This is a genomic window from Nocardia amikacinitolerans (assembly GCF_900215415.1).
GTDB classification, from domain to species: domain Bacteria; phylum Actinomycetota; class Actinomycetes; order Mycobacteriales; family Mycobacteriaceae; genus Nocardia; species Nocardia amikacinitolerans.
The window spans coordinates 1-57,671 of record NZ_OBEG01000003.1; the positions used below are offsets into that span (position 1 = coordinate 1).

Consider the following 57,671-nt stretch of genomic DNA (forward strand, 5'->3'; position numbering starts at 1 on the left):
GGACGAACCTCTGGTGTGCCAGTTGTCCTGCCAAGGGCACCGCTGGTTAGCTACGTTCGGAAGGGATAACCGCTGAAAGCATCTAAGCGGGAAGCCTGTTCCAAGATGAGGTTTCTCACCCCCTCGAGGGGGTAAGGCCCCCCACAGACCATGGGGTTGATAGGCCAGAACTGGAAGCACGGTAACGTGTGGAGGTGACTGGTACTAATCGGCCGAGGACTTACCAACGAAGAAGCTACGCGTCCACTGTGCGGTATCTGAAACAACACACAGACACCGAGTGATCGAACCACAACAGCCCACGGTTGTTGTGATTCGGTCGAGAATTCGAGGGTTCGCCCTCGGAATCTTCCCTTTGTCGGGAGCTCGAGGGTATGGCCCTCGAATCACCCGACGTGGGTACACGGTGTGTGGATAGTTTCATAGAGTTACGGCGGCTATAGCGGTGGGGAAACGCCCGGTCCCATTCCGAACCCGGAAGCTAAGGCCACCTGCGCCGATGGTACTGCACTCGACAGGGTGTGGGAGAGTAGGACACCGCCGGAACATCATTGCGAAAGGCCCCCAGCATCAGCTGGGGGCCTTTTTGCGTTCGGGCGAGATGCCTTTCAACACAGGCGATTCCGTCCCGATAGCATCACACCCCGGGAACGCCGCAATACAGACTTCCGCCGGTCTATCCGGCCGAGTCCACTGGGCATCAGACAACGGGCCCTCCGCCGCCGCGACGCAAGAGCTCCGGCGTCGCAATCGTCTTGGCGGTCGTGGTCGTTGGTCGGCGGCGTCAGGGGCGGCAGTGCTGTGCTGTGGGCGGCGAGTACGCCGTTGTGCACTCGTGCGCGGGACCGAAACTCACTGTGGGGAACTGTCATACCGCCAAGGGCGTGACGTACTGCTTCGTGCCGCTGCGGTGAGTGGGTCGGGCGGGTCCCGGTCGACGTGGCGCAGGGCCTAGACTCGACCGGTGCGCCTTGTGATTGCTCGTTGCCAGGTCGACTACGTCGGTCGTTTGACCGCTCACCTTCCGATGGCCCGCAGGCTGTTGTTGATCAAGGCCGACGGCTCGGTGCTCGTTCATTCCGATGGCGGTTCGTACAAGCCGCTGAATTGGATGAGCCCGCCGTGTTGGCTGGAAGAGCGGGATGCGGCCGCCGCGGAGCTGCCCGAGGGTGCGAAGGCGCTGTGGGTGGTGACGAACAAGGCGGGGGAGGAACTGCGCATCACGATCGAGGACGTCGAGCACGACTCCTCGCACGAGCTCGGAGTCGACCCCGGATTGGTGAAAGACGGTGTGGAGGCCCATCTTCAGGAGCTCTTGGCCGAGCACGTGCAGACACTCGGCGCCGGCTACACCCTCGTCCGGCGCGAGTACATGACCGCGATCGGCCCGGTGGATCTGCTCTGCCGCGATGCCGACGGCGCCACCGTCGCGGTGGAGATCAAGCGGCGCGGTGAGATCGACGGCGTGGAACAGCTGACCCGCTATCTCGAACTGCTGAACCGCGATCCGCTGCTGGCTCCCGTGTCCGGTGTGTTCGCCGCGCAGCAGATCAAGCCGCAGGCGCGCACGCTGGCCGAGGATCGCGGCATCCGTTGCCTCACACTCGATTACGACGCCCTGCGCGGCACGGAGAGCAACGAATTCCGGCTCTTCTGACTTCGGGATACCGATACATGATCACCGTCGCCACCTGGAACGTCCTGCACCGCGTGCACGCCGAGAATTGGTACGAGGACGTCGCGACCAAGTGGCCTGTCGAGGACGAGCGGATCGAGGCCATCGCCGCCCGGATCGCGAAGCGCTCGGAACAGATCATCGCGCTGCAGGAGGTCAGCGGCGATCAACTGGCCGCCCTTCGAGACGCACTTCCCGACCGCACGATTCACACGCTGCGCTATCCCCGGGTGCCGCGGCCGAAGCGGATTCCGACCTCGCTGCGGGACCGCGACGAGTACCTGGTGCTCGTGGTCGACGATCCCGGGCACACGGTGTTAGCTGCGGCGTTCGGGGACGATCCGGGTAAGGGCGCGTTGGTTGTCGCGACGTCCGGTCTGACTGTTGTCGCGACGCACGTCACCGGGGACGAGCGCCGCAGGCGCCAGCTGTCGACGCTGGCCGGCTGGGCGCTGTCCGATCCGTCGCGTCCGGCGGTGCTGCTCGGTGACTTCAACGCCGATCGCGACGTCGTGGCCGAAGGACTCGGTGCGGGTTTCACCGTGGCGGAGTTGCCCGCGGGCTCGCTGCCGACCCGGCCGCGGACCTCTGGAAGCAAGTCCCAGTTCATCGACCACGTGGTCACGCACGGCGCTGACGCGGTCGAGGCCGCGGTGGAGAGCGCCGACGGACTGTCGGACCACAATCCGGTCCGCGCCACGATCGCTGTGTGACGCGAGCGCTCATCGGGCGGTCGCGCCTTCCTCGGCCCGAGTGCGGGTCTTCGGACAGCGCTCGCCGAGCGTTGCCTGCTCGGGAGGTGTACGGATCAACTCGATGCCGCGACCGCCTATTACGCTTGTCCGCATGCCCCGCCGGAAACCGCGCGCCCGCGATCATGCCGGGTCCGACAGTGCGCCGCTCGGCGATGTGTTCGGGCGCACCGAACGCGGTCCAGACGACGACGTCTACATCGTGCGCACCATTCCCGGCACCCGCGCCACGAAGACCTATCGGTGCCCAGGATGCGACCACGAGATCCCCCCTGGTGTCGCCCATATCGTCGCGTGGGCGGCGGACGGCGGCGAGGACGACCGACGGCACTGGCACCGCGGCTGCTGGAACGGCCGCCGGACCCGCCGTATCACCCGCCGCTGGTCCTGAGCTGCAGCACCGCGAATCCAACTAAGAAGGCCGCCCCCTGACGGGAGCGGCCTTCGGGTGAACTGTGGTGATGTACTGCGTCGTCGCCTGAGCCGACGTCAGTTCGCGATGTCGGCGTTCTCGCGCTCGTCGGCGTCGAAGTCCTCGTCCTCGTTGGTGACCTCGGGGATCGCCTTGGTCGGACGGGAACCGGTGACCGACTTGGTGTTACCGCCGATCGACTTGCGCTGCTCCGGAACACCGTCGAGCAGTTCGCTCTCCCGGTTGACGGCCGCGAGCATCGCGGGCACCGAGTCGAGCTGGCCGCGGATGCCGAGCAGCTGGGCGAGCACCCGGCCGCGCAGCACGCGCATCTCCTCGGCCAGTTCCTTGGCGTGCGCGATCTTGCGCTCGGAGGTCTGGGTGGCGGAGGTGATGAGACGGTTGGCCTCGTCGGTCGCGTCCTTGATCCGCTGCGCGGCCTCGGCGCGGCTGGTGGCCTCGAGCTCCTCCATGGCGCGGGTGAGCTTGGTGCGGCGCTCGGCCATGGTGACTTCGAAGTCCTGCTGGGTCGCCTTGCGCTTGGCTTCGGCTTCCTTGCCGAGGCGCTCGACCTCGGCTTGAGCGGCTTCGATGATCTTGGCGGATTCGGTGCGTGCGTTCGCCAGGGTCTGCTCGAACTCGATGTCGAGCGCCTCGCGCTTCTCCTTGGTCTCCGCGAGCAGCGACTCGTATTTGCCGCGCATCTCGGTCGCCTGCTGCTCCGCGATCGACACCATTTCCGCGGCCTCGGCCTGGGCGAGAGCCCGGACCTCGGAGGCCTCGTCGGAGGCCAGCCGCAGCATGCGGGAGATGCGGTCGGACATGCCTTCGGCAGTGGTCGGCGGCACCGAGAGTCGGTCGACCTCCTTGCGGAGCTCGTCGATCTCGTCCCGCGCGTCCTCCAACTGGCTCGCGAGGTTACGGGCTTGCGCCGCAGCGGCATCGCGATCGGTGGCGGTGACCCTCAGCTCGGCATCGAAGCGGTCGAAGTAATTACGCACCTCGTCTTGCGCATAACCCTTGCGCACAACGGTGAAGGGCAGTGCAACGAAGCGATTGCGATCGGACTCGGGTGACGACATGGCACACAAACTACAGCCTATGGAGGGCCGATGGTGACTCGACCGCGAATGTGATTCCGACGAGTTTTCCGGCCCCGATCTTGATACTAGTGCGTAACATTCGGGTTCGGCTCGACCAACTCGACCAGCACACCGCCAGCATCCTTCGGGTGGATGAAATTGATGCGGGAATCGGCGGTTCCGTGCCGCGGCGCCTCGTACAGCAAACGCAGTCCGCGATCACGAAGATGAGCGGAGACGGCCTCGATGTCGGTGACGCGGTAGGCGAGCTGCTGAAGGCCCGGTCCGCTGCGGTCGATGAACTTCGCGATCGTCGAGTCCGCGTTCAGGGGAGCCAGCAACTGCAGAGCAGTCGCGCCGTCCGGTGCACCGGGCAGCGACAGCATGGCCTCGTGCACGCCTTGGCTCTCGTTGACCTCGCGGTGGGTCTCGATCATGCCGAGATTCTCGGCGTACCAGGCGATTGCGGTGTCCAGGTCGGGGACCGCGATGCCGACGTGGTCGATCGCGACCACGTAGTCGCCCGGAATGAGTTCGGATGTCTGATTTGCGTTGGTCACCACTCGACGGTAGCGCCAACCTGGGTGAAGTTACCGAGGGCACACAGGCTACCGTTGAGTACATTGACGCCGCGCCGTCGCTCGTGCGATGGCGAGCGGGTTCCACCAACGAATGCGAGGCTCGTCGTGACCACAACCGTCATCGTGTCCGGTGCGCGCACCCCGGTCGGCAGGCTGCTCGGCGGCCTGAAGGACTTCAGCGGTTCCGATCTCGGCGGTTTCGCGATCAAGGCCGCGCTGGAGAAGGGTGGCGTCGCGCCGGAGCAGGTCGACTACGTGATCATGGGCCAGGTGCTCACCGCGGGCGCGGGTCAGATTCCGGCAAGGCAGGCGGCGGTGGCCGCGGGCATCCCGATGGACGTGCCGGCCCTGACCCTGAACAAGGTGTGCCTGTCCGGCATCAACGCCATCGCGCTCGCCGACCAGCTGATCCGCGCGGGCGAGTACGAGATCGTCGTCGCCGGTGGCCAGGAGTCCATGAGCCAGGCGCCGCACCTGCTCGAAAAGAGCCGCGAGGGTTTCAAGTATGGCGATGTGACGATGCGCGACCACATGGCCTACGACGGCCTGCACGACATCTTCACCGACCAGGCCATGGGCGCGCTCACCGAGCAGCGCAACGACCGTGACCCGATCAGCCGCGCCGATCAGGACGCGTTCGCGGCTGCCTCGCACCAGCGCGCGGCGGCGGCGTGGAAGAACGGCGTGTTCGACGACGAGGTCGTCCCGGTCGAGGTGCCGCAGCGCAAGGGCGATCCGGTGCTGGTGAGCAAGGACGAGGGCGTTCGCGCCGACACCACCGTCGAGTCGCTCGGCAAGCTGCGCCCGGCCTTCCGCAAGGACGGCACGATCACCGCGGGCACCGCCTCGCAGATCTCCGACGGCGCGGCCGCGGTGGTCGTGATGAGCAAGGAGAAGGCGCAGCAGCTCGGTCTGAGCTGGATCGCCGAGATCGGCGCCGCAGGTGTGGTCGCCGGTCCGGACTCCACGCTGCAGGACCAGCCCGCCGACGCCATCGCCAAGGCCTGTGCGCGCGAGGGCATCTCGCCCGCCGAGCTGGACGTTGTCGAGATCAACGAGGCGTTCGCCGCGGTCGGCATCGCCTCGGCGCGCAAGCTGGGCATCGATACCGAGAAGGTGAACGTCAACGGTGGCGCGATCGCCATCGGCCACCCGCTCGGCATGTCCGGCGCCCGCATCGTGCTGCACCTGGCCCTGGAGCTGAAGCGCCGTGGCGGCGGTGTCGGTGCGGCCGCGCTGTGCGGTGGCGGCGGTCAGGGTGACGCGCTGATCATCAAGGTGTAAATCGGTACGGGCGTCGCGCTCGGTGCTTCGGCGCCGGGCGCGACGTCGTCTGATCGGTGTGTCCCGCGCGGGCGCGCCGAGACGGCTACCTATGTGACGTGTTCAACTACGACCCGTCGTAGTGCATACGGCACAATGGTGCGCATGGGTTTCTTCGATCTGCGCAGCGTCGCCGGTAGATTCCGTTTCTTCGCGGTGCTCGAGGCACTGTCCTGGCTGGGTCTGCTCGTCGGAATGGCGTTCAAGTACATTCCCGACCCGGGCAACGAGATCGGCGTGAAGATCTTCGGCCCGGTGCACGGCACCATCTTCATCCTGTTCGTGCTGACCGCGCTGCTCGCGGCGCGCGAACTCGGCTGGAACTGGAAGACCACCGTGCTCGCGCTGCTGTCCAGCATTCCGCCGTTCTTCACGGTGATCTTCGAGGTATGGGCCGTGCGCACCGGCAAGCTGAGCGGATCGAGCAACGCCGACGCGACCCCCGCCGCGGAAGCCGTTCGCGCCGCGTCGTGACAAACTGGAAACCGTGACTCGACCTGCCGCACGCCGTCCCTCGCCCGCCGTCGCCGCTGCCATGTCCGGAGCGGTGGATCTGTCCAGCCTGAAGCAGCCGCCCGCCGGTGCGACCGGTGGCGACTACGCGGTCGGCGAAGCGGACTTCGAGACCAAGGTGCTGCGCCGGTCGATGCAGGTTCCGGTGGTCGTCGCGCTGTACTCGCAGCGCAGCCCCGGCAGCGTCGAACTGGTCAGGACGCTGGAGCGGCTGGTCGCGGCCGACGGCGGCAGCTGGGAGCTGGCCACCGTCGAAGCCGAGGCCAACATGCGCATCGCGCAGGCGCTGCGGGTACAGGGCATCCCCACGGTGATCGCCATCGCCGCCGGGCAGCCGCTGGCCGATTTCGAGGGCGCGCAGCCCGAGCCGCAGGTGCGGCAGTGGCTCGACGCGGTGGTCGACGCGGTCGCGGGCAAGCTGGAGGGCGGCGCGGGTCAGCCGCAGCCCGCGGAGGATCCGCGCTTCACCGCCGCCGAGGACGCGCTCGAGCGCGGTGACCTGGCCGGCGCCGAGGCCGCCTACGAGGCGATCCTGGCGGCCGAACCGAACAACGAGGAAGCCAAGGGCGCGCTTCGGCAGCTGCGCTTCCTGGCACGGGCTCAGCAGGTGCCGGATTCGGCGCTCGCGGCCGCCGACCAGGACCCGGCGAACGTCGATGCCGCCATCGACGCCGCCGATCTGGAACTACTCAACCAGCGGCCGGAGGCGGCGTTCGATCGGCTGATCGCCGTCGTCAAGCGCACCGCCGGCGACGACCGCACCAAGGCGCGCACCCACCTGCTCGAACTGTTCGAGCTGTTCGACCAGGCCGAGCCGTTCGTGGTCGCGGCCCGCAGGAAGCTCGCCGCCGCCCTGTACTGATCGGGGCGGCCCGCAGCGGCGGATTCACCGGTCTGCCGGATCGGATTCAGCCGCACTCGAGCGACCGATAGCCTCAGACGCCCGGAGCGATTACACCCGGGCGTCTTTGCGTTCGGGCACGCGATGGAACAGGCAGACCCGATCCATCGGCCAGGCCGCGTCCCATCGGCCAGGCCGCGCCCAGAATGGTCGGCGCGGTAACCGACAGAAGGCGGCCTTCATCGTGCCAGACCAACTGGAAGTGGCCTTCATCCATTGAACTGGACGGTGGGTAGCCAGTTGTCGGTCGGATGGGCGTCCACCGTGATCAGGTGGGTGGCTCGGTCAGGTGGGTGGGCCCGCTAGCCACACCGCGGTGTTCGGTGCCAGCGCGATGCTTGCCGAGAAGGGGCGGCCGTGCCAGGGGATCTCCTCGGTTTTGACCGCGCCGAAGTTGCCGATGCCGGAGCCGCCGTATTCCGCCGCGTCGGTGTTGAGGATCTCGCTCCACTCGCCGGGGACGGGCAGCCCGACGCGATACTCGCCGTGCACCGAGCCGGAGAAGTTGTACACGCACGCGACGACCGATCCATCCGCGCCGTAGCGCAGGAACGCCAGCACGTTGTGCTCGCGGTCGTCGGCCTCCAGCCAGGAGTAACCGCCGGGTGTGGTGTCCTGGCTCCAGAACGCCGGGTGCGCGCGGTAGGCGGAGTTGAGGTCGCGGACGGCGGCGGCGATGCCGGAATGCAGGGGATTGTCCAGTTCGCCCCAGTCCAGGCCGCGGTCGTGCGACCACTCGCGGAACTGGCCGAAGTCCTGGCCCATGAACAACAGCTGCTTGCCGGGATGGCCCCACATGTAGGCGAGCAGCGCACGCACGCCCGCCGCCTTGGCGAAATCGTCGCCGGGCATCCGCGTCCACAGCGTGCCCTTGCCGTGCACGACCTCGTCGTGGCTGATCGGCAGCACGTAGTTCTCGCTCCACGCGTACATCAGCGAGAAGGTGATCTCGTTGTGGTGCCAGGAGCGGTGGATCGGGTCCCGGCGCAGGAAGCCGAGGGTGTCGTGCATCCAGCCCATGTTCCACTTCATGGTGAAGCCGAGTCCGCCGACGTCGGTGCCGCGGGTGACGCCGGGCCAGGTGGTGGACTCCTCGGCGACGGTGATGACGCCGGGGTGGTTGCGGTGCACGGTGTCGTTCAGGTCTTGCAGGAAGTCGACGGCCTCCAAGTTCTCCCTGCCGCCGTGTACGTTCGGCTCCCAATCGCCTTCGCGGCGTGAGTAATCCAGGTAGAGCATGGCGGCGACAGCGTCGACGCGCAGGCCGTCGATGTGGAATTCCTCGATCCAGTAACGCGCGTTGGCGACGAGGAAGTTGCGCACCTCGTGCCTGCCGAAGTCGAAAATGTAGGTGCCCCAGTCGAGTTGCTCGCCGCGGCGCGGGTCGGCGTGCTCGTAGAGCGGGGTGCCGTCGAAGCGGGCCAGCGCCCATTCGTCGCGCGGGAAGTGGGCGGGCACCCAGTCGAGCAGCACGCCGATGCCCGCGCCGTGCAGGTGGTCGACGAAGGCGCGGAAGTCGTCGGGGGAGCCGAAGCGCGCCGTCGGGGCGTAGTAGGAGGTGACCTGATAACCCCAGGAGCCGCCGAACGGGTGCTCGGCGATGGGCAGCAGTTCGATATGGGTGAAGCCCGAGGTCAGCACGTATTCGGCCAGCTGCTCGGCCAATTCGCGATAGCCGAGGCCCGGCCGCCAGGACCCGAGGTGCACCTCGTAGACGCTCATCGGCGCACGGTTGGGGTCGGTGGCGGCGCGGCGTTCGAGCCACTCCGCGTCGCCCCAGGTGTAGCGGCTCTCGGTGACGACCGAGGCCGTCGCGGGTGGGTGTTCGGTGGCGAAGGCGAGCGGGTCGGCGTGGTCCACCGTGCGTCCGTCGGCGCCGTGCACGCGGTACTTGTACTTCGTGCCAACGCCGACGTCCGGGACGAAGACCTCCCAGATGCCCGACGAACCGAGCGCGCGCATCGGCGCGGTGTTGCCGCTCCATCCGTCGAAATCGCCGATCACGGTGACGCCGCGGGCATTCGGCGCCCATACCGCGAACGACGTGCCCGCGACCGGGCCGTCCAACGTGGTGTAGTCGCGGGGATGGGCGCCGAGGACGTCCCAGAGCCGCTCGTGGCGGCCCTCGCCGATCAGGTGCAGGTCGAGCTCGCCGACGGTGGGCAGGAAGCGGTAACCGTCGGCGGCGACCACCGTGTGTCCGTCCGGATAGGTCGTGACCACGCGGTAGTCCATCAGGTCCGGGTAGGGCAGCACCGCGGCGAAGATCCCGTACCCCAACGGTTTCAGCGAATGGTCGACGTCGCCGACGCGCACCGCGACGGTGTCGGCATGCGGCCGCAACACCCGCACGACCGTCCCGTCTGGATGCGGATGGGCGCCGAGGACGGTGTGCGGGTCGTGATGGGTCCCCGCCGCGAGCAGCATGAGATCGCGGCGGTTGATGGTTGCCGCGCGGGTCATCGGAACGACCGCCGGTATGCCAGCTCCATCCGGGCGGGCGCGGGCACCGGCGGCAGCGCGATGATGTGCGCGACCGCCTTGGCGGGATCGAGGCGGACGTAATTCGTCTGGGCCCAGTGGTATTCCTCGCCGCTGACCTCGTCGACGACCACGGGGTGGTCGTGCCATTCGCGACCGATCGCGGGCAGATCGAGCGAGAGGAAGCCCCACTCGGCGCCGTATGGGTTGAGGTTCACCACCACGAGCACGGCATCGCCGCTGACCGGATCGAACTTGGAGTAGGCGAGCATGGCGTCGTTGTCGACGTGGTGGAAGTGCAAGCAGCGCAGCTGTTGTAGCGCCGGATGGGCGCGGCGGATCTCGTTGAGCCTGGTCAGCCACGGTTCCAGCGATTCGCCGCGGGCCAGCGCCTCGGCGAACGGGCGCGGGCGCAGTTCGTACTTCTCCGAATCCAGGTACTCCTCGCTGCCCGGGCGCACCGCTTGGTGCTCGAACAGCTCGAAACCGGAGTACACGCCCCAGGTCGGTGCCAGGGTGGCGGCGAGCACGGCGCGGATGGCGAACATGCCCGGTCCGCCGTGCTGGAGGCTCTCGTGCAGGATGTCGGGGGTGTTCACGAACAGATTCGGGCGGGCCTCGTCGGCCTTGGCGGCCAGTTCGTTGCCGAACTCGGTGAGCTCCCACTTCGCCACCCGCCACGTGAAATACGTGTAGGACTGGCTGAATCCGCGTCGCGCCAAGCCGTAGAGGCGGGCAGGCCGGGTGAACGCCTCGGACAGGAAGATCACGTCCGGATCGGTGCGCCGCACGGTGGTGATCAACCATTCCCAGAAATCGGCGGGCTTGGTGTGCGGGTTGTCGACGCGGAAGATCTTGACGCCCAGACCGATCCAGTGCCGTACCACGCGCAGCACTTCCGCGTAGAGACCGTCGGCGTCGTTGTCGAAGTTGACCGGATAGATGTCCTGGTACTTCTTCGGCGGGTTCTCGGCGAAGGCGATGGTGCCGTCGGGCAGCGTGGTGAACCACTCCGGGTGCGCGGCGACCCACGGGTGGTCCGGCGCGCATTGCAGCGCCAGGTCGAGGGCGACCTCGAGGCCGAGTTGCCCTGCGGCGGCGACGAATTCGGCGAAGTCGGCCTCGGTGCCGAGCGCGGGATGCACGGCGTCGTGTCCGCCGTCCTTCGAGCCGATCGCCCACGGGGAGCCGACGTCGCCGGGTTCGGCGGACAGGGAGTTGTTGCGGCCCTTGCGGTTCACCTCGCCGATCGGGTGGATCGGCGGCAGGTACACCACGTCGAAGCCCATGCCCGCGATGCGGGAGAGTTCCTTGGTCGCGGTGGCGAAGGTGCCGTGTACGGGCTTGCCTTCGGCGTCCCAGCCGCCGGTCGAGCGCGGGAAGAACTCGTACCACGAGCCGTACAGCGCGCGTTGCCGCTCGACCTGCACGGTGTGCTGCGGGCCCCTGGTCACCAGATCGCGCAGCGGAGTGTCGCGCAGGATCTCGGCGACCTCCTCGCTGAACGCGGGCGCGACGCGGGCGGGCAGCTGCTCGTCGCTGCGCAACGCCGCCGCCGCGGCGCGCAGCTTCTCGAACTTGGCCTTGGGCAGCGCTTGCGCCGCCCGATCGAAAAGCCGGGCGCCGAGCTCGAGGTCGTTGGCCAGGTCGACGGCGCTCTGTCCGACGGAGAGCTTGGCTTCCACGGCGTTGCGCCAGGTGGCGATGGGGTCGCTCCAGCCCTCAACGCGGAAGGTCCACGCGCCGGGCAGGTTCGGTACGAAAGTGGCGTTGAAGACGTCGGGCTCGTAGTCGGGGGTCATCCGTATTCGGGTGGCCCGCGACGCTCCGGGAGCGCGCACCGTGAGCGTGGCGGCGACCGCGTCGTGCCCCTCGCGCCACACCACGGCGCGCACCGGGAACACCTCGCCCACCACGGCCTTGGCCGGGCGGCCGCCGGGGATGGACGGGGCGGTGTCATCGATGGCGATGCGGCCGGTCACGTGGACCAACCTACCCGGTGCCGTGCCGATGATGCGTTTTCAGCGGGCATCGGCGGCCAGGCCGAGGCCGAGCGCCACCAGCGCGGCCCCCAGTGCGCGCTCCACCCGCTGCCGGATGCGCGCGCGGCGCAGCAAGCCGCCGGCGCGGTCGGCGGCGAGGACAACGCCGACGCACCATGCGGTGTCGATCACCAGTTGGATCGCGGCGAGGATCAGCACCGTCGGCAGCACCGGCCCGCTGCTCGGCAGGAACTGCGGCAGGATCGTCAGGCCGAACACGGCGGCCTTGGGGTTGGCGGCGATCGAGAGCAACGCGGCGCGGAAGGCCGCGGCCGGGGTGCGTCCCGCGGGCAGCAGCGTCGTCATGGTGGAGCCGAAGGCGTCGTCACGACCCGCGCCGCGCCACGCCTGCACGCCGAGCCAGATCAGCACCGCCGCGCCGAGCGCGTGCACGGCGGTGTTCAGCACGGCGTTCGCCACCAGCAGGACGGAAAGACCGGCGCCACCCGCCAGCGTCCAGCCGAACACGCCGATCTCGTTGCCTGCCACCGCGGCGAGTCCGGCGCGGCGGCCGTCGCGCACCGAGCGTTGCAGGAACAGGGCCGTCGCCGGGCCGGGCAGCGCGGCGAGCGCCAGGCAGGCGAGCAGGAATTCGGGGAGAACGTCGACCCAGTGCGGCATCCGCCGATGGTGGCACGGCAGGCGCGGACCGGCCAGTGGATTGGATTCTCAGTGCGGTCGCTCGGCGCGCAGGCCCTCGAGCAGGCCGCGCAGGGCGGTCGTCGTCTGGTCGAGGGCGTCGGGCTCGGACGCGGTGGCCAGCCAGAGCGCGGCCTCGTTCATCGCGCCGGAGAGCAAGTGGGTGAGCGGGGCTATCGGCTGCGGTGCGAGCACGCCCGTGTCGATGAGCAGTCGCAACGCCTCCTCGAGATGCCGGGCGGAGTTGGCTTCGTCCAGCGCCCGCCATTCGTGCCAGCCGAGCACCGCGGGGCCGTCGATCAGCATGATGCGTTGGATTTCCGGATCGGTGCAGGTGGCGAGGAACGCCTCGCATCCGGAGACCAGCTGGGTCCAGGCGTCCGAGTCGGGGTCGGCGGCCGCCGCGACCCGCTCGCCGACCTCCTGCTGCACCTGCTCCAGGACGGCGCGGAACAGCTCGGTCTTGCTGGCGAAGTTGTGGTACAGCGCGCCCTTGGTGACGCCCGTCGCCGCGACGATCTCCGAGAGACCAACGGCGCCATAGCCTTTCGCGGCGAACAGGCGCCTGCTCGCGCGCAACAGCGCCCGGCGGGTCTCTTCGCGCTGCTGGGCGCGCAGGGTGCTCGGCATCGGAAGCCTCTCCGTTGACATTCCATCGGTATGCGAACTACCTTACTTCACATACCATCGGTACGTGAAAGGCTCGGACATGAAACTCGGCAGCTTCTACCCCGTCATCGGCACCACCCGGCTCGCGGAATCGCGCGACTTCTACACCGAGTGGCTGGGCTTCGAGATCACCTTCGAGGCGGACTGGTACATCAGCCTGCGTCGCCGGGGTGGCGCCGACGAGCCCGAATACGAACTCGCGCTGCTCGACTACACCCACCCGACAGTGCCGGAGGCCTACCGCAAGCCGGTGCAGGGCCTGCTGCTGAACTTCGAGGTCGACGACGTCGACGCGGAATGGGAGCGCCTTGTCGTTCGGGGCGGACTGAACGCCGAGCTGGAAATTCGGTCCGAGGACTTCGGCCAGCGCCACTTCATCGTCGCCGACCCGAACGGCGTGCTGATCGACATGATCATGGAGATCCCGCCGAGCGCGGAGTACGCCGATCAGTTCAGCGCGGAGTACACCGCCGAGAAGTTCGCCGATCGGTGAGCGACTTGGGTGGAGGTGGTCGAGTGGCGTAGCGCCGGAGGCGATCGACGGGCCGAGCGTCGGAGGGCGACCGACGTGCTCGGTGTCCGAGGTGATCGGAGGGCGCAGCGCCAGGGGCCCCCAGTGGTTCACCGTCGGGGCGGCCGAGGGGCGCGGGGTTCGGTAGGGTTCCCGGAGTGAAGGCATTGCGTCGATTCACCGTCCGTGCCCATCTGCCCGAGCGTCTCGCGGCGCTGGGCGAACTCTCCACGAATCTGCGCTGGTCGTGGCATTGGCCGACGCAGGATCTCTTCGAGGAGCTCGATCCCGAACTGTGGCGTGAGGTCGGGCGCGATCCCGTGCGCATGCTCGGGGAGGTGCCTGCCGCCCGGCTCGACGAACTGGCCGCCGACGCGGACTACACGAGCCGGGTCGACGCGGCCGCCGCGGACCTGCGCGACTACCTCGACCGCCCCGGCTGGTTCCAGCGCCAGAACGACGAGGACGGCGTGCGCGGCATCGCGTACTTCTCGATGGAGTTCGGCGTCACCGAGGTGCTGCCCAACTATTCCGGTGGCCTCGGCATCCTGGCGGGCGATCACCTCAAGGCGGCCTCGGATCTCGGCCTGCCGCTGATCGGCGTCGGCCTGCTGTACCGCTCGGGGTATTTCCGGCAGTCGCTGTCCTCGGACGGCTGGCAGATCGAGCACTACCCGAGGCTCGACCCGCAGGGCCTGCCGTTGCGCCTGCTCACCAGCGACCGGGACGGTAGCTCGCACGACGGCGCCGGGCCTCGGGAATCCGGCTCGCCGGTCCTCATCCACGTGGCGATGCCCGACGGCAGGGTGCTGCGGGCGCGGGTGTGGATCGCGCAGGTCGGGCGGATTCCGTTGCTGCTGTTGGATTCCGACATCGCCGAGAACGATCCGGAACTGCGCGCGGTCACCGACCGGCTGTACGGCGGCGACCAGGACCACCGCATCAAGCAGGAGATCCTGGCGGGTATCGGCGGCGTGCGCGCGGTGCGCGCCTACACCCGCGCCGCGGGCCTGCCCGACCCCGACGTGTTCCACATGAACGAAGGCCACGCGGGCTTCCTCGGCGTCGAACGCATCCGCGAATACGTCGCGGGCGGACTGGATTTCGACACCGCGCTGGCCGCGGTGCGGGCCGGGACGGTGTTCACCACGCACACCCCGGTGCCGGCGGGCATCGACCGCTTCCCGATGCCGATGGTGCGCCGCTACTTCGGCGGCGGCCACGGCGAGACCGAATCGGCCATGCTGCCAGGGCTTTCCGTGGACCGCATCCTGGCGCTGGGACGCGAGTCCGATCCGTCGGTGTTCAACATGGCGCACATGGGTCTGCGGCTGGCCCAGCGCGCCAATGGCGTTTCCCAGCTGCACGGCGAGGTCAGCCGGGGCATGTTCGCGCCGCTGTGGCCTGGCTTCGATCCGGCGGAGGTGCCGATCGGCTCGGTCACCAACGGGGTGCACGCGCCGACCTGGGCCGCGCGCGAGTGGATCGACAAGGCGCGCGAGCACATCGGCGCGGAGCTGGTCCAGGAGGCGCGCGGCTGGGAACGGCTGCGCGATGTGGATCTCGGCGAACTGTGGTCCACCCGCAACACGCTGCGCGCCACGCTGGTCGACGAGGTTCGCCGCAGGCTGCGCGCGTCGTGGCTGGAGCGCGGCGCCGCCCCGGCCGAACTGGGCTGGATCGACCAGGTCTTCGATCCCACCGTGCTGACCGTCGGCTTCGCGCGCCGCGTCCCGACCTACAAGCGCCTCACCCTGATGCTGCGCGATCCGGAACGGCTGCGCGCCCTGCTGCTGCATCCTGAGCGTCCGATGCAGTTGGTCGTCGCAGGCAAGAGCCACCCCGCAGACGACGGGGGCAAGTCGCTGATCCAGCAGGTCGTCCGGTTCGCCGACGACCCCGAGGTGCGCCACCGCATCGTCTTCCTGCCCGACTACGACATGTCGATGGCCCGCTACCTCTACTGGGGCTGCGACGTGTGGCTGAACAATCCGCTGCGCCCGCTGGAGGCGTGCGGCACCTCGGGCATGAAGTCAGCGCTCAACGGCGGGCTCAATCTCTCCATCCGGGACGGCTGGTGGGACGAGATGTGCGACGGCGAGAACGGCTGGGCGATTCCCACCGCCGACGGCGTCTCCGACGAACACCGCCGCGACGATCTCGAGGCCGCCGCCCTCTACGACCTGTTCGAACGCGCCGTCGCGCCGCGGTTCTACGACCGCGACAACACGGACATGCCGGTGCGCTGGGTCGAGATGGTGCGGCACACCTTGCAGACCCTCGGCCCGAAGGTGCTGGCCTCCCGCATGGTCCGGGATTACGCCGTCGAGTACTACGCACCCGCCGCGAGCGCACTGCGGCGCGCGGCGGCCGACGAGTTCGCGGGCGCGCGGGCGATCGCGGACTATCGCGGACGCGTCGCGGCGGCTTGGCCGTCGGTGAAGGTGATCCAGGTGGACAGCGCCGGGCTGCCGGACACGCCGATCATCGGTGCGCCGCTGTCGCTCACCGCGCGCGTGGAGTTGGGCGGGTTGAGCCTGTCGGATGTGGTGGTGCAGGCCGTGATCGGTCGCGTTTCGCCGACCGACGAGCTCTCCGATGTCACCACCATGCCGATGACGCACGTCGGCTCCGATTCCGGGGTGGAGTTCTTCCGGGTGGAGACACCGCTGCCGGTCTCCGGCGCCGTCGGGTACACCGTCCGCGTGCTCCCGCACAACGACCTGCTCGCCTCGGACGCCGAACTCGGTCTGGTGGCCGCGCCGAGCGCCTGACCGGGGCCGCGACGGCGGGGTGAGCAGTGTCACGTGTGTCCTCGAGCGACGGAGCTCGGATCGGCACCGCTGTTCAGTGAATCGTCCGCTAATGTGCGCTGCCGGACGAAGTCCGTCAACAGACTCGCGCACGGCGCGGCGAAGCCGGAGGTACGCCTGACGTGCCCGGGCACCCCCTTGTTCGACCGCCAAAACTGGAGAACCCATGGCAACCGACCTGCTGACCCGCACCCGGGGTCGCCTGGACACGTACTTCGGCGTCAGCGAGCACGGCTCGACCATGCGCCGCGAGGTGATGGCGGGCACGGTGACGTTCCTGGCCATGTCCTACATCCTCGCGGTGAATCCCTCGATCCTCGGTGACGAAGGCGCGCTGGGCGACAAGGGAATTCCGATGCAGGCGGTGTTCACCGCCACCGCCGTCGCCGCGCTGTTCGGCACGCTGGTGATGGGACTGTGGGCGCGGTACCCGATCGCGCTGGCGCCGGGCATGGGACTCAACGCGTTTTTCGCGTTCTCGGTGGTGCTCGGCATGGGCATTCCGTGGCAGGTCGCGCTGTCGGGCACCTTCCTGTCCGGCGTCATCTTCTTCGTGTTGGCCGTCACCAAGGTTCGCGAGAAGATCCTCAATGCCATTCCGCTACAGCTGAAGCTGGCGGTGGGCGCGGGCATCGGCATGTTCGTCGCGTTTCTCGGGCTGAAGAACGCGGGCATCGTCACCGCCAGCGAGGCGACCTTCGTCAAGCTCGGCGATTTCACCGCGGGCACCACGCTGCTCGCGCTGTTCGGCCTGCTGGTGACCCTGGTGTTCCTGGTCAAGGGCTGGCACGGCGCGGTGCTCTACGGCATCGTGCTCACCGCGGCGCTCGGCATCGTCACCGGACTGGTGGACCTGCCGGACGGCATCGCCGCCCTGCCGCGCGGGCTGGACGAGACATTCGGCCAGGCCATCATCCACCTGCCCGACGCGTTCACCGCGCAGATGGCGGTCGTCGTGCTGACCATGTTGTTCGTCGATTTCTTCGACGCCTCCGGCACGCTCATCGGCGTGGCCAACCAGGCGAGGCTGCTGGACATGGACGGCAAGTTGCCGCGCGCCGCGAGCGCGTTCGCCGCCGACTCGGTCGGCACGGCGGCGGGCGCCGTCATCGGCACGTCGACCACCACCGCGTATGTGGAATCCACGGCCGGTGTCTCGGCGGGCGGCCGGACCGGGTTGACCGCGGTGACGACCGCGGGCTGGTTCCTGCTCGCGATGTTCTTCTATCCGGTCTTCGCGGTGGTCGCGGGATCCCCCGAGGTGACCGCGCCCGCGCTGATCGTGGTCGGCATTCTGATGGCGCGCGCGCTCGGCGAGATCGACTGGAACCGGCTCGAGTACTCGGTGCCCGCGTTCATCACGGTCATCATGATGCCGCTGACCTATTCGATCGCGAACGGGCTGGCCATGGGCATGATCTTCTATCCCGTGGTGATGACCGCACGCGGCCGGTTCAAGGAGATCCATCCCGCCATGTGGGCGCTGCTGGTGGTCTTCGCCGGATATTTCTTCTTCTTGGCCGAGTAGCCGGAATAGATCTCCGATAACTGAAGTTGGCACGAACTGTGTGACAATCGGACCGCGGTCCGATTAGTTACCGAAACTGACGACCGTGTCCACACCACGTTGCAGGGATGAGGAACCAGCATGACCACGAAGTCCACGGCACTGCCCGACATCAAGACCACCAGCTCGCTCGACGGCGTCTCGAGCGACATCGGCCTGCTGATTCTGCGGGTCGTCTTCGGTGGCTTGCTCGCCGCGCACGGCGCGCAGAAACTGTTCGGCTGGTTCTCCGGCTACGGGCTCGCGGCCACCCAGGCGAGTTTCGAGCAGATGGGGTACAACCCGGGCAAACTGTTCGGCACGCTGGCCGGTCTCACCGAGCTCGTCGGCGGGCTGATGTTGGTTGCCGGTGTGCTCACGCCGCTGGCGGCGGCCATCGTGCTCGGCACCATGTTCAACGCGATCAACGCCACCTGGGGTCCGGGTCTGTTCGGCCAGGGCGGCTGGGAGATGCCGCTGCTGTTCGGCGCCGTGGCCGCCACGCTGGCCTTCACCGGGTCCGGCAAGTTCTCGGTGGACGCCGGACGGCCTTGGGAGCGCAATGGTTTCGTGTGGGGCGCGGGCGCGGTGGTGCTCGCCGTGGTCACCGGCATCTTCACGCTGATCCTCAAGTGGGTGCTCTGAGCACGGCCTGAAGTAGGCGGCGCGGCGATCGAAATCGCCGCGCCGCTTTTGTTTGTCACACCTGGCGTCGCTGCGTCGTCGTCTGGGTGCGGCCCGATCAGAGATTGAAGGAGAAAGTCCGATGACCATCGAGATCAGCAATCCCGCCGAACTGCACGACCCGACCGGGTTCGGCTACAGCCACGTCGCGCGGGTGTCCGGCGAGCTGGTGCTCATCGCCGGGCAGTACGACTCGGACGCCGAAGGGCACACCACCACCGAGGATTTCGCGGGCCAAGTGGACCGGGCCTTCGCCAACCTCGGCATCGCCCTGCGCTCGGCGGGGCTGGACTACGCCGACGTCGCGCAGCTGCGCACGTTCATCGTCGACCACGATCTCGACAAGCTCGCGGTGCTCGGCAAGAAGATCGGCGAGATCTGGGGCGAGCGGCCGCCGACGCAGACGTTGCTCGGGGTCGCGGCGTTGGCGTTGCCGGGGATGCTCTTCGAGGTGGATGCCGTGGCGGTGCGGGGTTGAGTTTGCGGGGCCGGGCGGGTGCCGTGCGCATCCGCCCGGCTACGGGTGATTCGCCCTCGCTTCGGCGGTGCACGGAGCTGATGCGGAACGGGTTGGGTTGCCTGTCGGGGCCTACGCGCGAGCTGCTGACGACTTTCCGTCCGGCTGCGGTCATTACGATCGCTTGTTCATGAGCGCTGAAATCGAGCTGGTCGCCGTACCTGCGGGACAGGTGACGCTGTCGGATCGGCGCACCGAGCGCAGTTGGGTGGTGGATCTCGCGCCCTATCGGATCGGCGAGGTCGCGGTGACGCAGGAACAATACTTCGCTGTCACTGGGCTGCGGCCGAGTTCGGCCGAGGGGGATCGGCTTCCGGTGGAAGGCGTTTCGTGGTTCGACGCGATCGGCTTCTGCAACGCGCTGTCGGAACGTTCGGGGCTCGCGTCCGCCTATCGGATGGACGGTTCGGCCGTGGAATGGGATGTGTCGGCGGACGGTTTTCGCTTGCCGACCGAGGCGGAATGGGAATACGCCTGCCGCGCGGGCACTTCCGGTCCGCGCTACGGTGCGCTCGACGAGATCGCTTGGTATCGCGAGAATTCCGACGGTCGAGCGCACGAGGTCGGCCGGAAATCGCCCAATGCCTGGGGTTTGTACGACATGCTCGGCAACACCTGGGATTGGTGCTGGGACGTGTACGACGCCGAGGTGTACGGGGAGTACCGGGTGTTGCGCGGGGGTGGGTGGTCGGACCAGCACTGGAGCTGCCGTGCGTCGGTGCGGCGGCGGAGCCATCCGACGTTTCGGATCGATGACGTCGGGTTCCGCGTCGCTCGATCGGGGTAGCATCGGCACGCTTGCCGGTCGACGGACGAAGGAGGGGCGGCATGCTGCAGGAGGGGGACGTCTTCGCGGGCTACGTCATCGAGCGACAGCTCGGCCGCGGTGGCATGGGCGTAACTCCGCCTTCGCTCCGGCCATGCGCGGGCATAGGACGGACTGCGTCCGGCAGCGCCTGTCGTGTTCGGTGTATCTGGCCAGGCATCCGCGCCTGCCCCGGCGTACCGCGCTGAAGCTGCTGAATCGGGAGATGTTCGCCGACAACGAGATTCGCGCCCGCTTCGAACGCGAGGCCGACCTCGTCGCGCAGTTGGACCACCCGAACATCGTCACCGTCTACGACCGCGGGGTCGAGGACTCGCAGTTGTGGATCTCGATGCGGTACGTCGACGGTTCCGACGCCGCCGAAGCAGGCCCGAACTCGCTCGCGCCGGACCGCGCCGTCCGGATCGTCGCCGAGACCGCCAAGGCGCTGGACTACGCGCACGGCATGGGCATCCTGCACCGCGACGTCAAACCCGCCAACATCCTGCTCGCCCGCGCGGGCGTGGACCAGGAACGCGTCTTCCTCACTGATTTCGGCATCGCGCGGCTGCGCGACGACGCGGGTCACCTGACCCAGACCGGCACCTTCACCGCCACCCTGGCCTACGCCTCGCCGGAACAGCTGACCGGTGCGCCGCTGGATGGGCGCACCGACCAGTATTCGCTGGCCTGCACGCTGTATTGGCTACTGGCCGGTGTGGTTCCGTTCGAATCGGCCAATCCCGCGGTCGTCATCCAGGGGCATTTGCAGCAGCCGCCGCCTGCGTTGAGCAGTCTTCGCCACGGACTGCCGGTCGCGCTGGACGGTGTGCTGGCGCGGGCGTTGTCGAAGCGTGCCGAGCAAAGATTCGGCAGCTGTTCGGAATTCGCGGAGGCGGCCGCGCGTGCGCTGTCAGGGGTGGCGATCGGCGGCGCGTCGGTGACACCGCCCCAGCCGTACTTCGCGGCGGCCCGGGCGCCGATGCCACACGGGCAGGTCGCTTCGCCGCCGATGTCACACGGGCCGGTCGGTCCGGCACCAGCGCCGATGGGCCACAGGCACGTCTATCCGGCGCCGATGGCACCCGGGCCACACGGCTCGAGGCCCATCGGGGAGCGCCGACGCTCGCCCCTCGTTCTGCTCGCGGTAATGGCCATTGTCGCGGTGCTCGCCGTCGGCGGTGTCGCCACGGCGGTGGCGCTCAACAGCTCGAAGGACCCCGCCGACATCGACCTCATCCATCAAGAATTCCCCGGCATGGTGCCCGCCGAGCGATTCGGCTCGGGCTTCCGAAATGCGAAGTGCGAGAGACGGACCACCCGGAGTACCGAGAGTTCGACCATGCAGCGCCCGGACTTCGGTAGTTGGACCGAAGCCTCGTTCTGCTACAGCGGTGACGGTGTCGGTCCGAACAGCCTCAACCCGCCCTACTACGAGTTCTACCGCTACAAGTCCGCCGCCGACGCCCGCGCGGTCGTCGCCGCACTCCCCGGCAACAAGCGCTCCGAGGACGCCCACGGATCGAAGACGTACACCAACTACACCCTCGACCGCCAAGAAGCCGGTTTCACCTACACCCGCATCGTCACCGTCTTCACCGGCGACAACGACCGCGAAACCCTTCTCATGTACACCCACAGCATGGAGGGCTCCCTCCACCTCGACCTGGAAGGTGTGCGGAAATGGTGGCGCGAAGCGCCGCTCTCGTGAGCTGTTGGGCGCCTGGTCGCGTTCGGATAAGCTGACCGTGCCCGAATGGGAACCGAGGGGGATTCTTCTGCGTCCTATCCTGTGAGGGCTTGTCGGCGCTGGATGTCAGGAGGGGTATGCGAGCCATGGGGATGTCGGAGCGGTTCGCGGTGGGCCTGGCGGTCGGCGGGGTCGCGGTGGTGGCGGTGTTGACGGGGTGCTCGTCGACGGTCGGTGGGAATGCGACGGAGGAGGGGAGTAGTCCTGTCTCCCATAACGAGTCGGTTCCGCTGTTCAATCCGTGTACGGATCTGTCGGATGAGGTGTTGCGGGGGGACAGATTGGATCCCGCTTCGAAGCGGGTGACCGTGGACAGTGAGACCAACGACGAGGCGTGGTGGAAGATCTGCAACTGGGACTCCACCGAAGGGCCGTATGGCGTGAGCATCTTCTCGACGCGGCGGACAGTACCGGAGCGTCGTGCGAACGAACAGAGCCTGGTGGTACAGGACGTCACCGTCGGGTCGCGGGCCGGCCTGGTCTCCACGAAGAGAAGTGATCCCGACAAGCTGACGTGCTACGTAAGCGTCCCGGCGGTTCAAGGAATGTTCGAGGTCGGAGTGACTTGGCTCTACAGCGAGCGCGGCTCGATGCCCGAGTCACCGCCGTGCGGAGTAGCGATACGGCATATGAACTACTTCGAACGACATCTCCCGAAGTGACCGTATCCATAGAGGCGTGAGATGCAGGAAGTCTGAGTAATCAAAGAGGGGATTGGCCGATGTCGGGCGATACGAGCTCGATGGACGATGCGCTCGCGCAGTGGCGCACCTACAAGCAGAAGGCCGAGTCCGGTGAGTTCCGAATGGACCCGCAGATCGGTGATGCGCTGCGTGGTCGCGCGCAGACCATGCTCGATGGGCTCGAAAAAGATCTGCTCCGTAGAGCCTCTGACCTTGGCCAGATAGGCGGTTTCGGAACGTTGCCTTCCGCCCAGGCTTTGAAGACGAAATTCGAGAACAAGGCAGTCAACGACCCCGACTCCGCGGTCAATCAGTTGAAGAAGCACATCGACCTCGTCACGTTGATGCGCGATACCTATGCCTTGTCGATTCGCAAGCTCTCCGAAACAGATCAGGCCAATGCCAGTCAACTGAACAATACGGATGTGTAAGCAGGCGTAATGGGGACTCCTCCGCACGAGTGGCTGGCCAACGTCGCCAGCTATGGCGTTCCGGTGATCGCGGTTCCGCGTCACGTGTACAACTTCTTCCACGCGCGATCCGAAGCGCAGACCCAAGAGGAAGACTTCGATGATCGCAAATCGAAGTATCAGAACCAGTGGGACACCGACCGGCAGATCGTCAACAAGACGTGGTCGGATCTGCAGTCGCAGTACGACGGCCGCTACGCGGACCGAGTCATCGTGGGAGACAAGCAGGAATCGTTCCTTTCGCAGTCGCACGAGTGGATCTACAACCACCTGAAGGACGTCAAGCAACTCGAGATCAACGAGGCCGCCAACGGCTGGCGCGATATGGTCCGCGAAGCCGAGCGTCTCGTCAACGACTTCTCCACCGGCGTGCAACGCGACATCGACGACTTCATGGAGGGGAAGACCGCCAACGCGGTGGTCGAGTCCACCAAGTCCTATGCGGACGAGATGAAGAAGCTGATCGTCACCTTCAACATGGTCGCCCGCGGATTGGATCTCACCGAGGGGTATCTGACCCAGGCGCAGCAGACCGTCGACGAGCCGCACAGCCTGTCGTTCATCGATCAGGTCATCGGTCACATTCCCGGCAACGGGGTTTTCAAGAGCGCTCAGTACCGCGCCGACGAAGCCGAGAATCGGGTGCGCGACTTCATGGATCGGGTGTATCAGCCCGGTGTCGTCAACGAAGTGGATCCGTACACGCCGATCCTGCCCGAGCCGAAGAGCACGATCGACGACAAGAAGGACGGGCCGATTCCTGGTCCGGGTCCTGGACCCGGTCCTGGTCCCGGTCCGGGTCCGGGACCAGGTGATCTGGGCACTGACGACCCGACGGACACGGAAGTCCCCGAGGATCCGACGACGGACGATCCGCAGAGCACCACTCCGCAGAGCACGACGCCGACGACTCCGACGTCGACAACGCCGGCTTCCACCATCCCTGCCGCGACGGTTCCCGATACCAAGCTGCCGAATACGGGTCTGCCGACGCCTTCTGGGCCGGGCCCGGGGGCACCGGGTCCGGGCGTGCCGACGGTACCGTCGCCCGGTCGGTCGGTGCCGGGCGGGAATGTTCCGGGGCAGTCGGGGCCGTCGGGCGGGTTGGCCAACAGTCGTCCGGCGGGCACCGGCCGGGCGGGCATGCCGGGCATGGGCGCGCCGGCGCCGGCTCGCGGTAAGGGTGACGACGACGATGAGCACAAGACGCCCGACTATTTGATCTATGACCATGGAGACGAATTGCTCGGGTCTCAGCCGCCCGCGCTTCCGCCGGGTGGAGTGATCGGCGGATGAGCGAAAACCATTGGCGTCTGGATGGTTTCATGTTCCAGCTGGCGCTGGAGGCGTTCGGGCGTGACCGGCTGCCGTATCCGTTGCGCTACACGGTCGAGGGCATCGAGGCGCACGACGACTACCTGCGTGCACGCGCCGAAGCCGGGCAGCGACTCGGCCGGATCGCCGATCATCGCCTGCACGGCGCATTGCAGGTGCTGCTCGAGCCGCAAGTCCGCGTCGAGGTGCACGGCTTCTTCGGGCGCGATTTCGCCCAGGTCGTTCGCATTCACGCGGGCGTGGACGGTGATTGGGCGACCGTCGCGGTGCAGTTGCCGGGTCCGACCCAGCAGTACGGCCGCGACGTGCTGCTCTGGCACTGTCCGGCACGCGCCGTCGCGCGGCATATCGTGGCCCACCTACCGAGATGCGCGGAGGGACGGCATTCTCCGATCCGGGGACGGCGCTCTGATCTGGGCCGGACGGATTACGCCCATCATCCGACCCGCCTGTCCCACACCGAAGAACTGAATCGCATCCTGCGGCGTCCCCGGTCCGGTCTCGGAGAGATCACCGTCTATCGGGGCGCGGCGTACGACAGCAGGCCGACGAACGACGGGCGTGGATTCCATTGGCTGGACTACCTTCCCGCGGACGGCAGGTATCTGCTCTATCACCAGGGCGGTGAGGATTTCACCGTCACGCCCGGTGGCCCCGAGGAGATCGAGCGTCAGTTGACCACCCTGATCGAGTCGACCTACCGCCCGGTTGCCCGTCGCTGGTGACCGCCGTCCTTTCCGGCGGATTCACGGGCGCCGCAACACTCACACCCCGTGTCCGCCCGGCGTCACCTTCCGAGATACACCACGACACCCGCGACGATCATGGCCGCGAACAGCACCACGAACACCCAGCTGAAACGCATCCAGTTGAGCGCGGGCCAGCGCTTCGGCTCCGCGCCGATCGCGCCCTGGAAGTACTGGAGACCGGGTGACCGGTAGTAGACGGGCGTCTGCGCGCCGGGATACACCGGCACCTCGGCCACCGCCTGCCCCATGTCCTCCCACCACACCTTGTTGAGGGTCCACCGCACCCATGCCGCGGGCCGACGAGTACGGACCTCCACCGTATAGTTACCGGGCTGGGCTGGGATGTGCGTCTCACCCCAGCTGGTATCCGGTATTTCGTTGCCGTTCACCAGGATTCGCGGACCTGTCGAGCCGTAGGCGAAAGCCAGCGGCCACGCCCGATAGTACTGGGCATCGACAGGATGCCCGTCGGGCCAGGCTCCGGCCGATAGGCCTCGAGCGGGTCCGGCGGTGCGGTAGACAACATCCGCCACCTGTTCCGCGGACTACCCGGTAGACCGTCTGCCGCGACATCCGGCCGCGACTCGTCCCAATGCTGTTTACGCACAGCGATCCTCCTCTTATGCACCGACCAGCGGTTCGACTCCGGCTAGGCGAGTTGCGGTTCTTACTTCGCTTGGTCTTCCGCGATCCCGATAACGACCGCCGTGCGGGCTTCTGTGTGGAGGCCTAGCTCCGTTCGGAGTGCGGGTTGCTACTTCATTCGACGTTGCGGTGATCCGATCGGTTCCATCGAATTCCGGTCACACCGCCTAGTGCGGATTCCCCGTCTCGCGGACGTGATCGACGTCGTGCCTTCTGCCGCTGCGTCTTTCGGTGTGCGGGCCGAAGAACCCGGACGGGCATCGCCCGGTGATCGGACTGGTTGGGCTGCTGCCGAGCCTGGTGCTCGACTGCCTCCGGCGCGCGCAAGGTCGAACGAACCCGCCGTCGGCAACGCCCGCTGATCGGCGATCTCGCGGATGCTGGTCGACCCCAGGGGGTGAATCGCAGCGCGTGGAATCGGCCGCCGATGGGTCAATTCTGGTTCGGGTGGAGGACGAGCATGCTGGTTGCACCGTGGTGGAATTCGTAGCGGGTGGGGCGGAGGGTGGTGGGGATGCCCTTGTGGTGCAGTTCCTTTCGGAGGTCGGTGACGAGGTCGTCTTGGTGGCGGCCGGTGTGGTCGACGAGGGGGTAGAGGCGGGTCTCGCCGCGGGTGACGCGGGAGAGTTCGAGTAGGGCGGCGAGGTGGAAGTCGGCGTCGAGGCGGTCGGCGTAGGTGAACAGCAGGTGCGAGCTCAGGGTGAGGTCGAAGCTGTTGTCCGCGAAGGGGAGTGCCGGCAGCTGGGCGGCGACGTAGCGGTCGGGGTTGGCGGCGAGATCGGCGCCGAAGCGGCCGGCGGCGGACAGCCGAACGGCTTGGAGGTGGTCCGGGTCGCCGTAGAAGTCCCAGCGGTAGCGGTCGTGATGTGCTCCGGCGTACGCGCTTCCGCGTTCGGTCTCGGTGCGGGCGAGCTCGCGCAGTTCGGCGGGGGGCTTTGCGTAGATGGGGTCGGTGGCGGTGACGTGCGCGCCGAGGGCGGCGGCTTCGGCGGTGAAACTCGCTGCGCCGCCGGGACAGTCGAGTACGCGGCGGCCGCGCAGGTCGGTGTCGGCGAGGTCGAAGATAGCGCGATACTCGGCCAAAGATCTTGCGCTGATCAGGAATTCACCGAGTGCGTCGGTTTCGGTGGGTGGCTTCATCCAAAAACCGTCTCATACGGTGCGCGAGCGCGACACCCGAATTTCGCGCGGTGGAAGATTTTTGGCGATATCCCCGCGCCGCGTGCAGGGCTTGGCGCGGGGATCGCCGATACCTCGGTGCGGGAATTGGGGTTCACCGAAGTACCACCGCCCAATTTACTTCCACACGGAATCAACGACGGATGTTTGTGAGCGGTATCACAGTTCGGTTGCGCGCGGTCAGACGCTGCTCGCCGTGAGTCGTTTCAACGCCTTCACGACCACCTCCGGATCGGCGGTCTCCCAGTACGGCGGGAGCGTCGCACGCAGGTAACCGCCGTAGCGGGCGGTGGCCAAACGAGAGTCGAGGATCGCGACGACACCGCGATCGTCCACGCTGCGCAGCAGCCTGCCGGTGCCCTGGGCGAGCAACAGTGCCGCGTGATTGGCCGCGACGGTGAGAAAGCCGTTGCCGCCGCGAGATTCGACCGCGCGCTGCCGCGCCGCGAGCAGCGGGTCGTCGGGCCGGGGGAACGGAATGCGGTCCAGGATCACCAGGCTCAGCGACGGGCCTGGCACGTCGACGCCCTGCCACAGCGACAGGGTGCCGAACAGCGAGGTCTCCGGATCGTCGGCGAACTTGCGGACCAGTGCGCCCGTCGAGTCCTCGCCCTGGCACAGCACCGGTGTGTTCAAGCGGTCGCGCAGCGCGTCGGTGGCGGCGCGGGCGGCGCGCATGGAGGAGAAGAGGCCGAGGGTGCGTCCGCCCGCCGCGTCGATCAGGCGCTCGATCTCGTCGAGGTAGGCGGGCGGCAGACCGTCGCGGCCCGGCGGCGGCAGATGTTTGGCGACGTAGAGGATGCCCGACTTGGCGTGGTCGAAGGGGGATCCGACGTCGAGCGAACTCCAGCGCACGGTTTCGGTGTCGGACGGCGCCTGGGCGCCGTTGGCCGTCCCGGTGTCGGGGCGGTTCGCGGACTGCGCGGGCAATCCCCAGGTGACCGCGAGCCCGTCGAACGATCCGCCGATTTGCAGGGTGGCCGAGGTGAGCACGACGGTGGCGGTGCCGAACAGCCGCGAGCGCAGCAACCCGCCCACCGACAGCGGCGCCATGCGCAACGTCTTGCGCGGCACGCCGCCGCGCGCGTCCTCGGCCGCCAGCCAGATGACGTCGCGCCGGGATGCCGGATCGGGTTCGTCGAACGCGGTGAGCGCGCGGACGGCGCTGTCGTGCACCTCGTCGATCGCGGCCAGCGCCAGGGTGCGCGCGGCCGCCGTGTCGGGATCGCCCTGCGCGGTGCTGCTGCCGGGCGGCGCGAGTTCGGTGCGGGCGTTCCACGCGGCATCGCGCACCAGGGCCAGCACCTGGGCGACGCCGTCGGGCATCGTGTCCCAGCGGGCCGGCGGCAACGCGTCGAGGACCTCGTGCCAGGCCTCGGCCGCTCCTTCCAACCGGTCGAGCTCGCGTTCGTCGATGAGTTTGGCGCAGCGGCGGGCGGCGGCGCTGATCGCGGTCGGCGCCAGCTCGGCGGTGGCCACTCCGGTGACCCGGTCGACCAGCTCGTGCGCTTCGTCGATGACGACGACATCGTGTTCGGGCAGCACCTGGATGCCACTGATGGCATCGATGGCGAGCAGCGCATGGTTGGTCACCACCACGTCGGCCTGTGCCGACTCGGCGCGGGCGCGCTCGGCGTAGCAGTCCTGGCCGAACGGGCAGCGCGACTTGCCGAGGCACTCGCGCGAGGACACGCTGACCTGGCGCCAGGCGCGGTCGGTGACGCCAGGCGCGAGTTCGTCGCGATCGCCGGTCTCGGTGTTGGACGCCCAGTCGTTGAGGCGCTGCACCTCGCGGCCGAGGCGGGAGATGGCGAACGCGTCGAAGAGCTCGGCCTCGGCGGGCTCGTCGGGAATGGCGCTGTTGATCTTGTTGAGGCACAGATAGTTGTTGCGGCCCTTGAGAATCGCGAAGCGGGCCGGACGGCCGAGCGGCTTGGCCAGCGCCTCGGCCAGGCGCGGAAGGTCGCGGTCCACCAGCTGGCGCTGTAGCGCGATCGTCGCGGTCGAGACCACCACCGTGCGCCCGGTGCGCACCGCATGCCGCAGGCTCGGCACCAGGTAGGCCAGCGACTTGCCGGTCCCGGTCCCGGCCTGCACGGCCAGATGCTCCTTGGTGTCGATCGCGTGGTCGACGGCCGCCGCCATCGTCACCTGCCCGGAGCGCTCCTTGCCGCCGAGCGCGTGCACGGCGGTGGCCAAAAGGTCGGAGACGGGGGGCAGCTCGGGCACGCGTGCAGCCTACTGCTCGGCACCGACACGGTTCACCGGTCGGGCCGGACGAAGTCGTCCAGGTTGGCGCGCGCGTACTCCAGCACGCGTTGCTGGAAATCCGCGGGCTCGTTGGCGTCGTAGAGCGCGTCCGCACGGTTCTTCCGCGAGCTGTCCGGCGGCTGCCTGATCTGGTCGGGGTTCTCGAGCACGGCGTACTCGTCGTCCCAGAGCCGATCCAGGTCGGCGTCGTCGTGCGATTCCGCGAGCGCCTCGTAGCCGGCGACGACCACCGCGGCCGCCAGCCCCGGCATACCCGCGGCCCGCAGCGCGCCGGGCAGCCAGGGGAGTTCGTCGACCCGCCGCGCGAGATAGCGGCCGAAGCCGCCCGCGTCGATGTGCTCGTCCAGCGCGGCGAGCACCATCAGGTTGGCGAAGGCGGGCGGCAGCGCGGTGCGGCGGCGGACCGGGTCGGCACGCAGTTCCTCGGTCGCGGGGTTGGACCAGAAGACGATGTCCGCGGCGCGGGCGATGTCGTCGGCGTCGGCGAGCGCTCGGGCGACGGCGGCGCGGGCGCTCGCCGGAAATCGGTAATCCACGGGGGTGGACCCTAGAGGGCGCTGCGAGGTCCGGCCGCGCCGGGACGAGCGAAGTCCGCTAGCGGACGGGCAGTTCCCCCGCGACGTCGATGCCCGAGGTCCGCATCTCGTCGATGGCCTTGTCGGTCGTCGCCCGCGCCACCCCAGCGGTCAGATCCAGCAGCACGCGCGTCTCGAATCCGGCCGACCTGGCGTCCAACGCGGTGGCGCGCACGCAGTGATCGGTGGCGATGCCGACCACGTCGACGGTGTCGACGTCGTGTTCGCGCAGCCACTCGGCCAGGATGACGCCTTCGGCGGTCGCGCCCTCGAAACCCGAATAGGCGGCGGAGTATTCGCCCTTCGAGAAGACGGCCTGGATCGGTGCGGTGTCCAGCTTCGGGTGGAACTCGGCGCCGGGGGTGCCCGCGCGGCAGTGCGGGGGCCAGCTGTCCACGTAATCCGGGTCGGCGGAGAAGTGCGCGCCCGGGTCGACGTGATAGTCGCGGGTCGCGACGACCGCGGCGTACTCGCCGGTGGCCGCGTGGTCGCTGATGCGTTCGGCGACCGCGGCGCCTCCTTCGACGGCCAGCGAACCGCCTTCGCAGAAGTCGTTCTGCACGTCGACGATGATCAACGCCCGGTTCATCTCATGACACCTTTCGCGTGATGTAAACGAAGACTACCCCGCCGGTGATTACCTCTTGCCGCCTCGTCTCGCGCGGCGAATTCGGTTCGTACTGGAGGAATCATGAGCCATGTAGCGAAGAGGTGCGCCGGGATCGGTGTCGGGTCCGGCGCGGGCTACACCGCCGCCTCGCTTGCCATGAACGGCGACTGGCCGAGCGGCGTCGAATGGGTCGTCCTCGCGGCAGGCGGAATCCTGGTCGCCGTGATCGCGGCACTGATCGTGCTGCTGCTCGCCGCGGTCGGCAACCGACGCGCCGACGACCCACGGTGACCACCACCGCGCCTGACACGGTGAAGGTCACCTCGGGTCGGTTACCTCAGCTCAGGAATGTCGTCGGAATTGCGGGCTCGCCGTCGGAGAGCTTCAACCCTTCCCACGGCAGGCTGATCAGACCGCTCGACACCAGCGCTCGACTCTCGGCCAAGGTCGGTAGTCCGTCGACGACCTTGCCGTCACGGACCAGCGGGACCAGCAGCTGTCGCGCCTCGAACTCGCCGGTCTCGGGCGCGGGGCCGGTCGCCGGGTAGACGATCTCCTCGACGATGGTGCCGGTATCGCGCGCCAGCCGAACGGCTTTCTTGGTGCCGCCGCGCGACTCCTTGTGGCTGCTGCGCTTGGCGACCGGCAACCCGTCCACCTCGACCAGCTTGTAGACCATGCCCGCTGTCGGCGCGCCCGAACCGGTGACGAGCGCGGTGCCGACGCCGTACACGTCGACGGGTTCGGCGCGCAGCGCGGCGATCGCGTTCTCGTCCAGATCACCCGAGACGATGATGCGGGTCTTCTTCGCGCCGAGCCGGTCGAGCTGATCGCGCACCTGCCTGGCCAGCACGCCGAGATCGCCGGAATCGATACGCACACCGCCGAGTTCGGTGCCCGCGACCTCGATCGCGGCGGCCACGCCATCGGTGATGTCGAAAGTGTCGACCAGCAGGGTGGTGCCGACGCCGAGCGTCTGGACCTGGCTGCGGAAGGCGGCGGCCTCGTGCGCGCCGTCGGCGCCGCTGTGCAGCAGGGTGAAGGCGTGCGCGCTGGTGCCGGCGCCAGGCAGTCCGTAGCGGCGCACCGCCTCCAAGTTGGACGTGGCATCGAAGCCCGCGAGATAGGCGGCCCTGGACGCCGATGGCGCGGCCAGTTCGTGGGTGCGCCGCGAACCCATCTCGATCATCCTGCGTCCCGCCGCGGCGCTCACCATACGCGCCGCGGCGGAGGCGATCGCGCTGTCGTGGTTGAGGATCGACAGGACCAGCGTCTCCAGCAGGACGCACTCACCGAAACTGCCGCGCACCGAAAGGATCGGCGAACCCGGGAAATACAACTCGCCCTCGGCGTAGCCGTCGATGTCGCCGGTGAACCGGTAGTCGCGCAGCCAGTTCAGCGTCCGCTCGTCCAGGAATTCGGCGACGATCGCCAGCTCGGATTCGCCGAACCGGAAGTCCGCGAGCGCGTCGAGCAAACGTCCGGTTCCGGCGACGACGCCGTAGCGGCGGCCGTGTGGCAAGCGTCTGGCGAATACCTCGAAGGTGCAGGTGCGATGCGCGGAGCCGTCGGCGAGCGCGGCGGCCAGCATGGTGAGTTCGTACTGGTCGGTCAGCAGCGCGGTGCTGGCGACGGCGTCGCGGTGGTCCACACCGGCCACTGTAGCCAGCGGGACGCGCGGGGCGGGCGGTGCGCGGGTGTTGTATCTCCGGAGTCGAGTCGTACCCTGGACGTTATGAGCTTGTGCGAAACGAACTCGACACTGTCGGCGGCACAGGCGACTCCGGAAGCGGTCGAGTACACCGAGATCCTGGAGGCGGAGGACCGTCCGTGGGTGACCGTGGTGTGGGATGACCCGGTCAACTTGATGCACTACGTCACCTACATATTCCAGAAGCTCTTCGGGTACAGCAAAGCCAAGGCGACCGAATTGATGCTGCAGGTGCACAACGAAGGAAAGGCTGTGGTGTCGTCCGGATCGCGCGACAAAATGGAGCAAGACGTCCGTCGACTGCACGCGGCAGGCCTGTGGGCGACCATGCAGCGGGACGACTGATCGGTACGACTACCCTGGCGCTCGTGCGTGAACGGAGCAGGCGCGGTGCGTAAGTGGAGCCGCAAGAACTCGTTGAGCGGCCTCAAATTGCGGACCGAGATGGACGCGAGAGAGGCCGGAGTACTGCGCTCCCTGGTCGGCGCGGTGTCCGGGCTGCTTTCCGAGCGATCGCAGTCCGCGCCCGAGGACGAACTCGCCGCGCTCACCGGCCTGCGCACGGGCAACACGGCCCCGCCGGACGACCCGCGGCTGTTGCGGCTGCTGCCGGACTTCCATCGCGCCGAGCCGGGTTCCCCCGACGCCGAGCGCGCCGACTTGAACAGTGCCCTGCGCGGCCTGCACGAGCCGGAGATCATCGACAGCAAGCTGGCCGCGGGAGCGGTGGTGCTCGACACCGTCCCGCCGGACGGCGGCAAGATCGTGCTCACCCCGGAACAGGCCGACGCGTGGCTCACCGCGCTCACCGACGTCCGGCTCGCGCTGGGCACCGTGCTGGGGATCGAGGCCGACACGCCCGACCATCTGGATCCCGATGATCCGCGCGGTCCGCATTTGGACGTCTACCACTGGTTGACCTGGATGCAGGACACGTTGCTGCAAGCCCTGGCTCCCTGACCATGAACGCAGCGCCGGGCCCACGCGATTCGCTCACCGACGTCGCAGGGCTCCTCGTCGGCCACCATCACGCCCTCGACCCCGACGCCACCCTCGGTTCGGGCGCGGCCACCGGCTGCACGGTGATTCGCGCACCGGGCGGCGCGGTCGCCGCGGTCGACGTGCGCGGCGGCGGACCCGGCACCCGCGAGACCGATCTGCTCGACCCGTCCAACACCGTCCGCCAAGTCCACGCGATCCTGCTCACCGGCGGCAGCGCCTACGGTCTCGCGGCCGCCGACGGCGTCATGCGCTGGCTCGAGGAGCAGGGCGAAGGCATTCCGATGGACCCCGAGGACGCCGACCGGGTGGTGCCGATCGTGCCGGGCGCGGTGATCTTCGACCTCCCGGTCGGCGACTGGTACGCGCGCCCGACCGCCGATTTCGGCTACCGGGCCGCCGCCGCGGCATCCGCCGATTTCGAGCGCGGCTCGGTCGGCGCGGGTGTCGGTGCGCGCGCCGGATCGATCAAAGGCGGCATCGGCAGCGCGAGTCTCGTGCTCGACGACGGTCCGGCCGCGGGCGCCACCGTCGCCGCGCTGGTGGTCGCCAACCCGGTCGGTTCGGTGTTCGATCCACGCACCGGCCTGCCCTGGGGAGTAGGCACCGACGGACCCGGGCGGTTCGGCTTGCGTCCGGCGAGTCCGGAAAAGCTGGCAAGCGCGAACGCGTTGCCGGTGAAAGGCACCGTCCTCAACACCACGATCGGCGTCGTCGCCACCGACGCGCCGCTGGAACCGGCCGGATGCCGCCGGATGGCCACCACCGCGCACGACGGTCTCGCCCGCGCCATCCGGCCCGCGCACTCGCCCCTCGACGGCGACACCTTGTTCGCCGTGTCCACCGGCACCGCTCGGATCGCGCCCGTCCCGCTCCCGCCCGCCTTCCCGGACGACCTGCTACTCCTCGACGCCCTCTGCACCGCCGCCGCCCTCTGCGTCGAACGCGCCATCGTGAACGCCATCCTCACCGCCACCCCCGTCGCCCACATCCCCACCTACACCAACCTCTTCCTCGACTGACGCCACACACCTTTCGCACAGACGCGCCGCGCGACACGCCGTACCGGTGAGCAGAACCTGTGTGCCGACGAACGGGGGAAACGAGGACCGGGGAACGAGGCGCCGGGAATAGGCGAATATTCTGGCTCGTTGTCGGCTGTGACCGGTCGGCGAAGATATGCGGAAGGGTTCGACTAGTGCTGGTGATCAGAGCCGACCTCGTGGAGGCGATGGTGGCGCACGCCCGCGCCGACCACCCCGACGAGGCCTGCGGGGTCATCGCGGGCCCGGAAGGGTCCGATCGCCCGGAGCGATTCATCGCGATGGTCAACGCCGAACGCTCGCCGACCTTCTACCGCTTCGACTCCGGCGAACAGCTGAAGGTGTGGCGCGAGATGGACGCGGCCGACGAGGAGCCGGTGGTGATCTACCACTCGCACACCTCCACCGAGGCCTACCCCAGCCGCACGGACATCTCCTACGCGTCCGAGCCCAACGCGCACTACGTGCTGGTCTCGACGCGCGACCCCGAACAGCACGAGCTGCGCAGCTACCGGATCCTGGACGGCGAGGTCACCGAGGAACCGGTGCGGATCGTCGCCGCCTACGAGACCGCCTGACCCCGAGCCCTGACGAAAACCGAGGAGTACCCATGTCGGTAACCGTGTCCATCCCGACCATCATGCGCGGTCTCACCAACGACCAGAAGCGCGTGCAGGCCGAGGGCGAGACGCTGTCCGCGCTGATCGACAACCTCGACGCCAACCACCCCGGCCTTGCCGAGCGCCTGCTGAAGGACGGCAAGCTGAACCGCTTCGTCAACATCTACATCGATGACGAGGACGTCCGCTTCGTCGGTGGTCTGGCCGCCGAGGTGCCCGAGGGCGCGAGCGTCACCATCCTGCCCGCCGTCGCCGGTGGCGCGCGGACGCACGTCGACCGGATCAGCTGAGTCCGTGGCCCGCTACGAATCGCTGATCGCGACCCTCGGCAACACCCCGCTGGTCGGCCTGCGCACGCTGTCCCCGCAGTGGGACGGCGAGAACCACGTGCGGCTGTGGGCCAAGCTGGAGGATCGCAATCCCACCGGGTCGATCAAGGACCGCCCCGCCCTGCGCATGATCGAGCAGGCCGAGGCCGACGGTCTGCTGCGGCCCGGCTGCACCATCCTTGAGCCCACCAGCGGCAACACCGGCATCTCGCTGGCGATGGCGGCCAAGCTCAAGGGTTACCGGCTGGTGTGCGTGATGCCGGAGAACACCTCGGTGGAGCGGCGTCAGCTGCTCACAATGTTCGGTGCGGAGATCATCGATTCGCCCGCGGCGGGCGGCTCCAACCAGGCGGTGGCCAAGGCGAAGGAGATCGCCGCGGCCAACCCCGACTGGGTCATGCTCTACCAGTACGGCAATCCCGCCAACGCGCTCGCCCACTACGAGACGACCGGACCGGAGCTGCTCGCGGACCTGCCCGAGATCACGCACTTCGTCGCGGGGCTGGGCACCACGGGCACCCTGATGGGCACCGGGCGCTTCCTGCGCGAGAAGGTCCCGAACATCGAAATCGTCGCCGCCGAACCGCGATACGGCGAGCTCGTCTACGGCCTGCGCAACATCGACGAGGGCTTCATCCCCGAACTGTACGAGGAGTCCGTGCTGACCAGCCGCTTCTCGGTCGGCCCGTTCGACGCCGTCAAGCGCACCCGCGAGCTGGTGCTCGAGGAGGGCATTTTCGCGGGCATCTCGACCGGAGCCATCCTGCACGCCGCGCTCGGCGTCGCGCGCAAGGCGGTCAAGGCGGAAACGCGCGCCGACATCGCGTTCGTGGTGGCCGACGGCGGCTGGAAGTACCTGTCGACCGGCGCCTACGACGGCACGCTGGAAGAAGCGGAGGAGCGGCTGGAAGGCCAGCTCTGGGCTTGAGCGACACGGGTCGGCGGCTCGGCGTCGGTACGCTCGAAGAACGAGCTGTGGCATCGATCAGGAGGTTGCCATGACCGGCGGACTCGGGCCCTCGTTCGACCCGGATCGCATCGCCGCCTTTCGGGCGCGGCTGGGCAATCCCGGCACGGTGACGCCCGGTGCGGCGCCGACGCGACCGCAACCGGCGCGGCGGGCGGGTGACTTCGCCGCATTGCGGCAACTCTGGTTGCGGGCAGGCGTGCTGATCGCCGGGTTCGTGCTGCTGCTGTACGCCATCGAGGGCTTCGACGCCGTCGACAGCCGGGAACTCGACCGCGCCGGCATCGAACCGCGCGAGGCGGACGGGCTGTGGGGCGTTCTCTGGGCGCCGGTGCTGCACGGCGGCTGGGACCACCTGATGGGCAACACCGTGCCGGTGCTCGTCCTCGGTTTCCTGGTCCTGGCGGCGGGGATCGGCCGCGGGCTCGCGGCGACGGCGGTCATCTGGGTGGTCGCCGGGCTGGGCACCTGGCTCACCGGCGCCGACGGCACCGTGCACATCGGTGCCTCCTCGCTGGTCTTCGGGTGGCTGACCTTCCTCATTCTGCGCGGGTGGTTCACCCGCAGCGTCGGGCAGATCGTGCTCGGGCTCGTCGTCTTGGTGCTGTACGGCTCGCTGCTCTGGGGCGTCCTGCCCGGCCAGGACGGAATCTCTTGGCAGGGACACCTTTTCGGCGCGATCGGCGGCGTCGTCGCGGCGTGGTTGCTCGCGCCGCGCCAACGGCGTGCCGTGTCGCCGTCGGTCGCCTGAGACCGCGCGGAATCTTGTGGCGGATCCGTGATTTCGCGGGTGCTGCGTGAGCGGCCCCACGGCTGGGTACGCTCTGACAATGGACGTCGACGCCGTAGGAAGGATCGAGCGGGGATCCTTGGCGCACCACGGTGAGAGCGCAGCCCGTCGGAGATTTTGGGGGACCATTTCGTGACCGAGAATTCGTCGTGGCAGCATGAGGGCATGCGCCTTACCGTCCTCGGGTGCTCGGGCAGTGTGTCCGGCCCGGACTCCCCAGCGTCGGGATACCTGCTGACCGGCCCGGATATGAATCCGACCGTCATAGATTTCGGCCCAGGTGTGCTCGGCGCGTTGCAGCGCTACGCCGATCCCGGCGAGGTCGACGTCTTCCTGACCCACCTGCATGCGGACCACTGCCTCGACATGCCCGGTCTGCTGGTGTGGCGGCGCTACCACCCGACCCCACCGGTCGGTCGGGCCATCGTGCGCGGACCCTCGGACGCCGCGCTGCGCATCGGCAACGCCTCGGCCGAGGTCGGCGGCGAATGCGACGACTGGTCCGACGTGATCGACATGCGGCCGTGGGCCGAGAACGACCTGGTGGAGTTCGGTCCCGGACACACGGTTGTCGCGCGGCGGATGTACCACCCGCCGGAGTCCTACGGTCTGCGCATCACCACCAAGGCGGGCCGCACCTTCGTCTATACCGGCGACACCGCGATGTGCGACGCCGTGCAGGAGCTCGCGCAGGGCGCCGACGTCTTGATGTCGGAGGCTTCCTGGACCCACGATCCGGCGAATCGTCCGCCCGGCATCCACCTTTCGGGCACCGAGGCGGGTCAGATCGCGGCCCGCGCCGGCGTGAAGGAACTGCTGCTGACCCACATTCCGCCGTGGACCTCGCGCGAGGACGTCATCGCGGAGGCCAAGGCCGAGTTCACCGGCCCGGTGCACGCGGTCGCGCCGGGGGAGACCTTCGACATCTGACGGACGCCGGGGTTGCGGTCGGAACGCGTCGTGGTCGTCCACTAGGCTGGCCCCGTGTCGAGACGAGCCGATGGCAGGGCGGACGATGAACTCCGCGAGGTACGGATCACCCGTGGATTCACCACGCATCCAGCCGGTTCGGTGCTGGTGGAGTTCGGTCAGACGCGGGTGATGTGCACGGCGAGCGTCACCGAGAGTGTGCCGCCGTGGCGGCGCGATTCCGGACTCGGCTGGCTCACCGCCGAATACGCGATGCTGCCCGCGGCCACGCACACCCGCTCCGGCCGTGAGTCCGTCAAGGGCAAGGTCGGTGGGCGCACCCAGGAGATCAGCAGGCTGATCGGCCGCTCGCTACGCGCCTGCATCGACCTGGCGGCCATCGGTGAGAACACCATCGCCATCGACTGCGACGTGCTCCAGGCCGACGGCGGCACCCGGACCGCGGCCATCACCGGCGCGTACGTGGCCCTCGCCGACGCGGTGACCTGGCTCGGCGCCTCCGGTGGGCTCGCCGATCCGCAGCCCATCTCGTGCGCGATCGCCGCGGTGAGCGTCGGCGTCGTCGACGGACGGGTGCGGCTGGACCTGCCCTACGAAGAGGATTCGCGCGCCGAGGTCGACATGAACGTGGTCGCCACCGACACCGGAACCCTGGTGGAGATCCAGGGCACCGGCGAGGGCGCCACCTTCCCGCGCTCCACCCTGGACAAGCTCCTCGACGCGGCGCTGGCCGGCTGCGAGCAGCTGTTCACGGTGCAGAAGGAGGCGCTGGCGCTGCCGTACCCAGGCGTGCTGCCGGAGCCGGTCGAGACGTCGAAGAAGAAGTGATGAGTCGCCGCGTTCTGGTCGCCAGCCGCAATGCCAAGAAACTGAAGGAACTGCGCCGCATTCTGGACGAGGCGGGTGTCGCCGGGGTGGAGATCGTCGGCTTGGACGACGTGCCCGCTTACGACGAGGCGCCCGAGACCGGCGCGACATTCGAGGAGAACGCGCTGGCCAAGGCCCGTGACGGGGCCGCCGCCACCGGATTGCCCTGTGTCGCAGACGATTCCGGTATCGAGGTGGACGCGCTCAACGGCATGCCCGGCGTGCTCTCGGCTCGCTGGGCGGGCAGGCACGGCGACGACGCCGCCAACAACGCGCTGCTGCTCGCTCAGCTGACCGACGTCCCCGACGAGCGGCGCGGCGGGCGCTTCGTCTCGACCTGCGCGCTGGTGGTGCCCGGCGGGACCGAACTCGTGGTGCGCGGCGAATGGCCGGGCACGATCGCGCGGAAGCCGGTGGGAGAGGGCGGTTTCGGCTACGATCCGCTGTTCGTCCCGGACGGTGGCACGGTCTCGGCCGCCCAGCTCACACCCGCGGAGAAGGACGCCGCCTCGCACCGCGGCCGGGCACTACGCCAGTTGCTGCCCGCATTGGCCGCCCTCGCCGAGGGCTGACCCCGCGCGGGTCGGAACCCGGCGGACTCGCGCCGCGCTCACGAGGGGTGACGCCACGCGAGGTCGGCGAAACCAGCGGACTGCGCCGCCGCGTTCGCCGAGGACCGGCGCCCGCGGGAGCCGGCCTCGGGTCCCAGCGACGAGGGAACCCTGCCGGGAAGAATGCCGCGATCAGACGCCGAAGTCGGTCTTGACCTGCTTGGCGTTGGTGTGTTCGACGAAGAACGACAGCAGGGGGACGGTGCCCGCGATGAGGGTGCCGATGGTGCGGCCGAGCGGCCAGCGCACCTTGACCGCGAGGTCGGCGGTAGCGATCAGGTAGATGAAGTACACCCAGCCGTGCACGACCGCGATCCAGCTCGGCGGGTTGGCGTCGAAGCCGTACTTGGCGATCATCTCGCCGGTGAGCAGCAGCAGCCACAGGCCGGTGGTCCAGGCGAGCACCCGGTAGCGCAGCAGCGCCGAGGCGATCTTGGCGGTGTTCGCCGCCTGCGCGGGAGCGGCCTTGGGCTCGGTGGCGACGGTGGTCTCGTTCTCGCTGGCGCTCAACCGGCGCTCCTCTCGGTGTTGCGGGGGTCAAGGCCCGCCTGGCGAACCTGGTCGCCGAGCTCCTTGGAGTTCAGTGCCGCCAGGTATTTGTTGTATTCGGCGAGCACCGGGTCGTCGTCGCGCGCGGCCTTCGGGCGCTCCGGCAGGATGCCCGCCGGAATCTCACGCGGCGCGGCCTTCCGTACGGTCTCGGTCCGCTGCGGGGCGGCGCTCGGGGTGTGCTGCTCCTCGGCCTCGGTCTCCAACCGCACGAACCGGAAATAGGCGAACACCGCGAAACCCGCGAACAACGGCCACTGCAACGCGTACCCGAGGTTCTGGCCGGTTCCGCTGGACGACTCGAATCGCTCCCACTGCCACCAGCCGAGCGCCAGGCAGGCGAGGGCGGCGACGATCACCAGCACGATCAGCGCTGGACGATTGTGTGCCGAGCGGCGGGGAGAAGCGGACACGCCTACTACGGTACCCGTCTACTACAGGGTGCGTAGGAGCAGCCCTCCCCGCCTCGGACGCCTCAGAACTTGTACGTGACCCCGGTCATCCGCTCGGATTCTTCCCACAGTCGTCGCTGCAATTCGGGGTTCTTCGACAGCCTGGTCGAGGACGAGGGCTGGACCGGTCCCTGGCTGCCGAACAACCTGGTCGGACCCCAGTAGACGTCGGGATCGGGGTCGGGCATCCCGGCGGCGAACAGCGTCGAGTGCGCGGCCTTGGCCGGCGAGTGTCCGATCAGGCGGATGAACGGCTTGCTGACCTTGTCGAGCGGTGTCTCCGTCCTGGCGAACAGGTCGGTGGCCGAGACACCCGGGTGCACCGCGTACGAGCGCTTCTTCGAGCCGGACTCCGCGAGACGCCGCTGCAACTCGCGCGCGAACATCAGGTTCGACAGTTTGGCCTGCGCGTAGGCGAGATTGCGCTGGTAGCGGCGGTTCTCGTAGTTGAGGTCATCGATCCAGAGCTTCGGTGTCTGCTTGTGCGCGATGCTCGCGAGCGTGACCACCCGATCCCGGATGCGGTCGAGCAACAGCCCGGTGAGCGCGAAGTGACCGAGATGGTTGACGCCGAACTGGGTCTCGAAGCCGTCCGCGGTCCGGGAGAACGGGATGTTCATCAGACCCGCGTTGTTGACGAGCACGTCGATCTCGCCGGACTGCTTGGCGAACGCGCGCACCGAGGACAGGTCGGCGAGATCGAGCTTGGCGACCCGCACGTCACCGGGGATCGCGGCGGCCACCTCCTCGGCTTTCGCGGCATTGCGGCAGGCCATCACGACGGTCGCGCCCTTGGCGGCCAGCACCTTGGTGGTCTCCGCGCCGAGGCCGCCGTTCGCGCCGGTGATGACAAAAGTGCGCCCGGTCTGGTCCGGGAGTTCGGTAGGTTTCCACGCCATGGGCCAACCTTACTCTGGAGTAAGTTCGGAGGGAAGGAAGCGCGCGCACCCGCTGGGGAGAATATCGGCCCAGACAGTCGCGCCGGCATCGCCGCGCCGGGATTCGGTGACGTTACCCCGGCTGGGGGTTCGCTACGGTGAATACGTGACAACCACGGTGGGGAGGCAATACGGCGGGCGCGCCGTCGCCGATCGCAAGGCGGAACGGCGGCTGCGGTTCCTGGAGGCGGCGACGCGCCTCTTCGCCGAACGCGGGTACACGGAGTGCTCGCTGGCCGACGTGTGCGCCGCCGCCGGACTCTCCAAGCGGCAGTTCTACGAGGAGTTCGAGACCAGGGAAGACGTCCTCGCCGCGGCCTACGACCGCATCCAGGACGACGCGGTCGCCGCCGTGGGCAACGCACTCGCCACCCTCGACCCGCGGCTGGAGCCGAGCGCCGCGATGACCGCCGTGCTCACCGCATACCTCGGTTCGCTCGGCGCCGATCCGTACCGCGCCAAGGTGGCCTTCATCGAGGTGGTCGGGGTCAGCGATCGGATGGAGCGGCACCGGCGCGAACGCAGGCACGCCTGGGCCGCTGTGCTCGAAACGGCCGTGGTGCCACGCGTTGCGCCCGGCGGCCACATTCGCGGCGGTCCCGGTCTCGCGGCGAGCGCCCTGATCGGCGCGATCAACGGACTCACCCACGAGTGGCTGCTCTGTGATCCGCGGCCGCCGGTGTCGGCGCTGGTGGAGTTGCTGGTTCCGGTGGCGCTCGCGTTGATCGAAACTCCCTGACCACCACCGGAACTCGATCACCGCGTCACGCGAGCATGCCTTCCAGACGCCGCGCGCGGGTCGGCTGGCGCAGCTTGCCCATCGCCTTCGCCTCGAGCTGACGAACCCGCTCGCGGGACACGCCGAGCGCGGTGCCGACCTGCTCCAGCGTGCGCCCCTCGCCGCGATCCAAGCCGAAGCGAAGCAGGATCACCTCGCGTTCCCGGTCGGTGAGCGTGGCGAGCACCGTGTCCAGCTTGCCGCGCAGCATGTTCGCCGCGACGACGTCGGCCGGGTCGGGTGCGCCGTCGGGGATCAGCCCGCCGAACTCGGTCTCCCCGTCGCCGACCGGGGTGTGCAGCGAAATCGGCTCGCGCCCGTGCCGCAGCACCTCCTCGACCTGGGCCACCGGCATGTCCAGCTCCGCGGCCACCTCCGCCGCGGTGGCTTCGCGGCCCAGGTTCTGGGCGAGCGTGCGCCGGGTGCGGTTGATCCGGTTGAGCACCTCGACCACGTGCACCGGAATGCGAATGGTGCGGCCCTGATCGGCGAGGGCGCGGCCGATGGACTGGCGGATCCACCATGTGGCGTAGGTGGACAGCTTCAGCCCGAGCCGGTGATCGAACTTCTCCACCGCGCGGATCAGTCCGAAAGTGCCCTCCTGCACCAAGTCCAGCAGGGACACCCCGGTCGGCGTCGGATAGCGCTTGGCGATCGAGACCACGAGGCGCAGGTTCGCCCGGATCATGTGGTCCTTGGCGCAGAGCCCGTCGGCGGCGGCGCGGCGCAGCTCGCGCCGCTCGGCGGGGGTGAGTTCGATTCCGGCGTCGGCGCTTTCGTCGAGACGCTGTTGCGCGAGCACGCCCGCCTCGATGCGGACGGCGAGGGCGACCTCCTCGCCGGAGGTGAGCAGCGGGGTGCGGCCGATGTTGTGCAGGTAGTCCCGCATCGGGTCTTCGGTGAGGGTGGCGGCGGTGGAGCGAGGCACGGGTGGTCCTTTCGATCGAGCGAGGAGGCGGTCCGGTGTCGGCGGCGGTTCGGAGGTGCCGGACCGTAGCGGCGGTTGGCGTGCGGCCCGCCGCGGGGGTGTGCCGGGCGGATTTCGCTCAGCGACCCGGAATGCGCAGCGGGCGGCGCGGCTTGCCCCGATGGGTCTGCGTGCGCTGGACGCCGCGGTCGTGGCGGGCGGGTCCGCCGTGGAAGAGGTTGTGCGATCCGGTGATCGGCGGCTTGCCGGTGCGGATCGGCGCGGCGCCGAGGTGTCGGCGGATCGCTGTCTCGAGGTGCGCGGTGTCGATGTCGGCCACGGTGGCTGCTCCCTGTCGGTCGGTCTGGCTGATGCGGATCGGGGCTGCGGTCTGGGGGCCGTGGGTCATGCGCAGGGGTTCTCCTTCTCGGTTCGTGCCGTCGTCTCCGGCGGCGAGGACAAACTTAGATCAGACCTAAAAATATGTCAACTACAAATTTATGACGGGATCGGATACGCTCCCGACATGACCGAACAGGGACTTCGTGCCCGCAAGAAGCAGCAGACGCGCGAGAACATCTCCCATCAGGCGACGCTGCTGTTCCTGGAGCGCGGATTCGACAAGGTGACGATCGCCGACGTCGCGGCCGCGGCCGACGTCGCCAAGATGACGGTGACCAACTACTTCCCGCGCAAGGAAGACCTCGCCCTCGATCTCGGCGAGGTCTTCGTCGACCAGCTCGCTCGCACCGTGCGCGAGCGGGAACCGGGCCGGTCCGCGCTGGCCGCACTGCGGCACGCCTATCTCACGGCGGCCGCCGAGCAGGATCCGGTGGTCGGCTTCTCCGGTCTCGAGTTCGCCAGGATGATCGCCGAGAGCCCCGCGCTGCTCGCCCGCCTGCGCGAGTTCCACGAGGAAAGGGAGGCCGCGCTCGCGCGCACGCTCGCCGCGGAAACCGGTGCGGCGCAGGACGATATCGCGCCGCGGGTGGCCGCCGCCCAGCTCGGCGGCGTGCACCGGGTGCTGTTCGAGGAGACCATGCGCCGCACTCTCGCGGGCGAATCGAACGACGAGATCGCCGCGGCGCTGACCGAGTACATCGGGGTGGCCTTCGACGCGCTGGAACCGGGGCTCGGCGAGTACGCCGTTCGCGCCGAGTAACCGCTACCAACTATCGAGCGCCGCGGTGACATCCACCGCGCAGTGCGGACCGGACCGTCGAACATCGAGCCGCGTGCCGCGGAGAATCCAGCGCGCCGAATAGCCGCCGCGCCGTGCGGACCGGGCCGCCGCGCAGCGAACGGCGGTGGGCGCTCGCGCGGCGTTCGCTGCCGTGTCGCTGGACCGCCACCTGGAGAGCGTCGGACCATACTGGCACGATGACCGGTGCAGTTGCTGTTGCCGAGGAATCCAGCAGGGAGCCGATCGGTCGCGGGCGGACCAACGTCATCTTCGCCACGATCGTGCTCGGCATGCTGATGGCCGCACTGGATCAGACCATCGTCTCCACCGCCCTGCCCACCATCGTCGCCGATCTCGGCGGCGCCGGGCACATGGCCTGGGTGGTCACCTCATATCTGCTCGCCGAGGCGGTGGCCACCGCGTTGGCGGGCAAGCTCGGCGATCTGTTCGGACGCAAACTGATCTTCCAGCTCAGCGCGCTGATCTTCATCGCGGGCTCGATGCTGTCCGGTCTGGCCAACGGCATGCTGCTGCTGATCGTCGCGCGCGGTGTCCAAGGCGTCGGCGCCGGCGGTTTGATGGTCACCGCGATGGCTCTCATCGCCGACACGATTCCGCTGCGCGAACGTGGCAAGTATCAGGGCGCGCTCGGCGCGGTGTTCGGTGTCACGACGGTGATCGGGCCGACGTTGGGCGGCCTGTTCACCGACCACGCCAGCTGGCGCTGGTGCTTCTACGTCAACGTGCCGGTCGCGATCGTCATGATCGCCATGGCCGCGCGCACCATTCCGCGCGTCAAGGCCGCGGCCAAGCCGATCATCGACTACGCGGGCATCGGCTTGGTCGCGCTTGGCGTGTCCTGCCTGATCCTGGGCCTGGAGTGGGGCGGGCAGGAATATGCATGGGGCTCTTGGCAGATCATCGGCCTGTTCGTCGCGGCGGTGCTCCTACTCGCCGCGTTCGTCGCGGTGGAGTTGCGGGCTGCCGAGCCGATGCTGCCCATGCGGTTGTTCCGCGGCAACGTCTTCACGGTGTGCTCGATCCTGAGTTTCATCGTCGGGTTCGCCATGCTCGGCTCGATGACCTACCTGCCCGCGTATCTCCAATACGTGGACGGCGTTTCGGCCACCATGTCCGGCGTGCGGACGCTTCCGCTGGTGGCCGGACTGTTCTTCACCTCGATCCTGTCCGGCCAGGTGGTCGGGCAGACCGGGCGTTACCGGTACTTCCCGATCGCGGGCACCGCCGTGATGGCGCTGGGGCTGTATCTGATGTCGACGATGGGCCGCGACACCAGCGTCTGGCAGGAATCGCTGTACATGCTGATCCTCGGTCTCGGACTCGGTCTTGCCATGCAGGTGCTGACCATCGTCGTGCAGAACACCGTGCCCTACGCCGATCTCGGCACCGCGACCTCCGGCGTCACCTTCTTCCGTACGCTCGGAAGCGCTTTCGGCACCGCCGTCTTCGGCACGCTGTACTCCAACCAGCTCACCCCGAATCTGGCAGGGGCGCTTGCCGAGGTGCGGGTGGTGACGCCCGAGGTGGCGGCGAATCCGGAGGCGTTGCGCGCGTTGCCACCGGCGCAGTCCGCGCCGATCATCGACGCCTACGCCATGACCATCGACCACGTGTTCCGCTGGGTGGTGCCGGTCGCGCTGGCCGGATTCGTGGTGGCCTGGTTCCTGAAGGAGGTGCCGTTGCGCGACAGCGCACGTGCGGGCGCTTCCGATGTGGGCGAGGGCTTTTCGGTGCCCGACAACAGCGATCGGGTGGGTCTGCTGGAGCGCGCCGTCGCGGTGACCATGCGCAAGGCGCGCGCGGAAGGGCCGGTCTTCCCAGCGATTCTGGCCGACGCGCGCAGCCCGCTCAGCCGCGGCCAAGCATGGGCGGTGGGACAGGTATACCTGCACAGCAGGATTCGCGGCGTGGCCACCCTCGGGATCATCGCGCGCGCCCACCGGGTGCCGGTCGAGGTGATCGAGCCGGTCTTCCGGAAGGTCATCGGCGCGGGTTACGTCGACGCCGACGACGGTGCCCTGTATCTGACCGAAACCGGCTCGGCCGAAGTCGATCGGGTGACGGCGGCATGGCGGCGCTGGCTCGGCGCACGCCTCGACACCGGCGACGATCGCGACCCCGCCGACCGCGCCCTCCTCGACCAGGCCCTGATGAGCGTCGCCGCAAAGCTATTGGAGGAACACCTGGACGAGGTGGAACCCGCCGGCGTCGGCTGAACTCCCCTTTCGGAATCCCGGATCCGGACGATACTTGTGCGCGAATACTCGCTTACGTATATTCGTAGGCGAGTAAGGAGGTGTCATGGCCACGAAGCGCAAGGTGAACAACCTGCTGGCGCTCGCGATCCTCTCGGTGATCATCGAACGGCCGATGCACCGCTACGAGATCGCCTCGAAGCTGCGCGAGCGCGGCAAAGACCAGGACATGGACATCAAGTGGGGTTCGCTCTACACGGTGGTCCAGAACATGGTCAAGGCCGGTTTCCTCGAACCCGTCGGGAGCGAACGCGAGGGTGCGCGCCCGGAGCGCGTCATCTACCGCATCACCGACGAAGGTCGGGCCGAAATGGCCGACTGGACAAGAGAATTGATCGCGACTCCGGTGACCGAGCACGACGCCTTCACGGCGGGTCTTTCGGTGATCGGCGCGCTGCCGCCGGACGAGGTGATCGAGCTGCTCGCCACCCGGATCGCCGCGCTGGACGCGATCATCGCCGGGATCCGCAGGGAACTGGACGGGCTCGCGGGCACGCTGCCGCGCCTGTTCGTGATCGAGACCGAATACGGGCTCGCGATGCTGGAGGCCGAGGCCGCGTGGGCCCGCTCCTGGCGCGCGGAGCTGGTCGACGGCACCTTCCCGGACCTGGCGTTGTGGCGGCAGATGCACACCGGCGGCATGGCGCCGTCCGACGTCGTCGAGATGGTGGAGAGGGGGATGCAAGCGCCCGAGTAGACAGCGCATCGGCAGCGACAGCGCCGAAGCAGACACGGCCGCCCGGCGACAACCCGGTGGCCGATACACGAGACCGGACCCGGCGGAGGTGCGGCAACACCACCGCCGAGCCCGATGAAACCGTCTCGAACCGTGCCCGCACGGAGCGCACCCGGCCACGAGGCTGGCAACCACAGGATAGCTGGGTGCGCGGTACGCGGATCGGTTCGGGGAAACCAACCCGAGGAGATACCTCATGTCCAGAATCCGTTCCGCACTCGTCATCGGCGGCGGCATCGCCGGGCCCGTCGCGGCCACCGCCCTGCTGAAGGCGGGCATCGCCGCCCGCGTCTACGAGGCCTACCCCGGCCCGTCCTACGGCATCGGAAGCGGGCTCGCGCTCGCACCGAACGGCGTCGCCGCCCTCGATGTCATCGGCGCGGGCGATCCGGTGCGCGGCATCGCCCAGCCGGTGTCCACGATGATGCTTTCGGTCGGCCGCACCCGGCACCACGTGCCCACCCTGCGCGGCGAACCGCCGCTGCAATTGGTGGACCGCGCCGAACTGCACCAGACGTTGCACGACCACGCGGTGGCCGCGGGCGTCCCCGTCGAGTTCGACAAGCGTCTGGTCGGCGTCGACGAGCACGCCGACAGTGTCACCGCGCGCTTCGCCGACGGCAGCACCGCGACCGCGGACGTGCTGATCGGCGCCGACGGCATCCGGTCGACCGTGCGCGGTCTGATCGACCCGAACGCGCCTGGCCCGCGATTCACCGGCATGCTCGGTTTCGGCGCTGCCACCGAGTGCGACGTCGAAATTCCCACCGACACCATGGTTTTCGCCTTCGGACAGAAGGCGTACTACCTGTACTGGTCGACCGGTGACGGGCGGGTCTTCTGGGGCGCCAACCTGCCGCACAAGCAGTACCTGACGCTCACCGAGGCCCGCGCCGTCCCGGCGTCGCACTGGCTGTCGATCCTGCGCGACACCTACGGCGCGGACACCCCCGGCGGCGAACTGGCCCGCAACACCACCGAGGAGCAACTGGAGATCACCGGCGGCCTGCACATCATGCCCCCGGTGCCGAACTGGTACCGCGGCCGCATGGTCCTGGTCGGCGACGCGGTGCACGCGCCGTCCAACAGTTCCGGGCAGGGCGCCTCGCTGGCCATCGAGAGCGCGGTGCAGCTGGCCAGGTGCCTGCGGGATCTGCCGGAGCCGGAGGCGGCGTTCGCGGCCTACGAGCGGCTGCGCCGCGGCCGGGTCGAGGGCGTCGCGGCGCGTGCCGCGAAGATCAACCACAGCAAAACTCCAGGTCCGGTGGGGCGCAAGATGATGAACCTGCTCATGCCGCTGATGGTGAAGACGGTGATGAACCCCGAGAAGACCATGGGTGCCGAGCAGCGCTACCGCATCGACTGGGTCGCGCCGGTCCAGTCGGAGCCGGTCCCCGCCTGAGGCCGGTCCGCACAACCGCCGGTCGCGACGCCGTTCGCGACCGGCGGTTCGCGCGTTCCCCCTTGGGTGGGGAATCGCTCACCCTCGGAGGTGCGGAGGCAGCACTGGGGTTCCTGTCGAGAAAGGCCCCGGACGGCGAGATTAGTAGTCAGCAAGAAACGCCGCCCGAATCCCGAGGAGCACCGCAATGTCGACCGAAACCATCGCACCTGCCGTTCCGACCCGGACGGGCGCGCTCGCGTCGGTCACCCACTTCGACCCGGCCGCCATCGCGGTGTCCACCCCCGACGGCGACCTCACCTACGGCGAACTGGACTCCTGGTCGAATCGGCTCGCGAGGGTGCTGCTCGACAACGGGGCCGGCCCGGGCACCACGGTCGCCATGGCGGTGGAGCCGACCATCGAGTCGGCCGTCACCCGCTGGGCCATCGCCAAGTCCGGCGCGACCCCGGTGCTCGCCGCCTCCGGACCGGCCGCGGTCGAGTCGGCCGCTCTCGGCGTCACCACCTACGCGCGGCGCGGCGAACTGACCGACGCCATCGGCTGGCTGGTGCTCGACGACCGCTCGATGCTGGTGCGCTACCTCACCGGCTCGGACGCGCCGATCACCGACGCCGAGCGCGAGCCCATGCGGCGTGCCTCCTGACGGCGCGCCGACGTCCCGCTTCGGGAAATCGTTCCCTGACATGCGGATTTCGAGTTGTCGACCAGCGTGCGCCGCTAGACTCTCCAGGGGAAGTACTCCTATGCGCACGCTGGTCGACTCATCCGCGGGAAGGCTCGTTCCCACACGAGTCGAAGCCCGTCGCGGGCGACAGCGCGCACACCCGCACGGGCATCGCGCGCGTCTCGACATGTTCTCTTCCGTCTTTTCCTGAGCCCAGCAGGGACCTTGTATGCCACAGCCGTCTCTCACCCCAGTGGCCGCGGCCGACCGGCTGCCCGCAGGCGCCTTTCCGCTCTCCGCGGCGCAGCGCGGCATCTGGTTCGCCCAGCACTTCGCGGGTGACACCCCGATCTCGATCGCGCAATACGTGGAGTTCCACGGGTCGCTGGACCTGGATCTGCTAGCGGATATGGCGCGCCGAGCCGTGAACGAGTTCGGCAGCGGCTACGTTCGGCTGATCGAGGTGGACGGATTTCCCTACCAGGTCATCGATACCTCGCTCGAGGACGAGACCCTGCTGGTCGATCTGCGCGACGAGCCCGATCCGGTGGCCGCCGCGCACGCCTGGATGCGCGCGGAGTACACCGCGCCGCTGGATCTGCTGCGCGACCGGCTCGGCAAGTACGCCATGCTGCGCCTCGGCGACCAACACTGGTACTGGTACCAGCGCATCCACCACATTCTGCTCGACGGCTTCGGCGCGATGACCATGTTGCAGCGCATCGCCGAGCTGTACAACGCCGCGCTGGCCGGCCGCGAGCCGCCGCCGAACAAGGCCGCCGACCTGCGCACCATCGTGGAAGCGGACGTGGCCTACCGGGATTCCGAGCGCTTCAAGGCCGACGCGCAGTACTGGCGCGAGCACCTCGCCGGTATGTCCGAGCCCGTCAGTCTGGCGGGCCGCGCGGCCGACGTGGACGCACATCCCGCCCTGGTGGCCGGTGAATTGCCGTCGGCGACCGCCGAACTTCTGGACGCCGTGGCCAAGTCGGTGTCCTCGAGCATCGCGCCCGTGGTGGTGGCCGCGTTCGGCGCCTATGTCGGTGCGATGACCGGCGCGCCCGAGGTGGTGCTGAGCCTGCCCGTCTCCGGTCGCACCACCGCCGCGCTGCGGCGCTCCGGCGGCATGATCGCCAATGTGGTGCCGCTGCGGCTGCCGCTCGGCGCCGAGAGCACCGTCGGGGGACTGATCAGGGCCGCGCAGGGCGAGCTGACCTCGGCGCTGCGCAGACAGCGGTACCGCCAGGAGGACATCGTCCGTGACCTCGGCTGGTCGCTGGACGAGGCGGCCTCGTTCGGCCCGACCGTCAATCTGATGATGGTGGACACCAGGATTCAGCTCGGCGAGGTGACCGGCCGGATGCACGTGCTGACCTCGGGAATGATCGAAGACCTGTTCCTGAACCTGTATCCGGGCATGGGCGCGGAGAACACCCACATCGATTTCCAGGCCAATCCCAACCTGTACGACGACGAAGAGCTCACCGCGCAGCACCGCAGGTTTCTGGACTTCCTGCAACGCTTCCTGGCGGCGGGACCGGACGCGCCGCTGCACGCGGTGCCGGTGCTCTCGCCCGAGGAACAAGCCGAGCTCGAGCCCGCCCGCGGACCCGCTTCGGTGCCGCCGCGCACGCTGGCCGAGATCCTGGCGGACGGTGCCGCTATCGACCCGGACGCGGTCGCCATCCGCGCCGACGGGACGTCGCTGACCTATCGCGCGGTCGAGTCCTACGCCAACCGCCTGGCGCGGCTGCTCATCGCGGCGGGTGCGGGGCCGGAAAACGCGGTGGCCGTGGCTATTCCGCGTTCCGTGGAGTCGGTGCTCGCGGTCTGGGCGGTGGCGCGCACCGGAGCCGCGTTCGTGCCGATCGATCCCGGGTATCCCGCCGACCGCATCGAGCACATGGTCGCGGACAGCGGTGTCGTCGCCGGGCTCACGGTGATGGGCGCGCGTTCGGCGCTGCCCGACCGCATCACCTGGCTGACGCTGGACGATCCCGAGACCGAAGAGGTGATGGCACACCAGGATTCGGCGCCGATCATCGATGCCGACCGGTCCGCCGCGATCCATCTCGACCAGCCCGCCTACCTCATCTACACCTCCGGCTCGACGGGTATGCCCAAGGGCGTCACGGTGACCCACCGCGGCTTGGCGAATCTGGTCGCGGGCTCGGGCGCGTCGTTCGGCGTGGACGCGAATGCCGTGGTGGCGCACGCGGTTTCGCCGAGCTTCGACATCTCGGTCGAGGAGTTGCTCGTCGCGTTCGCGGTCGGCGCGTCGATCGCCGTCGTGCCGCCGGCCGCCTACGCGGGCGAGGAATTGGCCGAAGTGCTACGGGCGCACCGGGTCACGCATCTGAACGTGACGCCCGCCGTGGTCGGGTCGCTGGACCCGGAGACCCTTCCCGATCTGCGCACCGTCGTGGTCGGCGGCGACGCGTGCCCGCCCGAGCTGGTGGCGAAATGGGCGGGCCGCACGCTGCTCAACGGCTACGGCCCCACCGAGACGACGATCACCGTCACCGTCAGCGCGCCGCTGGTGCCGCACGGTCCGGTCAGCATCGGCAGCCTGGCCCGCGGCGTGGTCGGTCTGGTGCTCGACCCGTGGCTGCGTCCGGTCGCGCCCGGTGTGGTCGGCGAGCTGTACCTGGGCGGGCCCGCCGTCGCGCGCGGCTACCACCAGCGCACCGGGCTCACCGCCAGCCGGTTCGTCGCGAACCCGTACGAGCCCGGCGGTCGCATATACCGCACCGGTGACCTGGTTCGATGGCGGCGGCGCGAGGGCAGGCTGGAGCTGGATTACGCGGGCCGGGGGGACTTCCAGGTCAAGGTGCGCGGCTATCGCATCGAGCTCGGCGAGGTGGACGCGGCGCTGGAGCGGCAGCCGGAGGTCGAGTTCGCCCTGACCATCGGCGCGACAACGCCGAGCGGCGCCACCGCGCTGGTGTCCTACGTGCTCGGCGCTCCGGGCGTCGAGGTGCAGCCGGAAGCGCTGAAAGCTGCCGTGGGCGAACGTCTTCCGGCCTACATGGTGCCCGCGGTGATCATGGTGCTGGACAGCGTCCCCTTGACGCCGGTGGGCAAAGTCGACCGCAGAGCCTTGCCCGCACCGGATTTCGGCATGCGCACCGTGGTGCGTCGCCCACCGTCCACGCCCCGCGAGGAAACGATCGCGGGGCTCTTCGCGGAGGTGCTCGGCCTGGACGCGGTCGGCGTCGACGAGAACTTCTTCGCGCTCGGCGGCGACAGCATCATCTCCATCCAGCTGGTCTCCCGCGCCCGCTCGGCAGGCCTGCGGTTCAGCGCGCGCGATGTGTTCGAGCGCAAGACGGTGGCCGCGCTGGCCGCCGTCGCCACCGACGCCGCCGACACCGCGGTGCTCGAACTTCCCGGTGGCGGGGTGGGTTCCGTCGAGATCACCCCGATCGTGCACGCGATGCTCGATCAGGGCCAGACCTGGGACCGCTACAGCCAGGCCGTCCTGATCGAGCTGCCGCCGGACGGCGACCGCGCGCGGCTGACCGCCGCGGTGCAGACGCTCATCGACCACCACGACGTCCTGCGCAGCACGTTGCGTCAGGGCGCGGACGGCTGGGAATGGGTTGTCGCGGAACCGGGTTCGGTGCGCGCGGCCGAGCGCATCGATTCGGTCGTCGCGGGTGACGACCTCGAGGTGAGTTGCGAGTACGCCCTGCAGCGTGCGGCCGATCGGCTGGATCCGGCGGCGGGGATTGTCGCGCGGTTCGTTCTGGTGGAACCGAATTCGGCAGGCGGTGCGGGCATCGTCGAGGCGCCGGGGACCGGCACGACCGATGGGATCGGCGTCGTCATTCCCGGCGTCATCGGTGGTGTGGGGACCGGCGTCGATATGGGCGCTGCCGGTGGTGGTATCGACGCGGGTGGTGTTGCCGAGGACGGCCGTGGTGTGGATGTGCGCGCCGCCGATGGTGTCGGCTCTGCCGCTGGTGCCGCTGGTGGTGGCGGTGGGGTTGCCGATGGTGGCCGTAGTGTCGATGCGCGCATCAGTGATGGTGTCGGCGTTGTCGATGATGCCGCCGGTGGTGGCGTGGCCGATTCGGTGGGCGTTGTCGATGACGTCGCCGCTGGTGGTGGCGTGACCGGTGGTGGCCGTAGTGGCGAGGATGCCGCCGTTGGCGTCGTCCACGATGGCCGTGGCGCCGATGCGGGCACCGCTGATGCGGTCGGTGTTGGCGACGGCGATCATGGCATAGCCGAGGGCACCAGGCTCTGGTTGGTCCTGCACCACCTGGTCACCGATGGCGTTTCCTGGCGAATTCTGTTGCCGGACTTGGCCACCGCTTTCTCCGGCGGCGAGCTGGAGCCGGTCGGTACGTCGTATCGCCGCTGGGCGCACGCGAACGTCGAGCAGGCGGGGGCGCGCGCCGCTGAACTGCCCGTGTGGCGGCGGGTGCTCACCACGCCGGACGCCCCGCTCGGTGCGCGGGCGGCGGACCCCGCGGTGGACACCGTGGCCACCGCGGCCGAGGTGCGGACCACCGTGCCGGTGGACGTCGCGACCGCGGTGCTGGACACGGTGCCCGCGCTGTTCCACTGCGGCGCCGACGATGTGCTGCTCGCCGCGTTCACCATGGCGGTGGCGCGATGGCGGAGCAGGTCCGGTGCGCTGTTCACCCTGGAGGGGCACGGACGTGAGGAGTCGGTGCTGCCCGGTGCGGACCTCGCGCGCACGGTCGGCTGGTTCACCAGCGTGTACCCGGTCGCGATCGATCTCGCGGGCATCGACTTGGACGACGCGTTCGCGGGCGGACCCGCCGCCGGTCTCGCGATCAAGGCGGCCAAGGAGCAGTTGCGCGCGATTCCCGACCGCGGCGTCGGATACGGCATGCTGCGGTACCTGAATCCGCGGACCGCCGGCGAACTGGCCGCCGCGCCCACCCCGCAGATCAGCTTCAACTACCTCGGTCGCGCCGCGGGCGGATCCGAAGGGCCGTGGTTGCCGAGGCGATTCGCCGCGACGCAGGACGACCGCGCGCCGCTGCCCGCCGTCGTGGACGTCAACGCCATCATGGGCGCCGCCGGCTTGGAGGTCACCTGGGCCTATGCCACCGAGCTGCTCGACGAGGACGACGTCCGCGCGTTTGCCGAACACTGGACCACGGCGCTGGCCGCGCTCGCCGACCACGCGCGGACGACCGGCGCGGGCGGCCACACCCCGTCTGACTTCCCGCTGACCACGGTGACCCAGCGGCAGATCGAGGGTTGGGAGCGTACCTACCCGACCCTGGCCGACGTCTGGCCGCTGTCGCCGCTGCAATACGGCCTGCTCTTCCACGCCATGTACGACACCGACACCGCCGACGGCTACACCGTGCAGACCCGGCTCACCCTGGCGGGCCGGGTGGACGCCGCCCGTTTGCGCGCCGCGGCGCAGGTGCTCGTCGACCGGCACGAGAACCTGCGGGTCGCGTTCGTCGAGACTCCGGACGGCCCGCGCCAGCTGGTCCTCGCCGACGCCGAAGTGCGCTGGCACGAAATGGATCTCACGCATCTCGCCGAAGAATCGCAGCGCTCGAGTGAACTCGACCGGATCCTGGCCCTCGACGCGAACACCCGCTTCGACCTCACGCGCCCCCCACTCCTGCGCTTCCAACTCATCCGCACCGCCGACGACACCTACACCCTGCTGATGACCAACCACCACCTGGTGCTGGACGGTTGGTCAACCCCACTGCTGGTGCGCGAGCTCCTGACCGTCTACATCGCCACCGGCGCAGGCGCGACCGCCACAGACGTACTGCCCCCCGCCCCGTCCTATCGCGCATTCCTCGCCTGGCTCGCCGAACAGGAAGCCGCCGAGCGCATCCCGTCCCCAGCCGAACCGAGCATTGCCGCCACGGAACCCATCGCCGCAGGTGAACCGCGCACCGCCGCAGCGGAACCCGGCACCGCCGCTGAAGCCCCTGGCGTCACCGAGGCCGAGCAGCCGACGGCGGCGGAGAGCGCCCCTGCGGATGCCGAGGCGCAGGTGGCCGAGCTCGAACGGGCCGCTGAGATGATCACCGGCCCCGCGAGTTCCGCGTCCATCGCCGCGTGGCGCGAGGCGCTGGCCGGTATCGACTCGCCGACCCGCGCCGTCCCGACGCTGGCGGGTATTCAGTCCACCGAGTCCGGCATGGTGTCCTTCGATCTGCCCGCCGAGACCATCGCCCGATTGGAGGCGACGACTCGTGCCGCGGGTGCGACCGTGAACACGGCCGTCCAGGCGGCGTGGGCGCTGCTGCTCGCCATGGTGACCGGACGCACCGATGTGGTGTTCGGTGGCACGGTGTCCGGCAGACCACCGCAGCTGGCCGGGGTCGAGGACATGGTGGGTCTGTTCATCAACACGCTTCCGGTGCGGGTGCGGCTCGATCCTGCGGAGCGGGTGGCGGATCTGCTCGCCCGCGTGCAGACCGAGCAGGCCCGGCTGCTGGACCACCAGCACGTCGGACTGGCCGCCATCCACCAGGCCGTCGGTCTCGCCGAATTGTTCGACACCCTCACCGTTTTCGAGTCGTATCCGATCGACCGCGAGGCGCTGTCGCAGTCGCTGGACATCGCTGGCATGCGGATCCTCGACATCGCGGGGACCGACGCGACGCCGTATCCGTTGAACCTCATGGTGATTCCGCTGCACGGGATGCCCGGCGAGCCGGGCGACAAGCTGCGGGTCACGGTGAAGTACATGGCCGACCAGCTGGCGGAGCCGGCCGCGCGCAGGCTGCTGGACCGGTTCGTCATGCTGCTCGAGCAGATCGCCGAGCACCCGGAGGTCGGCGTCGCGCGGTTGCAGCACTGCGACGCCGTCGAGCGCGCCGCCCTGCTCCCTGTCCACGGCCCCGATTCGGTGCCGCAGCGCACCCTGCCCGAGATCCTCGCCGCGGGCGCCGCGGTGAATCCCGATGCCCTCGCGGTCAGTGCGAACGGCGACACCATGACCTACCGCGAGCTCGACGCCTGGTCGAACCGATTCGCCAGGGTGCTGCTGCGCCGCGGCATCGGCGCCGAGGTCTTCGTCGTGCTCGCGCTGACCCGCTCGGTGGAGTCGGTGGTCGCGGTGTGGGCGCTGGTCAAGACCGGCGCGGCGTTCCTGCCGCTGGATCCGAACTACCCCGTGGAACGGATCGAGCACATCCTCACCGATTCCAAGGCACCGATCGGCGTGACCGTGCGCGCCACCGGCGAGACCCTGCCGAGCACGATCGACTGGCTGCTGCTCGACGACATGAACACCATCCGCAGGGCGATGACGGTGCCGGACGGACCGATCACCGACGAGGAGCGCGGCGGCGCCATTCGGATGGACCAGGTCGCCTACCTGATCTACACCTCCGGCTCCACCGGCAAGCCGAAGGCGGTGCTGCTCAGCCATCGCGGCGTCGCGAATCTCACGACGGCACAACGCGAATCGATGGACCTGGACCACAATACAAAGGCCTTGCAGGTTGCCTCGCCGAGCTTCGACGCGTCGGTCTTCGAGCTGCTCACCGCGCACGCGGTCGGCGGACACCTGGTGCTCTCGCCGCCCGAGGTCTACGGCGGCGAAGAGCTCGAGCGCCTGTTGCGCACCGAGCGGGTCACCCACGCGGTGATCACGCCCTCGGTGCTGGCCACGATGGACCCGGCCGGTCTCACCGACCTGCGCGTCCTCTCGGTCGCGGGCGAAGCCGCCGGACCCGAACTGACCGCGCAGTGGGCGGTCGGCAGGCGCATGCTGAACCTCTACGGCCCAACGGAATTCAGCATCTGGGCGACCGGCCCTGGCGAGCTGGAGCCCGGGGAGCTCGTCACCATGGGCGGACCGATCCGCGGCGCCGCGGTCATGGTTCTCGACACCTGGCTGCGGCCGGTTCCGGTCGGGGTCGAGGGCGAGCTGTATTTGGCCGGTCCCGGAATCGCGCGCGGCTACTTCAACCGCTTCGGCATGACGGCGGCTCGCTTCGTGGCGAACCCGTACGGCGCGCGCGGCGAGCGGATGTACCGCACCGGCGACATGGTGCGCTGGGTCGAATCCGACCGCCATGGCGGGCCGGTGCTGGAACTGGAGTACCTGGGCCGCAGCGATTTCCAGGTCAAGATCCGCGGCCTGCGCATCGAACTCGGCGAGATCGACTCGGTGCTCGCCGCCGACGATCACGTGGAGTACGCCGCGACCGTCGGCATGCCGGGCCCGGCCGGTGAGACCGTGCTCGTCTCCTACGTCGTGCTCAGCGACTCCGGACGCGAATCCCTCGGCAGCGCAACGGAATACGACACCGAACGGCTGCGCTCGCGTATCGCGGGCGCGTTGCCCGGCTACATGGTGCCCGGCTACCTCGTCGTGCTGGACGAGGTCCCGTTGACGCCGGTCGGCAAGCTGGATCGCAACGCGCTGCCCGTGCCCGATTTCGCGGCGTTCCTGCGCCGGTATCTGGCGCCGCGCACACCGGTCGAGCAGGCCGTCGCCGAGGTGTTCGCGGAGGTGCTCGGCACCGAGCGGGTCAGCATCGACCACTCGTTCTTCGAGCTCGGCGGCAACTCGCTCAGCGCGACCAAGGTGGTGGCCAGGGTCAACGCGGCGCTCGGCGCGACGATCGCGCTTCGCGACCTGTTCGACGCGCCCACGGTCGCGCAGCTCTCGGCGCGGGTCGTCCCCGCGGCGGCGGGGGAGCGCGCCCGCTTCGCGCTCGCGCCGCGCATCCG

The 57,671-nt window shown here is 68.9% G+C and carries 52 protein-coding genes and 2 rRNA genes (1 of these 54 running past the window's edge); 37 read left to right on the plus strand and 17 right to left on the minus strand.

The genetic code is table 11. The features are described from left to right. The 5 genes from CRP45_RS14310 to CRP45_RS14330 form a co-directional block, all read left to right on the plus strand. Positions 1-228, plus strand: a 23S ribosomal RNA gene (locus CRP45_RS14310); the annotation flags it as partial. 201 nt (positions 229-429) lie between these two features. Continuing rightward, positions 430-546, plus strand: a 5S ribosomal RNA gene (rrf, locus tag CRP45_RS14315). Between the two features lie 418 nt (positions 547-964). Next, a complete protein-coding gene (gene nucS / locus CRP45_RS14320; protein ID WP_067790768.1) occupies positions 965-1,657 on the plus strand; it encodes an endonuclease NucS in 693 nt (230 codons plus the stop codon). Between the two features lie 17 nt (positions 1,658-1,674). Beyond that, positions 1,675-2,388: an endonuclease/exonuclease/phosphatase family protein gene (locus CRP45_RS14325; RefSeq protein ID WP_097245519.1), complete on the plus strand. Its 714-nt coding sequence runs from the start codon at positions 1,675-1,677 to the stop codon at positions 2,386-2,388. Between the two features lie 133 nt (positions 2,389-2,521). Then, positions 2,522-2,818, plus strand: coding sequence for an ATP/GTP-binding protein (locus tag CRP45_RS14330; protein ID WP_097245520.1), 297 nt, complete (start codon positions 2,522-2,524; stop codon positions 2,816-2,818). A 98-nt stretch (positions 2,819-2,916) separates the two neighbouring features. Here CRP45_RS14330 and CRP45_RS14335 read toward each other — a convergent pair whose 3' ends face one another. Beyond that, positions 2,917-3,921, minus strand: coding sequence for a coiled-coil domain-containing protein (locus CRP45_RS14335; RefSeq protein WP_067790763.1), 1,005 nt, complete (start codon positions 3,919-3,921; stop codon positions 2,917-2,919). An 86-nt stretch (positions 3,922-4,007) separates the two neighbouring features. Then, positions 4,008-4,481, minus strand: coding sequence for a methylmalonyl-CoA epimerase (mce, locus tag CRP45_RS14340; RefSeq protein ID WP_067790795.1), 474 nt, complete (start codon positions 4,479-4,481; stop codon positions 4,008-4,010). A 126-nt stretch (positions 4,482-4,607) separates the two neighbouring features. Here mce and CRP45_RS14345 point away from each other — a divergent pair, with 126 nt between their 5' ends. The 3 genes from CRP45_RS14345 (at position 4,608) to CRP45_RS14355 (ending at position 7,200) form a co-directional block, all read left to right on the plus strand. After that, positions 4,608-5,786, plus strand: a complete 1,179-nt coding sequence (locus CRP45_RS14345; RefSeq protein ID WP_097245521.1) for an acetyl-CoA C-acetyltransferase — start codon at positions 4,608-4,610, stop codon at positions 5,784-5,786. 144 nt (positions 5,787-5,930) lie between these two features. Then, positions 5,931-6,299 carry a DUF3817 domain-containing protein gene (locus CRP45_RS14350; RefSeq protein ID WP_372508142.1) on the plus strand — a complete coding sequence of 123 codons (369 nt, stop codon included), beginning with the start codon at positions 5,931-5,933 and terminating at the stop codon, positions 6,297-6,299. Positions 6,300-6,360: 61 nt separating this feature from the next. Beyond that, positions 6,361-7,200 (plus strand): tetratricopeptide repeat protein, encoded by an 840-nt coding sequence (locus CRP45_RS14355; RefSeq protein ID WP_067790757.1) that lies wholly within the window; start codon positions 6,361-6,363, stop codon positions 7,198-7,200. A 324-nt stretch (positions 7,201-7,524) separates the two neighbouring features. Here the strand turns inward: CRP45_RS14355 and glgB are convergent, their stop codons facing one another. From glgB to CRP45_RS14375, 4 genes are read right to left on the minus strand one after another with little or no spacing between them, the layout of a single operon-like run. Then, entirely contained in the window at positions 7,525-9,702 is a 2,178-nt protein-coding gene (gene glgB / locus CRP45_RS14360; RefSeq protein ID WP_097245522.1) for a 1,4-alpha-glucan branching protein GlgB, read from the minus strand. Further along, a complete protein-coding gene (locus CRP45_RS14365; protein WP_067790753.1) occupies positions 9,699-11,702 on the minus strand; it encodes an alpha-1,4-glucan--maltose-1-phosphate maltosyltransferase in 2,004 nt (667 codons plus the stop codon). The genes glgB and CRP45_RS14365 overlap by 4 nt, the downstream gene beginning before the upstream one ends. A gap of 39 nt (positions 11,703-11,741) precedes the next feature. Then, positions 11,742-12,383, minus strand: a complete 642-nt coding sequence (locus CRP45_RS14370) for a LysE family translocator (protein ID WP_097245523.1) — start codon at positions 12,381-12,383, stop codon at positions 11,742-11,744. A 48-nt stretch (positions 12,384-12,431) separates the two neighbouring features. Continuing rightward, positions 12,432-13,031: a TetR/AcrR family transcriptional regulator gene (locus CRP45_RS14375; protein WP_097245524.1), complete on the minus strand. Its 600-nt coding sequence runs from the start codon at positions 13,029-13,031 to the stop codon at positions 12,432-12,434. Between the two features lie 64 nt (positions 13,032-13,095). On the opposite strand from CRP45_RS14375, the gene CRP45_RS14380 reads away from it, so the two are divergent. The 11 genes from CRP45_RS14380 (at position 13,096) to CRP45_RS14430 (ending at position 24,909) form a co-directional block, all read left to right on the plus strand. After that, positions 13,096-13,563 carry a VOC family protein gene (locus CRP45_RS14380; protein ID WP_308209820.1) on the plus strand — a complete coding sequence of 156 codons (468 nt, stop codon included), beginning with the start codon at positions 13,096-13,098 and terminating at the stop codon, positions 13,561-13,563. Positions 13,564-13,739: 176 nt separating this feature from the next. Continuing rightward, positions 13,740-16,355, plus strand: coding sequence for an alpha-glucan family phosphorylase (gene glgP / locus CRP45_RS14385; protein ID WP_097245526.1), 2,616 nt, complete (start codon positions 13,740-13,742; stop codon positions 16,353-16,355). Positions 16,356-16,560: 205 nt separating this feature from the next. Next, the gene (locus CRP45_RS14390) at positions 16,561-17,922 is read left to right on the plus strand and encodes an NCS2 family permease (protein WP_097245527.1); all 1,362 of its coding nucleotides are present in this window, start codon (positions 16,561-16,563) and stop codon (positions 17,920-17,922) included. A gap of 120 nt (positions 17,923-18,042) precedes the next feature. Then, positions 18,043-18,585 (plus strand): DoxX family protein, encoded by a 543-nt coding sequence (locus tag CRP45_RS14395; protein WP_067790740.1) that lies wholly within the window; start codon positions 18,043-18,045, stop codon positions 18,583-18,585. Between the two features lie 121 nt (positions 18,586-18,706). Then, complete coding sequence (locus CRP45_RS14400; RefSeq protein ID WP_097245528.1) at positions 18,707-19,102, plus strand: RidA family protein; 396 nt, start codon at positions 18,707-18,709, stop codon at positions 19,100-19,102. A gap of 187 nt (positions 19,103-19,289) precedes the next feature. Then, positions 19,290-19,928, plus strand: a complete 639-nt coding sequence (locus tag CRP45_RS14405; RefSeq protein ID WP_218841159.1) for a formylglycine-generating enzyme family protein — start codon at positions 19,290-19,292, stop codon at positions 19,926-19,928. A gap of 133 nt (positions 19,929-20,061) precedes the next feature. Continuing rightward, positions 20,062-21,657, plus strand: a complete 1,596-nt coding sequence (locus tag CRP45_RS14410) for a protein kinase domain-containing protein (protein ID WP_101750185.1) — start codon at positions 20,062-20,064, stop codon at positions 21,655-21,657. 89 nt (positions 21,658-21,746) lie between these two features. Further along, entirely contained in the window at positions 21,747-22,358 is a 612-nt protein-coding gene (locus CRP45_RS14415) for a DUF3558 domain-containing protein (RefSeq protein ID WP_143861432.1), read from the plus strand. Positions 22,359-22,417: 59 nt separating this feature from the next. Beyond that, on the plus strand, positions 22,418-22,810 hold the full coding sequence (locus CRP45_RS14420) for a hypothetical protein (protein ID WP_143861433.1): 393 nt from the start codon (positions 22,418-22,420) through the stop codon (positions 22,808-22,810). 9 nt (positions 22,811-22,819) lie between these two features. Then, positions 22,820-24,145, plus strand: coding sequence for a hypothetical protein (locus tag CRP45_RS14425; RefSeq protein ID WP_097245532.1), 1,326 nt, complete (start codon positions 22,820-22,822; stop codon positions 24,143-24,145). Next, on the plus strand, positions 24,142-24,909 hold the full coding sequence (locus CRP45_RS14430) for an ESX secretion-associated protein EspG (protein ID WP_097245533.1): 768 nt from the start codon (positions 24,142-24,144) through the stop codon (positions 24,907-24,909). Before CRP45_RS14425 ends, CRP45_RS14430 begins: the two co-directional genes overlap by 4 nt. A 62-nt stretch (positions 24,910-24,971) precedes the next feature. Here the strand turns inward: CRP45_RS14430 and CRP45_RS33340 are convergent, their stop codons facing one another. From CRP45_RS33340 to CRP45_RS14455, 5 genes are all read right to left on the minus strand, one after another. Next, positions 24,972-25,466 (minus strand): hypothetical protein, encoded by a 495-nt coding sequence (locus CRP45_RS33340; RefSeq protein ID WP_143861434.1) that lies wholly within the window; start codon positions 25,464-25,466, stop codon positions 24,972-24,974. A 544-nt stretch (positions 25,467-26,010) separates the two neighbouring features. Next, positions 26,011-26,718: a class I SAM-dependent methyltransferase gene (locus tag CRP45_RS14440; protein ID WP_245910144.1), complete on the minus strand. Its 708-nt coding sequence runs from the start codon at positions 26,716-26,718 to the stop codon at positions 26,011-26,013. 219 nt (positions 26,719-26,937) lie between these two features. Then, positions 26,938-28,986, minus strand: a complete 2,049-nt coding sequence (locus CRP45_RS14445) for an ATP-dependent DNA helicase (RefSeq protein ID WP_097245535.1) — start codon at positions 28,984-28,986, stop codon at positions 26,938-26,940. Between the two features lie 32 nt (positions 28,987-29,018). Then, positions 29,019-29,564: a DMP19 family protein gene (locus tag CRP45_RS14450; RefSeq protein ID WP_097245536.1), complete on the minus strand. Its 546-nt coding sequence runs from the start codon at positions 29,562-29,564 to the stop codon at positions 29,019-29,021. A 58-nt stretch (positions 29,565-29,622) separates the two neighbouring features. Beyond that, on the minus strand, positions 29,623-30,192 hold the full coding sequence (locus tag CRP45_RS14455) for a nicotinamidase (RefSeq protein ID WP_097245537.1): 570 nt from the start codon (positions 30,190-30,192) through the stop codon (positions 29,623-29,625). A gap of 102 nt (positions 30,193-30,294) precedes the next feature. On the opposite strand from CRP45_RS14455, the gene CRP45_RS14460 reads away from it, so the two are divergent. Continuing rightward, the gene (locus CRP45_RS14460) at positions 30,295-30,504 is read left to right on the plus strand and encodes a hypothetical protein (RefSeq protein WP_097245538.1); all 210 of its coding nucleotides are present in this window, start codon (positions 30,295-30,297) and stop codon (positions 30,502-30,504) included. Positions 30,505-30,550: 46 nt separating this feature from the next. Here the strand turns inward: CRP45_RS14460 and CRP45_RS14465 are convergent, their stop codons facing one another. After that, positions 30,551-31,864: a nicotinate phosphoribosyltransferase gene (locus tag CRP45_RS14465; RefSeq protein WP_097246068.1), complete on the minus strand. Its 1,314-nt coding sequence runs from the start codon at positions 31,862-31,864 to the stop codon at positions 30,551-30,553. An 84-nt stretch (positions 31,865-31,948) separates the two neighbouring features. Here CRP45_RS14465 and clpS point away from each other — a divergent pair, with 84 nt between their 5' ends. From clpS to rdgB, 10 genes are all read left to right on the plus strand, one after another. Beyond that, positions 31,949-32,269, plus strand: coding sequence for an ATP-dependent Clp protease adapter ClpS (gene clpS / locus CRP45_RS14470; RefSeq protein WP_067790717.1), 321 nt, complete (start codon positions 31,949-31,951; stop codon positions 32,267-32,269). Between the two features lie 45 nt (positions 32,270-32,314). Further along, complete coding sequence (gene aosR, locus CRP45_RS14475) at positions 32,315-32,884, plus strand: oxidative stress transcriptional regulator AosR (RefSeq protein WP_067790788.1); 570 nt, start codon at positions 32,315-32,317, stop codon at positions 32,882-32,884. A gap of 2 nt (positions 32,885-32,886) precedes the next feature. Continuing rightward, the gene (locus CRP45_RS14480; protein ID WP_097245539.1) at positions 32,887-33,945 is read left to right on the plus strand and encodes a P1 family peptidase; all 1,059 of its coding nucleotides are present in this window, start codon (positions 32,887-32,889) and stop codon (positions 33,943-33,945) included. 176 nt (positions 33,946-34,121) lie between these two features. After that, on the plus strand, positions 34,122-34,544 hold the full coding sequence (locus CRP45_RS14485) for a M67 family metallopeptidase (RefSeq protein WP_097245540.1): 423 nt from the start codon (positions 34,122-34,124) through the stop codon (positions 34,542-34,544). 32 nt (positions 34,545-34,576) lie between these two features. Further along, positions 34,577-34,876 carry a MoaD/ThiS family protein gene (locus CRP45_RS14490; protein WP_067790711.1) on the plus strand — a complete coding sequence of 100 codons (300 nt, stop codon included), beginning with the start codon at positions 34,577-34,579 and terminating at the stop codon, positions 34,874-34,876. 4 nt (positions 34,877-34,880) lie between these two features. Further along, complete coding sequence (locus CRP45_RS14495) at positions 34,881-35,843, plus strand: PLP-dependent cysteine synthase family protein (protein WP_097245541.1); 963 nt, start codon at positions 34,881-34,883, stop codon at positions 35,841-35,843. 70 nt (positions 35,844-35,913) lie between these two features. Next, on the plus strand, positions 35,914-36,633 hold the full coding sequence (locus CRP45_RS14500; RefSeq protein ID WP_097245542.1) for a rhomboid family intramembrane serine protease: 720 nt from the start codon (positions 35,914-35,916) through the stop codon (positions 36,631-36,633). A 204-nt stretch (positions 36,634-36,837) separates the two neighbouring features. Beyond that, a complete protein-coding gene (locus CRP45_RS14505; protein WP_097246069.1) occupies positions 36,838-37,602 on the plus strand; it encodes a cyclic nucleotide-degrading phosphodiesterase in 765 nt (254 codons plus the stop codon). A gap of 54 nt (positions 37,603-37,656) precedes the next feature. Further along, positions 37,657-38,430 (plus strand): ribonuclease PH, encoded by a 774-nt coding sequence (rph, locus tag CRP45_RS14510; protein ID WP_067790707.1) that lies wholly within the window; start codon positions 37,657-37,659, stop codon positions 38,428-38,430. Beyond that, on the plus strand, positions 38,430-39,041 hold the full coding sequence (gene rdgB, locus CRP45_RS14515; protein WP_097245543.1) for an RdgB/HAM1 family non-canonical purine NTP pyrophosphatase: 612 nt from the start codon (positions 38,430-38,432) through the stop codon (positions 39,039-39,041). Before rph ends, rdgB begins: the two co-directional genes overlap by 1 nt. Before the next feature lie 171 nt (positions 39,042-39,212). Here rdgB and CRP45_RS14520 read toward each other — a convergent pair whose 3' ends face one another. The 3 genes from CRP45_RS14520 to CRP45_RS14530 form a co-directional block, all read right to left on the minus strand. After that, positions 39,213-39,512, minus strand: coding sequence for a DUF3817 domain-containing protein (locus tag CRP45_RS14520; protein WP_245910205.1), 300 nt, complete (start codon positions 39,510-39,512; stop codon positions 39,213-39,215). A gap of 74 nt (positions 39,513-39,586) precedes the next feature. Continuing rightward, positions 39,587-40,042: a transcriptional regulator gene (locus tag CRP45_RS14525; RefSeq protein WP_084483358.1), complete on the minus strand. Its 456-nt coding sequence runs from the start codon at positions 40,040-40,042 to the stop codon at positions 39,587-39,589. A 62-nt stretch (positions 40,043-40,104) separates the two neighbouring features. After that, positions 40,105-40,980 carry an oxidoreductase gene (locus tag CRP45_RS14530; protein ID WP_097245544.1) on the minus strand — a complete coding sequence of 292 codons (876 nt, stop codon included), beginning with the start codon at positions 40,978-40,980 and terminating at the stop codon, positions 40,105-40,107. A 145-nt stretch (positions 40,981-41,125) separates the two neighbouring features. Between CRP45_RS14530 and CRP45_RS14535 the strand changes: the two genes are divergently transcribed. After that, the gene (locus CRP45_RS14535; RefSeq protein WP_097245545.1) at positions 41,126-41,758 is read left to right on the plus strand and encodes a TetR/AcrR family transcriptional regulator; all 633 of its coding nucleotides are present in this window, start codon (positions 41,126-41,128) and stop codon (positions 41,756-41,758) included. A gap of 25 nt (positions 41,759-41,783) precedes the next feature. Here CRP45_RS14535 and CRP45_RS14540 read toward each other — a convergent pair whose 3' ends face one another. Continuing rightward, positions 41,784-42,725, minus strand: coding sequence for a sigma-70 family RNA polymerase sigma factor (locus CRP45_RS14540; protein WP_245910145.1), 942 nt, complete (start codon positions 42,723-42,725; stop codon positions 41,784-41,786). Between the two features lie 118 nt (positions 42,726-42,843). Continuing rightward, positions 42,844-43,113 carry a hypothetical protein gene (locus CRP45_RS14545; protein WP_067790695.1) on the minus strand — a complete coding sequence of 90 codons (270 nt, stop codon included), beginning with the start codon at positions 43,111-43,113 and terminating at the stop codon, positions 42,844-42,846. A gap of 117 nt (positions 43,114-43,230) precedes the next feature. Here CRP45_RS14545 and CRP45_RS14550 point away from each other — a divergent pair, with 117 nt between their 5' ends. The 6 genes from CRP45_RS14550 to CRP45_RS14580 all read left to right on the plus strand — a co-directional run. Further along, entirely contained in the window at positions 43,231-43,866 is a 636-nt protein-coding gene (locus CRP45_RS14550; protein WP_097245546.1) for a TetR family transcriptional regulator, read from the plus strand. Between the two features lie 218 nt (positions 43,867-44,084). After that, complete coding sequence (locus CRP45_RS14555; RefSeq protein WP_097245547.1) at positions 44,085-46,124, plus strand: MDR family MFS transporter; 2,040 nt, start codon at positions 44,085-44,087, stop codon at positions 46,122-46,124. Positions 46,125-46,209: 85 nt separating this feature from the next. Beyond that, positions 46,210-46,860 carry a PadR family transcriptional regulator gene (locus CRP45_RS14560; protein ID WP_097245548.1) on the plus strand — a complete coding sequence of 217 codons (651 nt, stop codon included), beginning with the start codon at positions 46,210-46,212 and terminating at the stop codon, positions 46,858-46,860. A gap of 235 nt (positions 46,861-47,095) precedes the next feature. Next, positions 47,096-48,301 (plus strand): FAD-dependent oxidoreductase, encoded by a 1,206-nt coding sequence (locus CRP45_RS14565; protein WP_097245549.1) that lies wholly within the window; start codon positions 47,096-47,098, stop codon positions 48,299-48,301. Positions 48,302-48,488: 187 nt separating this feature from the next. Continuing rightward, entirely contained in the window at positions 48,489-48,947 is a 459-nt protein-coding gene (locus tag CRP45_RS14570; RefSeq protein ID WP_097245550.1) for an AMP-binding protein, read from the plus strand. A gap of 250 nt (positions 48,948-49,197) precedes the next feature. Beyond that, on the plus strand, positions 49,198-57,671 hold the 5' portion of the coding sequence (locus tag CRP45_RS14580) for a non-ribosomal peptide synthetase (RefSeq protein WP_245910146.1). 5,455 nt of this gene lie beyond the right edge of the window; 8,474 of the gene's 13,929 nt are visible here — the first part of the coding sequence; its start codon is at positions 49,198-49,200; its stop codon lies off the right edge, out of view.

Bases quoted from the DNA above. Each gene is read 5' to 3' on its own strand.
- CRP45_RS14395 (WP_067790740.1), top strand. From the start codon at position 18,043: ATGACCACGAAGTCCACGGCACTGCCCGACATCAAGACCACCAGCTCG.
- CRP45_RS14350 (WP_372508142.1), top strand. From the start codon at position 5,931: ATGGGTTTCTTCGATCTGCGCAGCGTCGCCGGTAGATTCCGTTTCTTC.
- CRP45_RS14490 (WP_067790711.1), top strand. From the start codon at position 34,577: ATGTCGGTAACCGTGTCCATCCCGACCATCATGCGCGGTCTCACCAAC.
- CRP45_RS14420 (WP_143861433.1), top strand. From the start codon at position 22,418: ATGTCGGGCGATACGAGCTCGATGGACGATGCGCTCGCGCAGTGGCGC.
- CRP45_RS14460 (WP_097245538.1), top strand. From the start codon at position 30,295: ATGAGCCATGTAGCGAAGAGGTGCGCCGGGATCGGTGTCGGGTCCGGC.
- CRP45_RS14505 (WP_097246069.1), top strand. From the start codon at position 36,838: ATGCGCCTTACCGTCCTCGGGTGCTCGGGCAGTGTGTCCGGCCCGGAC.
- CRP45_RS14335 (WP_067790763.1), bottom strand. From the start codon at position 3,921: ATGTCGTCACCCGAGTCCGATCGCAATCGCTTCGTTGCACTGCCCTTC.
- CRP45_RS14400 (WP_097245528.1), top strand. From the start codon at position 18,707: ATGACCATCGAGATCAGCAATCCCGCCGAACTGCACGACCCGACCGGG.
- CRP45_RS14565 (WP_097245549.1), top strand. From the start codon at position 47,096: ATGTCCAGAATCCGTTCCGCACTCGTCATCGGCGGCGGCATCGCCGGG.
- CRP45_RS14410 (WP_101750185.1), top strand. From the start codon at position 20,062: ATGCGCGGGCATAGGACGGACTGCGTCCGGCAGCGCCTGTCGTGTTCG.
- CRP45_RS14550 (WP_097245546.1), top strand. From the start codon at position 43,231: ATGACCGAACAGGGACTTCGTGCCCGCAAGAAGCAGCAGACGCGCGAG.
- CRP45_RS14425 (WP_097245532.1), top strand. From the start codon at position 22,820: ATGGGGACTCCTCCGCACGAGTGGCTGGCCAACGTCGCCAGCTATGGC.
- CRP45_RS14370 (WP_097245523.1), bottom strand. From the start codon at position 12,383: ATGCCGCACTGGGTCGACGTTCTCCCCGAATTCCTGCTCGCCTGCCTG.
- CRP45_RS14440 (WP_245910144.1), bottom strand. From the start codon at position 26,718: ATGAAGCCACCCACCGAAACCGACGCACTCGGTGAATTCCTGATCAGC.
- CRP45_RS14325 (WP_097245519.1), top strand. From the start codon at position 1,675: ATGATCACCGTCGCCACCTGGAACGTCCTGCACCGCGTGCACGCCGAG.
- glgB (WP_097245522.1), bottom strand. From the start codon at position 9,702: ATGACCCGCGCGGCAACCATCAACCGCCGCGATCTCATGCTGCTCGCG.
- CRP45_RS14355 (WP_067790757.1), top strand. From the start codon at position 6,361: ATGTCCGGAGCGGTGGATCTGTCCAGCCTGAAGCAGCCGCCCGCCGGT.
- CRP45_RS14545 (WP_067790695.1), bottom strand. From the start codon at position 43,113: ATGACCCACGGCCCCCAGACCGCAGCCCCGATCCGCATCAGCCAGACC.
- CRP45_RS14500 (WP_097245542.1), top strand. From the start codon at position 35,914: ATGACCGGCGGACTCGGGCCCTCGTTCGACCCGGATCGCATCGCCGCC.
- rdgB (WP_097245543.1), top strand. From the start codon at position 38,430: ATGAGTCGCCGCGTTCTGGTCGCCAGCCGCAATGCCAAGAAACTGAAG.
- clpS (WP_067790717.1), top strand. From the start codon at position 31,949: ATGAGCTTGTGCGAAACGAACTCGACACTGTCGGCGGCACAGGCGACT.
- CRP45_RS14480 (WP_097245539.1), top strand. From the start codon at position 32,887: ATGAACGCAGCGCCGGGCCCACGCGATTCGCTCACCGACGTCGCAGGG.
- CRP45_RS14390 (WP_097245527.1), top strand. From the start codon at position 16,561: ATGGCAACCGACCTGCTGACCCGCACCCGGGGTCGCCTGGACACGTAC.
- CRP45_RS14570 (WP_097245550.1), top strand. From the start codon at position 48,489: ATGTCGACCGAAACCATCGCACCTGCCGTTCCGACCCGGACGGGCGCG.
- CRP45_RS14530 (WP_097245544.1), bottom strand. From the start codon at position 40,980: ATGGCGTGGAAACCTACCGAACTCCCGGACCAGACCGGGCGCACTTTT.
- CRP45_RS14560 (WP_097245548.1), top strand. From the start codon at position 46,210: ATGGCCACGAAGCGCAAGGTGAACAACCTGCTGGCGCTCGCGATCCTC.
- CRP45_RS14430 (WP_097245533.1), top strand. From the start codon at position 24,142: ATGAGCGAAAACCATTGGCGTCTGGATGGTTTCATGTTCCAGCTGGCG.
- CRP45_RS14555 (WP_097245547.1), top strand. From the start codon at position 44,085: ATGACCGGTGCAGTTGCTGTTGCCGAGGAATCCAGCAGGGAGCCGATC.
- CRP45_RS14455 (WP_097245537.1), bottom strand. From the start codon at position 30,192: ATGAACCGGGCGTTGATCATCGTCGACGTGCAGAACGACTTCTGCGAA.
- CRP45_RS14330 (WP_097245520.1), top strand. From the start codon at position 2,522: ATGCCCCGCCGGAAACCGCGCGCCCGCGATCATGCCGGGTCCGACAGT.
- CRP45_RS14375 (WP_097245524.1), bottom strand. From the start codon at position 13,031: ATGCCGAGCACCCTGCGCGCCCAGCAGCGCGAAGAGACCCGCCGGGCG.